General features: G+C 58.9%; 36 protein-coding genes and 1 pseudogene (1 of these 37 cut by a window edge). 18 read left to right on the top strand and 19 right to left on the bottom strand.

Features of this window, described 5'->3' with window-relative positions:
- The 3 genes from tssM to FBZ93_RS27245 all read left to right on the top strand — a co-directional run.
- Window positions 1–2,015, top strand: partial view of a type VI secretion system membrane subunit TssM gene (gene tssM / locus FBZ93_RS27235; RefSeq protein WP_167529235.1) — the 3' portion only. 1,552 nt of this gene lie to the left of the window's left edge; 2,015 of the gene's 3,567 nt are visible here — the last part of the coding sequence; its start codon lies beyond the left edge, outside the window; it ends in the stop codon at window positions 2,013–2,015.
- 249 nt (window positions 2,016–2,264) lie between these two features.
- On the top strand, window positions 2,265–3,155 hold the full coding sequence (locus FBZ93_RS27240) for a serine/threonine-protein kinase (protein ID WP_146990127.1): 891 nt from the start codon (window positions 2,265–2,267) through the stop codon (window positions 3,153–3,155).
- 200 nt (window positions 3,156–3,355) lie between these two features.
- Window positions 3,356–4,204: a sulfite exporter TauE/SafE family protein gene (locus tag FBZ93_RS27245; protein ID WP_146990129.1), complete on the top strand. Its 849-nt coding sequence runs from the start codon at window positions 3,356–3,358 to the stop codon at window positions 4,202–4,204.
- A gap of 391 nt (window positions 4,205–4,595) precedes the next feature.
- Here FBZ93_RS27245 and FBZ93_RS27250 read toward each other — a convergent pair whose 3' ends face one another.
- Window positions 4,596–6,053: a hypothetical protein gene (locus FBZ93_RS27250; RefSeq protein WP_146990130.1), complete on the bottom strand. Its 1,458-nt coding sequence runs from the start codon at window positions 6,051–6,053 to the stop codon at window positions 4,596–4,598.
- A gap of 775 nt (window positions 6,054–6,828) precedes the next feature.
- Between FBZ93_RS27250 and FBZ93_RS27255 the strand changes: the two genes are divergently transcribed.
- The 8 genes from FBZ93_RS27255 (at window position 6,829) to FBZ93_RS27290 (ending at window position 16,540) form a co-directional block, all read left to right on the top strand.
- Window positions 6,829–7,146, top strand: coding sequence for a hypothetical protein (locus FBZ93_RS27255; protein ID WP_146990132.1), 318 nt, complete (start codon window positions 6,829–6,831; stop codon window positions 7,144–7,146).
- A 123-nt stretch (window positions 7,147–7,269) separates the two neighbouring features.
- On the top strand, window positions 7,270–8,775 hold the full coding sequence (locus FBZ93_RS27260; RefSeq protein ID WP_146990133.1) for a type VI secretion system Vgr family protein: 1,506 nt from the start codon (window positions 7,270–7,272) through the stop codon (window positions 8,773–8,775).
- On the top strand, window positions 8,772–9,131 hold the full coding sequence (locus FBZ93_RS27265; protein WP_146990135.1) for a hypothetical protein: 360 nt from the start codon (window positions 8,772–8,774) through the stop codon (window positions 9,129–9,131). Before FBZ93_RS27260 ends, FBZ93_RS27265 begins: the two co-directional genes overlap by 4 nt.
- Window positions 9,132–9,326: 195 nt before the next feature.
- On the top strand, window positions 9,327–9,839 hold the full coding sequence (locus FBZ93_RS27270) for an Hcp family type VI secretion system effector (protein ID WP_146990136.1): 513 nt from the start codon (window positions 9,327–9,329) through the stop codon (window positions 9,837–9,839).
- 669 nt (window positions 9,840–10,508) lie between these two features.
- A complete protein-coding gene (gene xopAG, locus FBZ93_RS27275) occupies window positions 10,509–12,071 on the top strand; it encodes a XopAG/AvrGf1 family type III secretion system effector (protein WP_208764063.1) in 1,563 nt (520 codons plus the stop codon).
- Between the two features lie 275 nt (window positions 12,072–12,346).
- On the top strand, window positions 12,347–12,553 hold the full coding sequence (locus FBZ93_RS27280; RefSeq protein ID WP_146990138.1) for a cold-shock protein: 207 nt from the start codon (window positions 12,347–12,349) through the stop codon (window positions 12,551–12,553).
- A 1,246-nt stretch (window positions 12,554–13,799) separates the two neighbouring features.
- Window positions 13,800–14,072, top strand: coding sequence for a hypothetical protein (locus FBZ93_RS27285; protein ID WP_146990140.1), 273 nt, complete (start codon window positions 13,800–13,802; stop codon window positions 14,070–14,072).
- A complete protein-coding gene (locus FBZ93_RS27290) occupies window positions 14,069–16,540 on the top strand; it encodes an AAA family ATPase (RefSeq protein ID WP_146990142.1) in 2,472 nt (823 codons plus the stop codon). The genes FBZ93_RS27285 and FBZ93_RS27290 overlap by 4 nt, the downstream gene beginning before the upstream one ends.
- Before the next feature lie 588 nt (window positions 16,541–17,128).
- Here FBZ93_RS27290 and FBZ93_RS27295 read toward each other — a convergent pair.
- The 4 genes from FBZ93_RS27295 to FBZ93_RS40775 form a co-directional block, all read right to left on the bottom strand.
- Window positions 17,129–18,733 (bottom strand): carbohydrate porin, encoded by a 1,605-nt coding sequence (locus FBZ93_RS27295; RefSeq protein ID WP_146990144.1) that lies wholly within the window; start codon window positions 18,731–18,733, stop codon window positions 17,129–17,131.
- 2,257 nt (window positions 18,734–20,990) lie between these two features.
- Entirely contained in the window at window positions 20,991–22,325 is a 1,335-nt protein-coding gene (gene hemN, locus FBZ93_RS27305) for an oxygen-independent coproporphyrinogen III oxidase (RefSeq protein WP_146990146.1), read from the bottom strand.
- Window positions 22,326–22,963: 638 nt separating this feature from the next.
- Window positions 22,964–24,562, bottom strand: a complete 1,599-nt coding sequence (locus tag FBZ93_RS27310) for a Fic family protein (RefSeq protein ID WP_146990147.1) — start codon at window positions 24,560–24,562, stop codon at window positions 22,964–22,966.
- Complete coding sequence (locus FBZ93_RS40775; RefSeq protein ID WP_167529236.1) at window positions 24,538–24,726, bottom strand: hypothetical protein; 189 nt, start codon at window positions 24,724–24,726, stop codon at window positions 24,538–24,540. The genes FBZ93_RS27310 and FBZ93_RS40775 overlap by 25 nt, the downstream gene beginning before the upstream one ends.
- Before the next feature lie 228 nt (window positions 24,727–24,954).
- Here FBZ93_RS40775 and FBZ93_RS27315 point away from each other — a divergent pair, with 228 nt between their 5' ends.
- From FBZ93_RS27315 to FBZ93_RS27330, 4 genes are read left to right on the top strand one after another with little or no spacing between them, the layout of a single operon-like run.
- A complete protein-coding gene (locus tag FBZ93_RS27315; protein WP_146990149.1) occupies window positions 24,955–26,481 on the top strand; it encodes a Wadjet anti-phage system protein JetA family protein in 1,527 nt (508 codons plus the stop codon).
- Window positions 26,474–27,112, top strand: a complete 639-nt coding sequence (locus FBZ93_RS27320) for a DUF4194 domain-containing protein (RefSeq protein ID WP_146990151.1) — start codon at window positions 26,474–26,476, stop codon at window positions 27,110–27,112. The genes FBZ93_RS27315 and FBZ93_RS27320 overlap by 8 nt, the downstream gene beginning before the upstream one ends.
- Window positions 27,109–30,546 carry an SbcC/MukB-like Walker B domain-containing protein gene (locus FBZ93_RS27325; protein ID WP_146990153.1) on the top strand — a complete coding sequence of 1,146 codons (3,438 nt, stop codon included), beginning with the start codon at window positions 27,109–27,111 and terminating at the stop codon, window positions 30,544–30,546. Before FBZ93_RS27320 ends, FBZ93_RS27325 begins: the two co-directional genes overlap by 4 nt.
- Window positions 30,547–30,548: 2 nt before the next feature.
- On the top strand, window positions 30,549–31,718 hold the full coding sequence (locus FBZ93_RS27330; RefSeq protein ID WP_146990155.1) for a Wadjet anti-phage system protein JetD domain-containing protein: 1,170 nt from the start codon (window positions 30,549–30,551) through the stop codon (window positions 31,716–31,718).
- A 424-nt stretch (window positions 31,719–32,142) separates the two neighbouring features.
- Here the strand turns inward: FBZ93_RS27330 and FBZ93_RS27335 are convergent, their stop codons facing one another.
- Genes FBZ93_RS27335 through FBZ93_RS27360 form a run of 6 tightly spaced genes read right to left on the bottom strand, consistent with a single transcriptional unit; the run spans window position 32,143 to window position 40,218 of the window.
- Window positions 32,143–33,912 (bottom strand): tetratricopeptide repeat protein, encoded by a 1,770-nt coding sequence (locus FBZ93_RS27335; RefSeq protein ID WP_146990157.1) that lies wholly within the window; start codon window positions 33,910–33,912, stop codon window positions 32,143–32,145.
- 5 nt (window positions 33,913–33,917) lie between these two features.
- Entirely contained in the window at window positions 33,918–34,574 is a 657-nt protein-coding gene (locus tag FBZ93_RS27340; protein WP_146990158.1) for a DUF3540 domain-containing protein, read from the bottom strand.
- Window positions 34,575–34,591: 17 nt separating this feature from the next.
- Complete coding sequence (locus FBZ93_RS27345; RefSeq protein WP_146990160.1) at window positions 34,592–35,548, bottom strand: hypothetical protein; 957 nt, start codon at window positions 35,546–35,548, stop codon at window positions 34,592–34,594.
- 37 nt (window positions 35,549–35,585) lie between these two features.
- The gene (locus FBZ93_RS27350; protein ID WP_208764064.1) at window positions 35,586–35,993 is read right to left on the bottom strand and encodes a DUF4150 domain-containing protein; all 408 of its coding nucleotides are present in this window, start codon (window positions 35,991–35,993) and stop codon (window positions 35,586–35,588) included.
- Between the two features lie 3 nt (window positions 35,994–35,996).
- Complete coding sequence (locus FBZ93_RS27355) at window positions 35,997–37,073, bottom strand: pentapeptide repeat-containing protein (RefSeq protein ID WP_146990162.1); 1,077 nt, start codon at window positions 37,071–37,073, stop codon at window positions 35,997–35,999.
- Window positions 37,063–40,218: a DUF2169 family type VI secretion system accessory protein gene (locus FBZ93_RS27360; protein ID WP_146990164.1), complete on the bottom strand. Its 3,156-nt coding sequence runs from the start codon at window positions 40,216–40,218 to the stop codon at window positions 37,063–37,065. Before FBZ93_RS27360 ends, FBZ93_RS27355 begins: the two co-directional genes overlap by 11 nt.
- Window positions 40,219–40,925: 707 nt before the next feature.
- Between FBZ93_RS27360 and FBZ93_RS27365 the strand changes: the two are divergent.
- The 3 genes and pseudogenes from FBZ93_RS27365 to FBZ93_RS27375 form a co-directional block, all read left to right on the top strand.
- Window positions 40,926–42,314, top strand: a pseudogene (locus FBZ93_RS27365) (alpha,alpha-trehalose-phosphate synthase (UDP-forming)); the annotation flags it as partial.
- 1,100 nt (window positions 42,315–43,414) lie between these two features.
- Window positions 43,415–44,161 carry a hypothetical protein gene (locus tag FBZ93_RS27370; RefSeq protein ID WP_246667663.1) on the top strand — a complete coding sequence of 249 codons (747 nt, stop codon included), beginning with the start codon at window positions 43,415–43,417 and terminating at the stop codon, window positions 44,159–44,161.
- A gap of 1,360 nt (window positions 44,162–45,521) precedes the next feature.
- On the top strand, window positions 45,522–46,247 hold the full coding sequence (locus tag FBZ93_RS27375) for a helix-turn-helix transcriptional regulator (RefSeq protein ID WP_146990415.1): 726 nt from the start codon (window positions 45,522–45,524) through the stop codon (window positions 46,245–46,247).
- A 407-nt stretch (window positions 46,248–46,654) separates the two neighbouring features.
- On the opposite strand, the gene FBZ93_RS27380 is transcribed toward FBZ93_RS27375, so the two are convergent.
- From FBZ93_RS27380 to nodD1, 8 genes are all read right to left on the bottom strand, one after another.
- On the bottom strand, window positions 46,655–47,383 hold the full coding sequence (locus FBZ93_RS27380) for an outer membrane protein (protein ID WP_146990166.1): 729 nt from the start codon (window positions 47,381–47,383) through the stop codon (window positions 46,655–46,657).
- Between the two features lie 732 nt (window positions 47,384–48,115).
- Window positions 48,116–48,586 carry a NolY gene (locus tag FBZ93_RS27385; RefSeq protein ID WP_146990168.1) on the bottom strand — a complete coding sequence of 157 codons (471 nt, stop codon included), beginning with the start codon at window positions 48,584–48,586 and terminating at the stop codon, window positions 48,116–48,118.
- 1,553 nt (window positions 48,587–50,139) lie between these two features.
- On the bottom strand, window positions 50,140–51,168 hold the full coding sequence (locus FBZ93_RS27390) for an LLM class flavin-dependent oxidoreductase (RefSeq protein ID WP_146990170.1): 1,029 nt from the start codon (window positions 51,166–51,168) through the stop codon (window positions 50,140–50,142).
- Between the two features lie 246 nt (window positions 51,169–51,414).
- Window positions 51,415–52,569 carry a histidinol-phosphate transaminase gene (gene hisC / locus FBZ93_RS27395; RefSeq protein ID WP_146990172.1) on the bottom strand — a complete coding sequence of 385 codons (1,155 nt, stop codon included), beginning with the start codon at window positions 52,567–52,569 and terminating at the stop codon, window positions 51,415–51,417.
- A 734-nt stretch (window positions 52,570–53,303) separates the two neighbouring features.
- Window positions 53,304–54,017, bottom strand: a complete 714-nt coding sequence (locus FBZ93_RS27400; protein ID WP_146990173.1) for a MerR family transcriptional regulator — start codon at window positions 54,015–54,017, stop codon at window positions 53,304–53,306.
- Between the two features lie 120 nt (window positions 54,018–54,137).
- Complete coding sequence (locus tag FBZ93_RS27405; RefSeq protein WP_146990175.1) at window positions 54,138–54,347, bottom strand: hypothetical protein; 210 nt, start codon at window positions 54,345–54,347, stop codon at window positions 54,138–54,140.
- A 277-nt stretch (window positions 54,348–54,624) separates the two neighbouring features.
- The gene (locus FBZ93_RS27410; RefSeq protein ID WP_146990177.1) at window positions 54,625–55,632 is read right to left on the bottom strand and encodes a LysR family transcriptional regulator; all 1,008 of its coding nucleotides are present in this window, start codon (window positions 55,630–55,632) and stop codon (window positions 54,625–54,627) included.
- A 734-nt stretch (window positions 55,633–56,366) separates the two neighbouring features.
- A complete protein-coding gene (gene nodD1, locus FBZ93_RS27415; protein WP_146990179.1) occupies window positions 56,367–57,311 on the bottom strand; it encodes a transcriptional regulator NodD1 in 945 nt (314 codons plus the stop codon).
- Between the last annotated feature and the right edge of the window lie 360 nt (window positions 57,312–57,671).

A 57,671-nucleotide genomic window follows, 5' to 3' on the forward strand; every position in this document is an offset into this window, starting at 1 on the left:
CTGCCGGCGAAGCCACGTGGTCTGCGTGGCTTGAGGGCCTCGGCATCTCGGCGACCCCGGCGCTGGCGCCGGCTGCGCAGGACGCCTATGACCACATTCTGGTCGACCGACTGCTACCCGTTTTCGCCAACAGGCTTGCTGTCCGCATCGAGGCGTTATTGCGTGCAGGCAACGATACTTTGCTGGACCAGGCCAAGGAAGCGTTTCGCACGTATTTGATGCTGAGCAATCCGAGGCATTTCGACCGCGGCAAGGTCGAGAAGGCGGCGCTCACCGAAGTCGCACTGGCGTTCGCGCTCGATACGACATCTGCGGGCGAGTTGAAGGAGCATTTTTCACGCCTGATTGAGTTGTTGCCGAAGCCCATCACGACTGACCAGAAATTCGTGATCGCGGTCGGCTCGCGGCTGTTGGAAAGGCCCCTCGTCGAGCAGGTCTACATCCGCTTGTTGCGCGAAGCAGGGCAGAACACCCAGCTCCGGCCGATCGACCTGGTCAGTCTGCTCGGTTCGGGCGAACTTGAGATGCGTGCTCCGCAGATTGTCTTGCCCGCCATTATACAGCACGACGCTTCCTATTCGAGTAATGGTGCCATCATCCCTGGCATCTTCACGCGCGACGGGTTTCTCGATTTTCTGCTGCACCGCCTCCCGCCCATCATTCGAGAAGAGCAAAGCGACGACTGGATCCTTGCCGGTAGTCCGTTGGATGCGGCCGATACGCAGCAGCTCGCCCTGAAGGTTATTGATCGGTATGTTGACGACTATATTCGCATTTGGACCAGTGCCCTCAGCAACATTCGTGTCGTCAAGTTCGATGACATGCAGCGTGGCGCAGTAGTTCTGCGCGGGCTCGCCGGCTCACAAAGCTCGCTGCTGCAGGTCATTTCCCTGGTGCGCGACCACACAAACCTGCCACCAACCGGAGAGCTGACCTCCGCCAAGACCGGTGCTGCCGCGTCCGCCGTGTTCTCGGCAGCATTCGGCGATGCGCCTTGGCCAGGAACCAGAATTACCGAAGCGTTCCGGCCTCTGGCCAAACTGGCCACAGCCGAAGTCGCGGGACAGCCGGCCGGCATGGATCAAATCCGCGATCGTTTCGGTGGCCTCTATGCGGCGATGGCCAACATCGCGTCAGCGCCAGATCCTGGCCGGACGGCATTGCAGCTCGTTCAGCGGCGCGCCAAAGATCCAAACAACGATTCCTTCGGCGCCTTGCGCGCCGATTCGGCGCTGCGGCCGGAGCTCGTCCGCACCATCATGAACGACATCGCGCTCTCGACATGGAGCATCTTGCTCAAACAGGCGCATGACTATGTCAATGCAGTTTGGATGGGCGAAGTCATCCCGCTCTGCGCGGCTGCCATCTTCCAGCGCTATCCAATGTATGCGACGGCGACCGAGGACATAACACTGAAGGACTTCAGTGATTTTTTCCGACCCGGCGGCGTGCTCGATGACTTTTTTCAGAGATACTTGTCGACCCTGGTCGTCCAGGGCCGAAACGGCCTTGTGCTTGCGACCATCGATGGCGCGGCGGTGCCGATCCATGCGAATGCCCTGGTTCAATTCCAGCGCGCGCAGGAGATCCGGAAGGCGTTTTTCAGCGGCTCCGGCTCCGCACCGGCCGTGAAATTCAGCATCAAGCCTGTCTATCTCGCCTCCCATCTGCTGCGCGCGACTTTCGTCATGGATGGCAAGGAGATCGTCTATCGTCACGAGGCGCCGCGCTCCTACGACCTCGAATGGCCGACCCGAACCGAAGCAAGCACTGCCTCCATCACGCTCACCGCCGTGGATGGGACCGAGGAGAAGATTGAGAGCTCTGGTCCTTGGGCATTGTTTCGGCTTGTCGGCGCCTCGCGGCTGTCTTCGCGTGGCAGCTCCGATCGCTTCACCATCACGATCGGCAGGCCCGAGCGACCCAATGTGGCCTACGAGCTGCGCGCGGAAAGCGTAAGCAATCCGTTCAGCTTGAGTGTCCTTCGTTCGTTCCGCTGTCCGAATAACCTATGATGGCAATGCCGTGAAAGCTCTTCCTAGTTTTCTTCGGGATAAAAGCGGCAAATGCTGCGGGCGGCACGTTGGCGCGCGTGCTCGGTTCCACCGAGACGCAGAGACTCTGCCTCCTGGTGATCGCAAGCGGCCGTACCACACGTCCTCGATATGTAGCATCGGCCTCGAAATGATCCTGCATTGCCCTCTCATGCAAGAGGCAACCGATGATATCAATACGATCGTCGATCGCTTGGTTGGGGCTGCACAGTGAATCCAGCTGCCCCCCTGGGATACGTGCTTGGCGGTCGTTTCGACCTCCTAGAGGTGATCAATGAGGGTAGCGCCAGTACCGTCTATCGTGCGATCGATCGGATCGGCCTGTGGGCGCGCGAACAAAATCCAGAAGTGGCAGTGAAGGTCATCCATCCACATTCGAAGATGCGCCAGAAATTTGTCGAGCTGCTGCATCGCGAGGCGCGCCTTTTGCGTAACTTCGTGCACCGGAATTTGGTGCAAATCTACGATTCCGATTACGACGGCAAGTACCACTACCTGGTCATGGAGCTCTTGAAGGGCCGCTCGCTAGCGCAGATCCTGGCCGATCGTCAGGGACAGCCGCTGTCACCATCGCTATCCTTTCAGATCGTCCGCGGTGTCGGGCAGGCGCTCGCCCACATGCACTGCCTAGGTGTCGTCCATGGCGACCTCAAACCAGGCAACATCTTCATAACCTCGACGGGCGAAATCAAAATTCTGGATTTTGGGACAGTGCTCATGCTCGACGTTCCGCCACAACACGACAGGGCCACGGCCATGCTCGACCAGATCGGCCTGCTGACACCGGCATATGCCTCGCCAGAGATGCTGATGGGAGAGCCGCGAGCGGAAAGCGACGATGTCTATTCTCTCGCGGTGGTGACCTATCTGGCCCTGACCGGCGCGCATCCGTATGCGCAGCGGGCAGCCGACGAGGCACTGAAGGCGAACCTTACACCGGCACCGCCGCCAACTATTTCGCCAGCGCAATGGCGGGTGCTCGCTTCAGGCCTTGCCCTCAACCGCCGCGACCGTATCGAGACCGTCGACGAGTTCGTCCAGCGCCTCGGCCGCCCACCCTGGCTCTACCGGTTGTTCGGCCAGCGTATACTGCTGCGGTAACCGAATGGGCTCCGTTGGAGTTACGTTTTTAGGCAGTCAGCAGAGGATGATGCAACCCTGCGATCATCAGCACAAAAACGACGTTTTGGCTGGCTGGTTGCCGACAAGGGTTGTCGGCCTTCGAACATTAGGCGGCTTCGTTTGAAGCGGGCTGTTATTCGCCGCTGAGCGCCAGATTTGCAGCGCGTGGAAAGACCACAATGACGCGCAAGGTGTGCCAATCACGCGCTCCTCTTTGCGAAAGCTCAAATGAGCCAACCAGCAAACGGACTAACATGGTCCTTCTTCTATCTCGTCTCCCGCGCCATTCACGGACCATGCAATCTACATTACTCGTCACCTTGTTGATAGGCGTTGTCTCACTCTTGTACTCGACCGCCGGTCAGGTCGGGGGGACAGCGTTTCTCGCAGTTATGGCCTTTGCAGGACTTTCGGCCGAGCAGATGCGTCCGACTGCACTTGTGTTAAACGTTGTTGCCGCCAGCTATGCGACATGGAGGCTGCATCGGCACAGAAAGATTGACTGGAATCTGCTTTGGCAGATCGCGATCCCGTCGATGTTGACGGCCTTCATCGGCGGGCTGCTATCGATCGGCGGATCGCTCTACTGTATCATGACCGGTACGCTGCTGATTGCGGCCTCGTTCTTGATGTTACTCAAGCGTCGTGTTGACAACATCAAGCATCGTCAGGTGTCACTTGATCTTGCCGCGCTGGTAGGCGCGGCCACGGGTCTGCTCTCTGGATTGACGGGAATTGGCGGTGGTGTATTTCTCGTCCCACTGATTCTGATGCTTGGTTGGGTGTCTCCGAGGCAGGCTGCTGGGCTCTCCCCACCATTCATCCTCTGCAATTCGCTGCTCGCTCTGGCGGGCGTGCTGCTGTCCGGTCAGTCAGTGAACCCCGAGATTGCCTTCTACATATTCGGTGCAGTTCTTGGTGCCATGCTGGGAACCTGCATCGGGCTGCTGTGGATGACCGATTGGGCCACGCGGTTTGTTCTTGCGACCATCCTGTTGTTTGCGGGTGTCAGGTTGTTGTTTCAGTAAGGCAATCGCCGGATTTACGTTTTTTCTGTCGCCTCCCGGCTTTCGAGGCGGCTTGAGGGTGATTTTTCCATTTTCGTGAAATGGATACATCCCGAACTGACAAGCGCGGTTCCGGGTGCCGAGTTCGACATCGCTAGCAGGTTGAGGCGGCGGCCGCACGATCATCCCGGCGACGAACAGGCTTTCGCAAGTCTCAAGCGCCTATTCCGAAAGCCTGCCGCGCGGAGCGGCGCTGGGTCTGCGCCACAATCCGCAAGGACCCGCAAGCTGTCTCATCCGAAGAGCCGAAGTCCCAACCTCTTCCCAATGCGAGCTATCGAGCTTGATCGTCGCGCATTTTAGGTGGTCCGGGATCCATTCATCTGTCTGTTTGCTTACCCACGCGCGTGCTTCATCGAACCAGAGGGCGATGCATCACAAGAACACTCCCATCCGGTCGCTGTTCTGCCGTGTAGGGCTCATCATGTATGTAAAAACATGGCATCGGTATCTCCCAGGTCGGCAGGAGGCCGAAATCTCTCAGTGCGTTGATTAGGACGGTGTCGGCAACCCGGGGGCCGTGGATCCAGCCCGCGCCGACTCTCGTTCCGATATCGGGTAAATTTGGTCTCTGGTAATAGCCTCCTGAACCCCCTGAGGCGGGTCGTATGTCCGCAGGCCGAGCAGACGACGAAGGCCCGACTTCATTCATCGGCTCAACTCGAAGCTGGGGTTGCAGCGCTAGCTCGCTATATCCAGGGGTAAGAATAATGTTTTCGCCTTCGGGATTGTTCGAGGTCACGACCCCTCGCCCTGGCCACACTGCCGCGACATACCGCATCCCATTGATAAGCACCCTTCGCGGCCGCAATAGCATCGGCAGGAGGTGGCTCTTGCGCAATTCCGCAATCAGTATGTCCGGGGCGGCGCCGCCCCTCCAATCCGAGAGGACGCAAGCTCCGAAATCACGCTCTGGCATCCCAATCCAGGCGTTAGCTGCAGACCTCTCGCGATCTGACGGGATGGCGGGCGCCAGCGGCAATGACGATGGCGCACCTTCGAAGCCCTGAAACATCGCACCGCGCGCGCGGGCCCAGTTCTCGATTTCAAAATCCCGAAGCATATCTCGCAAGTTCAGGAGACGGTTGCGAAACCCGCCGATCGCGGATACCTCGCGCCCAATATAGTCGGCTGCATAGGCTCGTACGTCGGTGTCCAAAGAGGCAAGCGCAATCCGGTCGGCCATTGGCGGTCTGTTGGTCTCGCGGATCCATTCGAGAAAATCGTGCATATCGCCTGCAGCAATGTCGGCGCCCCGGGAGCGCCGGTCCGAGAGCTTCTCGGTAAGCCAGTTCCAGAAGTCCTGATAAAGCTGCCTATCCGCCTCATAGGGGCCGGGGCCCTGATTGAAGCCGCCGCTGCTGCCACGATCGCTACTGCCACTTTCGCTGCTGCCATCCTTGTAGTCCAGCGGTAACGAGGATGGCCCCCCTCCATCGAAGCCCTGAAACATCACACGCCTCTCTCGAGCCCAGTTCCAGAAATTGAGGTCTCGAAGCATGTCTTTCAAGTTCAGGAGACGGTTACGAAACCCGCCAATCACAGGTACCTCGCGCCCAATATAGTCGGCTGCATAGGCCCGCACATCGATATCCAACGAGGGCAACGCAATCCGATCGGCCATCGGGGGCCTGTTGGTCTCGTGGATCCACTGGAGGAAATCGTACATATCGCCCGCGGCATTGTCGGCGCCGTCGCAGCGGTGGTCCGGAAGCTTCCAAGTAAGCCAATTCCAGAAGTCCTCATAAAGCTGCTTATCCACCTGATAGGGTCCAGGCCCCTCATTGGAGCCGCCGCTGCTGTCACTCATGCGAACCTCCGGTGATAAATCCGATTGCAGCGTCAACGCGCGCTCGCTTGATCTGCAGCGTGCAGGCCGCGGGAGCCTGCTTGCAGCCAGCTGGTCCCAATTTGCATCCGGCCATGCGATCTACCCCGGTTCGGCCCGTTCCATCCTCCAACAGCGCTTAGAGCGTAAGCCGGCAGCGCCACATATGCTGCGAGGACGTGGTGATCTTGCTCATCTTTAGTTCCCCGAGACTCGTTCGCGGCATTGCTCATAAAGTTGTCTCGTCGCCGGCATAAGCCATTTCATCTCCGGCCCGACTCTTGTCCGGTACCTGACAGTCAGGTTGGGGACAACTGCAGTCATTCCGTCGAAACTGACTGTCCAGAAACCTGATTGATAGCTTTGACGAAGAGGCCCGATTGGCACGACCGTTGCTATTGAAAAGGCAGCGCAACACTGATCGGCTGAGTGCACGTCGAAATCCTTCACTTCAAACCGTATGTTCCGCCTCTAAGACAAACCCAGCGTATCCTCCACCGCACCTGTGGGCTTAGGAAAAACATTCCTTGTCCTTCTTGCGCAACAGACGCGCAAGCTACGATCGGCTTCATCTATACTTATGAGGAAGTAATGCCGCCGCTGAACCGATGCGATGCTCGACTATCGACAGATGCTGGTAGGCTGACGGTGATGAAATGCATCTCAGACTCGGAGCTATCGGAGGCAACGCTGGATCCTCGGGCGGCAACGCAAAACACGCGTTCGCTGTCAAAAAGCGGCTTTGCGGGACGCGGGCTTGGTTGCCAGTCTCAAATTCCAGACCACACTGGTGCGCTCGCAAATCGTACTCGACGGTATCGGCTTCACGATCATCCACACCAGCACCGATGGCGTCGACATCGGTTCAGTGTTTGGATCCAGCATCCCGGCGCGGTCGGTCGACGATGATATGCAACGCATAGCAACGGCAATTTGTCGTCCGTTGCCAGCACAATGGCGGGTTCAGACTTTGTCCTCGATTGCCGCGATCGCGTTGAGGCCGTCGAGGAGTTTGTCCAAGGTCCCGGTCGGCCGTCCTGGGTTTGCCGGTTCTGCGGACCGCATGCTGTCGTAAAGCGAGTAGGGAGGTAAGATATGATTTTAGCATTCAGTGCCGCAGGACTCGGGGAACGCCCTTCTCTCCGCGACACCTGTGGCAGACGTTGTTGTCACTGCCGAAGCTTGACTTGGTACACCGATGAACGACAGCTCCAACCTCAGTATTAGCCTCGACATTCACAGCAAGCCCGGCATTGAGCTCGACGTGCAAGGATTCGAGGGCACAGAGTGCATTTCCCTGCCGTTCAGTTATGTGATTTACGCCACGACATCGAGCGATGTCGATACCGGCGCTTTGATCGGCGAATGCGCCAAGCTGACCGTCAAAACTGCGTGCGGGCGATGGATGACCTCGGGCCTCTGTGCCCAGGTCGAGGAACTCGACCCAACGGTAACTGGACTGCGAGTGCTCCAGTTCGTTCTGCGCCCCCGCTTTGCGGTCGCCGAGCTCTCCGTCGCGAGCCGCATTTATGGCACTGGCCAACCGATGGGCGTCGATGACATCATTAAGGAGCAGCTGAACACGGCGAGCATCAGCATTCCCGCCGAATACAATCTTGATCGCTATCCCAAGCGAAGTTATGTCGTGCAGTACAATGAAAGCGATCTGAGCTTCATTTCGCGCCTTTGCGAGCGGAACGGGATTTTCTATTTCTTCAAGCAAGAAGACGGCGGTGAGACCGTTGTCTTCGGCGACAAGAATCTGGCCTTTCCCAGCGTTAGGTTCGGCGCCTGGCCTGCGATTCGTTATGCGCACCAGCGCGAGCGCAAGGTATCGCGAGGCGTCGACGAAAGCGCCGTTCTGTCGTTCCGGCAGCGCCGCGTGCTCTCGACAAAGACCATTACGCTCCGCGATTACAACGAAACGGTGCCTTCCGTCGTGTCCGTCGATCAGCAGGTTGGACAAGGCAGCGGCTTTTTGGGCAAGGCCTCACGGTTCGGCGGGCATTTGACCAGTGAAGCGGAGGCGACCACGCTGGCGCGGATCCGTGCCGAGCAGGTGGGCGCCAGCCAGACGATGTACATCGCCCTCAGCGACGCGCCGGAGCTACGCGCTGGCGTCATTTTCAAGCTGCGGGGCCATCCCCGTTTTGATGGCAAATATCTCGTTGTCGCCGCGGATCACTCGGCCTATCGGCCCGCGCCGGCCGGGTTCCGCGCGTTCGCGCAGAACGGGCGAGCCTATCAAAATATGGTCCATTGTATTCGGTCGGACGTGCCTTACCGTCCGGTCGCTATGACGCCTGCACCACTTGGCGCCGGCCTCCACACCGCCAGGGTCGATGGAGAAGCGTGGAACGGGCGGGCCGAGATCGACGATCAGGGCCGCTATAAGCTGCAGTTCACGTTCGCCGACGAACTGGCGAAGGGGCATGGCAGCGGCTATGTGCGGAAGCTCGAGCCTTACGCAGGTCCGAATCGAACCGGTTTGCAATTTCCGTTAGTTCCCGGAACCGAAGTCCTGGTCGGCTACATCAACGGTGACATTGACCGGCCCTTGGTGATCGGAGCGGTCCACAATCCCGACATGAAGGCAGGAGTGACCTCCGACACGCACGTGTTCAATCGCATCACATCGCAATCTGGCACTAAGATCGAGATTTGTGATGGGCCTGCGATTGTTTCTCATGATGGCGCCTCATGATCGTCTGGAGGCCCGCAACTCACGAGATCGACCCCCTGGTAGAAACGATCGCCAATACGGCGCGCGCGACGATCCTGCCGACAGCGTCGATCAATATACCGCCGCCATCTGCCGATGGCATTCATTTGCGACGCCTTCGTGACGGAAGAGAATTGCGCCTCTGCCTGTCCACGCAATACCTGGAGCAAGGACAACGAGCATCTTGCACGGTGCTCGTCTACGCGCTGCACGGCAATGCCATAGTCGATAACTCCATGGGTTACCGTGTGAGGGGGCAGGCTGTGCTCGACGTTGCCACGCGTGCCTTTCTCGATGTCGAGTGTCGATTGGACCCAGTCGGCCCTGTTGAGCCGTGACAGATAGCGTCCCGACGCGACGATGTGATCGCGTGATGGAGTCGGCGCGTGGACATCTCTAGTGCTGTTATCGACGATCAGATCCGGAGAAATACCCGCAGTATCACGCCTCGGATGCGCACGGCTCTTGGCACGAATGTTGCGATATGACTCGTGCCGGTATGTGCCGGCGCATCGAAAGTCTTGGAGACGAAAGTGTCACTTGAAGCCTACATGACAATCAAGGGGAAGAAACAGGGGGACATCTCCAAAGATGCCTCCAAGCCGGACAGCATCGGGCAGGTCGCCAAGGGGGACTCGGGTAAGCAATCGAAGATCACCGTCGTCGCCTTCACCAGCGGCATCGTCGTTCCGCGCGACATGACGAGCGGGGTCGCCACGGGCGCGCGCAACCATCAGCCAGTACTCTTCACCAAATTCTTTGATCGCTCCTCGCCGCTGCTATGGCAGGCGCTGGCCACCAACGAAGTGCTCGAACAGGTGGTCTGCGAGTTCTACCGCACCGATCCGGGGGGCATGCCGCAGCCGCAGAACTTCTTCAAAATAACCTGGAAGAACGCGACGTTGATCGAGGGCAAGGCCTATGTGCCTCTCACGATTAATCCGCAGAACAACTTCTTCCAGAACATGGAAGATTGGTCCTTCACCTACAAGGAAGTCAAATGGGAGCACGTTCCTGGCAGCACCAGCGGAGAGGATAAATGGTGACAACGCCAGAATTGTCGCGCCGTCGCGGTTCTGCGACGCCACCGCGGCACTTCTAAAATCAGAAGGGCGCCGACTTGGTCCCAGACATCATCCCGTACGTGGTGGGTACATAGAGCACATTTGACGCAGTCATCGCAGGACTGACGGCGGGGCATGCTGGGTGCGCTCCAATGGGATGATGCGGACCGATGCTAGACGGGCTGGCTCTGTAGGAACACGCCGCCTCGGAAAGGCATTGGCGCGGCCAAGCGAGTTGGCGCATTGGGTTGGACGGACGGGGCAGGCGCCGGCTCATTTGCTTGCCGACTAGACCAATCGTCCAACGCGTAAGCGCGGATGCGCGACAAAGCAACAGCAGTCCATTTGGCGGCTTTGAACCTTGCGCGATATCAAATCGGTCGTGGTTCGGATCCGATATTCCGCAATTTGTAGCCGATCAGGGTGCGAAGATCTTGCTGTTGAGGTCGGGCAACGGGCATCGGTTGAGGAGGAGATGTGAAGTGGGAACGCCGTCTTGACGGCTTTTCGGCAATAAACAGCCAGATCTTTCATGGCGTAGCCAAGGCCTAAACTGCGATGACTGCGTGCCATGAAGTGGGTCATTCACTTGCTGACTTGCGTTCACGGGTTTGGCGGGTCGTCGGCGGACACGCTGAGGATCTGAGTTCGATGAGCGCATTTCACGAGGCCGGACATTCACTTGCGGCCCTTCGCTCACGGATTTGGCGAATCGTCGGTGGACAGGCTGAGGCGCCGAGTGCGATGCTTGCGCTTCCCGAAGACGGACAATCACTTGCTGAGCTTTATTCGCGGAGTATGGCCACTCCAACCGGAAGAAGACCTGCACTGCCACCGCTCGGACGGGGGGAGCACGGTGGAGACGGCGGCAAAGACGGGGGGAGGGGCGAACCAAAGTTTGCGCGCGCGGTGAAATACGGATTGTGTCTCGCGGGCGCAGGCTACGCCTATGACGAGGTCGCAAACGACTTCTTCCTTTCGACCACCTCGCTGCACGATGGCAAGAAAGGTTTCACCGGCAACGAACGGCTCAGGTTGGCCCAGGCCGAGGCGAGGGAATATTCGACGCGATATCACGCTGCCAGCCCTGAAGAACAGCGCCTGAACGAGCGTCCCCTCAATCCAATCCGCACTTGCGGCAACAATATGTTCGTAAAGATGATCGACTACCGGGCGGCGACTTACGTGCACGTCGCTCGCCTGGTGGATTCCAGGCAGGCGCACGAATCCCTCGCTTTGAACCTGGCCTGCATGAAGGGCCATCTCGTGAAGGACGAGTGCGTGGCCAAGTATGGGCCACCGAAGGTGCCCAAGGATCCAGATCTGACGAGGAGCCCGCTCTACGATAAAAAGAACAAGTACGCGCTGACCGGTGTACTCAACGAAGAAACTGGCGCTTACGGCTACACCTCTAGATCGGTCACTCGACCCTTCGTGAACAAGGGCGTGCAGCACTTCCGTGATGCCCTCCAGAGTGAGAAGGGGCTGACTTTCAAGCAGTGCACCGAGAAGTTCGAGGCGCTGATCTGCAAGGATTGCGGCCTTGGCGAGGACGCCCAGTTCGCAGCTGGCCAGGCCATCTTAAACTTCAGGCAGGTCTATGCTGATGACGCGCATTGGGGACATGCCGAGAAAGTCGTGATGCAGACGCTGTCCAAGCAGGGATTACTTTCGCTGACAGAAACTGACAGAATCGATGCGTCTCTCATGTTCGAGGATCCGAACAAGGACCCGTTCAAGCGCAACAGAAGCTGGATTGGGCCTGGGCTACACCAACTCGACATTTGGCTTCACGAGATGCGCTCGGGTTGTGATCCGATGCTAGGCGAGGACCTGAATCACCGCGAGATCAAGGATACGAAGAATCTGCCGGTCGCGCACTTCAAGTTGAACGAGCAGGGTAATGGATTCGAGGATTGCTCCGGAATGGGCGACTCGTTCACTTGCGTCAACGCCGTCGCCTGCATCAATCACGCTCGCTTAATGAGTGGCCAGCCGCGCCTCTCAAGGGAGGACGTCATCGTCATCATCGCGTGCCTTAACGCCGTGTACGACGATACGACGTCAATACGGCATACGCTTCACGAGGTAGCGCGCGGCTGCTTTGCCGGAGCCGGTTACACGATCGAAGATGCGGATGAGTTCTATGAGGAAGTCTGTCGCAAGGCAGCGCAGGAGTACTACGGTGGCAGGAATCTCTCCAGGCGGAGGTGATGCCCTCAGTTGTCGATAACCAGATTGGCGCTCACGGCCGATGAGTTTGCGCTTGTGCGAAAGGAGGTGACGAATCCTCTCCACCTTTCGCTGGGACAAGCCTGATGGAGCCAATTCCGGCGCCGGAGCGAGACGGTCTGGTCCGATGGACGTCTGCCTTTGCCTCCCGCGCCAAGCCGCGGAAAGTCATAAGCGTCACCGAGCGGCGTAACCCAGGGGCTTGTGCCCTTGTGAGAGTTTGGCTAGATCGCAAGGGTTCATTTAGGAGTTCTGCGATGGCAATTGGTACTGTGAAATGGTTCAACCCTACCAAAGGTTATGGCTTCATCAAGCCGGATGATGGTGGCCCCGACGTCTTCGTACACATGCGTGCCGTTGAAAAGGCTGGCTACCCGGATCTCGCTGAGGGAGCGAAGATCAGCTACGAACTGAAGACCGGCAGTGCCGGTAAAGCCTCTGCTGAGAACCTGCGGATTGGGTGAGGCCGCCCTTACGCAGAGGCATGCTGGAGGATACCGCCCGCCATGGCCGCGGTGTCCTGGTCTCAAGCGATCAGGATGCAGACGCGATCGGTGGCCCGTTCAGATCATGGCAATCGCGCGGCGCGGTCTCCTCGCGTAATCGCGCCCCGAAGAGACCGCGCTAGCGCAGGACGGAACATGAGGTTCGGCGCGGTCCGGCGCAGCACTGGCCCTTATGGTGGCGGCCGCGCGCCGCCACCATAATCAAGGCCACGAAGGGTACAAGGAGTCCTCGCGATCAAGGCGCAACTACGTCGGTTTCGCGATTGAAGCAGCTTGCAGTCACGCGGTGCGTTTTGAATGACCTCGGAGGGGGGCGAGCATGTTCTTCCGCTTACGAAGACGAGGCGCGCTGTCGCTCAGATTTGCGAACTTTCAAGGCGCGGCGTTTCATCGTCGCCGTCAGTTTCTTTGTTCCTGGTTTGTTGGGCGCAACGCGGAGTACGCTACCGGCCCCCGAAACAAATTGACCACCCTTGTCTATTCGTTTCATGCAGTTCCCCAATTAAATAGCCTTATGCCGAACCTGGATGTCGACGTAGCCGCACGGACTAACCGCTAGCGAAAAAGCACATCCGTCGCTGTCGCATTCTGTCTTTCCATCATCGGATTATGTGCCTTACCGCAAACGAAAAGCAGGGACAAGCGTCCGGAGGACACACATCAAGCTTTGTACGATCCGGACAGATGGCGCCACCATGCCCGTGCGCACCGCTTTGATGTTTAATCTCGGCGCCAATGCAAAATGTCCTACGTGGTCGATAATTCTTTCGATGACGCATAGATCGATGATCCATGATTAAACGACTGGGCGCAATAGACCTGTACTGCAGCCGGTGATTATCTCATTGAAGCGAGCAACGCCGGCGGGAGAATTTCGACAATGCTGATTGGCGCATTCTCCAAGGCGGTCAAATCGGATCTCACAAGTGGCGTGTTTTCCGGACCTGCCGACCTGGAAGGTCCCTCAAACGACGAATAGCCTTCTGCGCCTGCCTGTTCGTTCAACAGCATCTCATTCAATGAGTCGCCCCCTCTCGCGATCTGACGAAGGCGGCAACCTGAATCATCGGCATTCGTACGAAGCGTACAAAGTTCGTGCGACTTAGGCCGATAATCCAATCGGCCGTGCCGAGATTGTCCTAGCCGCGCGCGCCAAGCAGTATAGATAGAGCGGAGATGCTTGGCCTTACGACATCGAGTGGGCATGAAGCACAAAGTACGCTCGGAGATTATTGTGGCGAAGAACGAACTCGTGTTCGAGATCGATGACACCAAAACAGTTGACCAAAATATTTGTGCGCTCTCGATCGCGCTCGAAGGGATCGACGATCCACTGGCAGGCGTCCTGTCAGATGCACTTTCGAAGCTCAGCCTGGACATTGCTCTCGATCAAGATGCGATCCTTGATGCATTGTACCTAGCGACTGCGCCGGTCGAACCGCAACAGATGCCTTCCGAAGAAGGCGCTGCCCAATGAGCGGCTGGTATCTTCAGAAGGTCTCTATCGAAGGCTTTCGCGGCATCAACAACGAGGGTGCACCCCTTGTCCTCAAACTCAAGCCGGATTGCGTCAACTCGATCTCCGCGCCGAATGGGGTTGGGAAGACATCAATTTTTGATGCGGTGGTCTACGCGATTACGGGCCGCATTCCCAAGCTGGACGATCTGCCTGCGACCGAAAAGGGCTCGTGCTATTATCTCAATCGCTTCCATGCGGGTGGTGTGGGAACGATCATCCTGACCCTTGTGCCGGCCAATGGCGGCACCGCAGTCGATGTGACCGTTCGGCGCGATGCCGCTGGGGCGCGAACTGTTGTGGCCAGCACAGGTGCAGACGGAAATGCGATCCTGGCGGACCTCAATCGCGAGTTCGTCCTGCTCGACGGAAAGACATTTCAGGACTTTATCGATCTTGCGCCGCAGAGGCGCGGCCGATCGTTCGCCGGACTGCTCGGATTGAAACGTTATTCATCGCTGCGACAGGGGTTGGCCTCGCTGGCAAACACCAAGGCGTTTAACAATCACTTCGCGGTCGGCGGCAAGGAAGCCAAGCAGAACAGCGCACACGTCCGCCTCCAACGAGCACGGACCAACGTCAAGGAAGCCTTCGCCGCTTTGGTCGGTGACGAGTACGATCCGGCGGAAGCCGAAGCAACGATGCTTGCGAAGGCGCATTCCGCCCTCAGTGGCATCGAACTGCTCAAGCCGCTCTGCGAGGGCCGGACGTTCGAGGAGATCGACCCCTCAAAGTGCATCGATGCAGCGAAATCTGCCGAAGGGGGCGAGGCGAGGGCAGAACTTACGAAAATCCTGCGCGATGAGGCGAGGTGGTCGGAGGCCCTGAAAGCCGCGCCCAGCGAAGAGGATGCCAAGCGCCTGGTGGAACTGGCCGATGCTCGCGACACCGCCTTAAAGCTCACTCAAGGAGATCTGTTCCGCCAGCTCTACGGGGTAAGCGAAATCATCCTCGCAGATGACAGTTGGGGGGATAAATGTGTCTGCCCGACGTGCGATCGATCTGACACCGGTTCGGTTCTCGACCATGTTCGCCAAAAGAACGCGGCGTTTGAGGCGGTGGAGGCAGCTTCGGCCAATCTGACCCAAGAATGGACCGAAAAAGGCTGGAATCAGCTCGATGAGCTAGAACGGTTGGGCCGCCAGGCAGAAGAGCGAGCCCAGCTCGCCGAGGCAAGGGACGTCGGACTGAAGGGCGCCGTCGAGGGCGCGCGGGCCCGCGCCGTCGTCCAATGGCTGAAGACGCTGACCGATCGGGCGGTCGCCAAGGTCAAAGTCCTCACCCATGACAAGGTCGCCCTGGAGAAGAGCCTCCCCGACAAGCTCACCGCTGTCGTGGAGAAAGCCGAGGCCGCGCGCCGGCTGCAGAGCAATTTGTCGGACTTGCGTGCTGCCTTGAGCGAGCAATCCGCCATCGCCGCGGAGCTTGCGCGCATTGCCCGGGCCAAGACATTCCTTGACGCGGCCAGCTCGTGCTTTGCCGGTGCCGAGTCCGCCGCAAGCGCGCGCCGGCTCGCCGCGATCGAACCCGTCACGCGAAAAATCTTCGCGGCGATCATGTACACCGATGTCGTGCCAGCCCTCAAAAAGCGGGCGGGCAGCGAAGACCTTTCCATCTCGCTCGCACAGTTCTGGACGCTACCGGACATCTCAGCTCAAGCCGTCCTCTCCGAGAGCTATCGGAACGCCTTCGCGATCAGCGTCTATTTGGCGGCCGCTTCGCTCTATGGCGGCGGCGCCAGGTTTCTTATCCTCGATGACGTAACATCCAGCTTTGATTCCGGGCATCAATTCCATCTGATGAACGTGATCAAAGGACAATTTGCCCGCCCTGGCGTCCCTGATGGACCGCAGGTCATTCTGCTCAGCCACGACACCGTACTGGAGAAGCTATTCAACACGAACGCCAAAGACGGCGGCTGGTGGCATCAATGCATCCAGGGCACCGCACGGACATCGGTGCTGCCGCAATCGGGTGCCATCCATAGGGTCCGCGATGCGACGCGCGCCCTTCTCGATGCCGGAAACACCGATGATGCGGCTCCCCGCATCAGACAGTATCTCGAGTTCAAACTCGAGGAGGTGATCTCAAGGGTCGGTATTCCCGTGCCCATCGCCATTGCCTTCAACGATGACAAGCATATGGCGAAGAACCTGATAGACGCCATCAAGGCAGCCGTCGACCTTCACGATGCGGCTGGGCGCCTGGTCTTGGAGCCGGCCCAGCTCGCCGGCCTCGGCACTTCGGTTGCGACGATAGTGAGCAACTATCTGGCTCACTGGTCGACCGGACAGACCCACGCCTTCACGGCTCCCTCTCTTAAGGGCGTCATGCAAGCGATTGAAAAGTTCGCCGCTTGTTTTCAATTCGAGCATCCGGCAGGCTCGGGTCGATACCGCTATTACCGCTCTCTTGGCCAAAGAACCTGAGATCGGTGCGACGTTCCGAACCCGCTGTAAGGTCACTCAGCGGGGGGGCTCGCTATGACATCGACCATTGGGAATAGTGCGTCCTCGTCGCGACCACGAGCTGTTCGACAGATCAAGCTCTGGCCCGGCGGGCAATCCGGTCGCGCCGTGAGCATCCGGCACTCGTCTCACAGCGTCATTCGTTCGAAGCGATCGTCATGGTGCCGATCGGTTCTGGCTCTCGTTGCGGATCAAGCTAAATCCTGCCAGTTTTGAACGCTCCACTACGATCGTTCAGGGGTAAATCGCACGCCGGCGACAATGACCAGGCACAGTTCTTCGCCAGGATTTTGCGCGGTTGAGCGGGTGTCGCCGGCTGGTGTTGACGCCGAACAGCGGAGGCTGGCAGCTGACCGTATGAACTCGATCATCGAGCGGTCGTGGTAGCCAACATGCCGACACGATGTATCGGCGAGCGCGATTGTCAGCTCATCCGCTGCGTGTTCGTGTACGGCGATCACGACTGACGATCCTGAGGAATTGGTCTCTGCGCGTTCGCGCCAAGGTCTGCATGTGCGCAAGCGAACGCACGGGTCGGCCTGCCGGGACTTAGAAAAATATCGAGGTGGACACCAACAAATTCAGAGCATGTCCCGTTTCGCGGGTATGTATAATGCTTGTCGGGTTGTTGATGTAAGTCAATCCTACGCTTGCATATATCCCCGGTGCCAAATGCGCAGTATAGGTTCCTGAGATCGCTGTGCTGTCACGATGTACGAGATGCCCCTTGGTTAAGGCGGCATCCACTGCAAAGTTGCTCCAGACGGTGTTGGTGGCAACAATAGCAATCTGATCGCTGGGCCGGCCGTCGAACAGGCCTTTCGCATAGAGACGAAGCTCGTAATATTGACTGACTCTATTTAGGTCAGGCGGAGCGTACATGACAGAGAGCCCGCCATAGATCCCGCGGGATGCCGAGCCCTGGACATCGGACTGCCAGAGTTGTCGGTCAGCCGCGACATAGTAGACGTTGTTCGCGTTGGTTCTCGGCTGCGTCGGATGCTGCAAATTCGTGTAGCTGCTATCGTTGAAACCGATGCCAGCCCGTAACCAAGTCTCGGGTAAGCCCGGAGCAGCTTTGCGCTTGTAGCCGGTTTCATCGAGCCAAAGAATCCCCGCATTGGCCGTGCTCCAGTCCAGGCCGGTCGGGTTTTCGGTTATCTGCGCATATTGGCCATCTGGACTGAGTGAGCGCTGGATTGAGAACTTGTTATATATGTGATCATCAAAATTGTACTTCAGGTTGAGAGCTGGCGTGGGTGCTGCATTGTTGCTCATGCCGGCTTGAAACAGGATGTTCGACGAGGGTCCCAAAACGCTCGCTCCCGCGCTGCCTCCGACCACGGTGCCCGCGAACTCATTTTGGTTTCGGAGGTAACCCATTTTGAGTTCGAGTTTCCCGCCGAAGAACGTCTGATAATAGGCAATTGTATTGATACCAAGCCTATCGGGCCCGCCGGGCTTCCATGTCCAATATTGCTGCTCAGCGCCCACGATGATCTGACCATCGGCAATTCCAAAGCGGCTGAGATCGTAGGTTACGATCATGAAATTCACGGAACCGAACGTCGGATTCTGCCCCATGTATAATTGATTGGCTATGCTGGTCCTGGCTGCGCCTGGCAGTTGATTATTTACGAGGCTGTTTACTGTGCCGCCAACATAACCGATGCCGACGTCTGCCAGCGCGGATCTAACGCCGTCTTTATCCTGATCTATCGTATCGGCGGGACCCGGTATATTGAGCCACATACCTTTTTCGCGGAGAGTTTCGAACTTTGCGAATGGATCGGCTGCTTTTTGAGTTCTGTTCGTTGCAACTGCATTCGCGCTGTTGCACTTTGTGGGAGGCATGCTGGAAAGTCGTGCGAGCGCCGAGGGACCGGAAGGACACGCTGCTTGTTTGCGCTGGCTGCGTTGGAGTTTCGGGGCCGGATCCTTTTGACCTCTTCTTTTGGCATCCTTATCCGCAGTGTCGCTGCTCGGGGTGAGCAGGCTGGTGGTTTGTGCCAGGGTCGAATTGCTGGCGAGACTCGCTGCGAGCGAAAGCGCGACCAAAAACCCTCCTCGCTTTGGAGTTGATCGAAGAATGGAAACGGGGGCTGCGACCGAGCATGTCCGAATCAAAATCGCCACAACAAAGCGAGCATGCATAGTGAACTCCGCGACCGCATTTGCTGGCCTTGAATGGATTGCGCTCCGGCCTGATTGGCCCCAGAGCTGACCCTCTCTTTGACGTCTGAGCGCGGCTGCCGTCACGCTTGAGAGCAACCGGCTTGTCTATCCCAGCGAGATCCGCTCAGCCTTTGCGGGCCTCGTCACAAACGGGCACGCCATGACATCGTCGGCGGCGTACGTGTCGGACAGCGGCCCAGACAGCTTTGAAGCCTGCTCGCTCGGCGAACGGGACCGAAAGTCCATCATGGACTTCCGTGAAAAAAGCGAGGTCGCGGTGCGGGCAGACCTGACCGTTGCAGGCGACGAGTTAGCACACCCATCAGGTCCATTGGCGCGGCCGGATCTATCTTGCATCCCGAATTCCTTGACGTGTGAACCACGCAACGTTCGTTGACGACGATTGCCACGCGTGCGTCATCTCCATCAATTGCCAGGGTTGGTAGTTGACTGGGGCGCCGATGCGCCATCGCGGATTGCGCTGCTCGGGCGAGCACAGGTCGTCACCTTGACGAACTCTGGAGGTGCTTCTCGTCAGTGCGAGCCGAGCGTCAGGACTCGTGAGCGACGCCGCCGCTCAGCGTTTCACGCGCCTATCTCTGAAAGGTCATTAGGCCGCGACGTTGTCGTCTGCATCGTAAGCGCCGTTCTCGGGCGAGGGTTTTGAGGAGGCTACATCGATCCGGGAAGGAAATTGGTCGAGTTCAGGTTCTGGACCGCCACCATCCTCGTTAGTCCGCCGGGGATTTTAGGTGAGAGGACCGACATCATTGATTTTTCCAGCTTGACGCCGACCAGCGCACTCGGCCGAATCAGCCTGTCTTCGCCGAAAATCACCGTGAACGACCTATCATTGGCTTGGCATAGCTGACCACGGTTGCTTTCAACGGCGCAAGCTAGGATTCGAGAAGGCCGGAATTGCTCGCATTCAGGCAGGCCCTGCAAGATAATCTGCAAGGTTCGTTTGAATGACGACAAAAGGCTGCGCCACCGCCAGTGAAGACAAGAACTATTGCTCCGCGGTGGCGCTATGATGTAGAGGCGGTTGTGCGCAAAGTATCTCGTTGCGCTGCTCACTAAGCGTTGCCTTATGAGAGCTGATGACCAGTCGATCAGACGACGTTGCGGACGACAATATTGCTGACCGTCATGGTTCGCGGCAGCGCTTGATCATCTTGGGGTACCGCCTCAACGAGAAAAGCCAATCCAGATCGGGGGCGTCGGACGAGGGATGATGGAGATGATGGATCAAGCGGCCGCTTCGGATTTGCCGCCGGTCTTGCAAAGGTCGTCAAGACGCGTGCCGTGGGGTTTAGCGCTGATGGTTCTTCTCCTCGGCCTGTGCGCTGCAGGAGCCTATTGTTGGACAAACGTTGCAGAATTTGTCGAGACATCGACGGCCCGAGAAGTCGCCCCAAGGCCAGGTTTGTCATCGGAGGACAGGGCGACACTGTCTGAAGTTCAATCCGGACAACAAAAGGCGAGCGATCAGATCGCGGAACTAAATCGCAGTTTCGATGCTCAGCGGGCCGACTTAAAACGACTCTCGGATCAAATCGCAGCCCTGACTTTACGACTAGACTCGTTGCAGAATCCGGTACCCTCCGCTTCTCTTCCTCCCGTTCCTCCTTCACCGCAAGCCCACGCCGTTTCGAACCCCGCCAAGAAGCTCGTGCGGCCGGCCAAACCAGCGGGGGCGGTTTCCGTCGGAGGTGCGCCACTCACCCTTGGACCGAAGACTGACGAGCCCAGGTGACGTCCCTACAGGCCTAGTCCAGCCCTACCGGTTCCCGTTCGACGGGTAGGCCGCTTTCGCAAGCGGCTTTCGGTTACGATACCCAAATCTTATGGTGGCGCCGATGTTCCCAACGAGACTTCGCCGAGATCGTCGCCATCATTGCGGTAGCCGACGGCAATCTAGGTCCCGATTTCGCAGAGCCATTTCTACAGATCTAGGCGCCGCCGCTGAACAGCGAAAATCCGCTGCGCCAAGCTTGAAATTGAGCTGGCTAGTTTTGGCGCCATGCTATGGATCTCGCAGATGCCCGCACGATGGCGAACGCGCTACTGGCAGCTGATGCCGTTGCGCGTGCAATGACCTGGAAGCTCAGGCCTGCGCCACCACACGTCACAGAGCCTTTGTCGGAAACCTCGCCAACCTGCTCGTGCCTCCTGCGATCTACGGGCTCGCGACAGGCGGTGATGCCGTTGGATCCTCTTACGCTGGTTGACTGTGTTAATAGGGTTTGCGGTCGAGGTGGGCGTCGAATGCGGCAGCAACGGTGCGTATCAAGAAGCGGTGCTCCTGCCTCAGGCGGATGAAGCCGTTTTGGATGTCCACTATTCCGTCCTCGGCGAGCATCGCCAATCGTTCAGCTGAATCGAGAAAAGAGCGCGGATCAAACCCGTGGGCGGTACATATCGCCGACACGTCGGCCTCCAAATCGCACATCAGCCGCTCGATGATTGCGGCTCGAACGCGGTCTTCGTCAGTGAGACGGTACCCCTTTGACGTCGCCAAACGGCCGGCTCTAATGTGTCGGCTGTAGGAACCCGTTACAACTTCGTTCTGGACGTAGGCGTCACCGAGCCGGCCGATGGCCGACGTGCCCAAGCCGATCACGGTATTACAGGTGTCGGCTGAGTAACCCAAGGAGTTGCGCCGCAGGCGACCGCTTTTCTGCGCCAGCGAGAGCTCGTCGTGTGGCAGGGCGAAATGGTCGAGCCCGATTGGGTGGTAGCCGGCAGCGACCAGCGTATCGGCCACGGCCGCAGCCTGTTGGGCGCGGGTCGCGTGGTCCGGTAGCGCCGCCTCATCGATCAGGCGCTGTCGTTTCATATACGAAGGAACGTGCGCATAGCCGAAAACCGCAAGCCGGTCGGGACGCATGACCACCGCCTTCGTCGCGGACTCGACACAGGACTGCACCGTTTGATGTGGAAGGCCGAAGATGAGGTCGAAGTTGATGCGGCCTATTCCATGCTGGCGCAGATTTTCGATGGCAGCCACCGTCTGCGCCTCACTCTGGACGCGGTTGATCGCCTTTTGAACGATAGGATCGAAGCTTTGCACACCCAGGCTCGCGCGGTTCACGCCGGCTGCTCCCAAGGCTTCGGCCATCTCCATCGTAAACGTGCGCGGGTCGATCTCGACTGCGATCGTAGTCGTTTTCCTAAATGCGAAGCGGCGGCGCAAAACTTCCATCAGGGCCAGAAACTCCGCGGGCTTGATGAGGGTCGGCGTGCCGCCGCCAAAGTGCACGTCACTCACAGGCAGATCTTGCGGCGCCTGCTCCGCTACCAAGCGAATCTCTTCACGCAGCACCGCCAAATAATCGAGGATTGGCGCATTCCGACGAGTGAAAGTCGTCGGGAAGCCGCAGTACCAGCAGATTGAGCGACAGAACGGAATGTGGAGATAGAGCGACACGGCGTCGCCAGCCGGCAATTCCTTCAGCCATTTCTCACAAGTCTCGGCGCCGACAACCGCGGAGAACTCCGGTACAGTTGGATAGATTGTGTACCAAGGCAGGCGGGCATCGTAATACTTTTCCAGGATTGAGGTCCGCAACGGTCACCGCCCCATGCCTCTATGAGCATACCCTTGACCGCTGCGCTCGCCGGTGTCGTTGCGCTATGTCAATTGGTCCGCTTTAGCTGCGAAATCTGTCGCCCCGTCGATGATGCTGACCGAATCGTTTCGTGTCCCGTCAAGATCGATATTGTTCGAGAGAGGAGGCTACCTAAAGCCGCATTCATCAACTGGGCCGGTGCAAGCTGCTCAAGAGGTATTTTGACCTGGTCCAGTCGAAAAGCTGATGCGGATGCTCGCAGCTTTCGACCAGGATGTGGAAATCAAGGTACGGGCGCTATCGGATCGCAGCGGGGACAGTATGGGCGTTCGACGAAGGGTAACCTAATCTGTACGAGGATGATGTTTCGCAATATGCGGTGGTGAACGGCAGGATCGAAGGTCTCGCTAACGACGACAAAGACCAGGGCGATACCTGGATCTTGGGCGACCAGTTCCGTGAATTCGCAGCATGCGGATCGTATCGCGGGCTCGCTTGCGGCGCTCGGTATCGGGTGCTTGATTCTCGACTAGGAACCGGTCTTGGCGCGACTCGAAGCTCGTTCGACTCGTTTCTGCTTTGTGGGCACGCTCGCGACACGATTTCTGGTTTCACGCTTGCGAGCATCGGAGTGCGACTATAGGCGAGGACCGGCCGTCGCTCCCGTCGCTTCCGCCTGAACCTCACCAACTCGCAATCTCCTCGGAGGAGGGGGCTCCAATCGAGTGCAGTCGGCGACGAACGCCGCGAAGGGCGTGATGTCGCCTTTGACGCTCGCAAGCTCCAAGGCCTGCATGTATTCGTTCCGTCGATCGACCGGGATGATGGTCCATGGGTATCCGCCTTCGGCGAGCATCACGTTCATCAGAAAACGGCCCGTGCGGCCATTGCCGTCCGGGAGGGGATGAATGAAGGTGAACACAAAGTGGCCAAGGACCGCACGGACGCGAGGGTCCTTTTCCGCGTGCGAGCATTCGAAAAACGCTTCCATTGCGTCGGGCAGCGATTCCCACGCTGTCGGAGAATGTTCTGAGTTCCGGATAAAAATGAAATGCTGCCGGTAACCGGCCAGGCGCTCCGGCTTTAGCAGACCCGCAATGACAGACGGTTCGAACATGGCGCGGTACCACTTGAGGTGGTCTTCCTCTGCGACCATCGCCGCATCGGTTCCATCCAGCACGCGTTTCACCGATTTGACGACTTCCGCGAAGGCCAATTGGTAGCCTTTCGCGGCCATCGCGTCGGTTTGCTTTCTGTCGCCATCATCCGTTTCCGGGCTCCACTTTCCCGACTTCACCCGCTCGATGAGTTCTTCGCTTACCGAATAACCCTCGATCGACAGTGAATGGTAGGCGTCCGAAATGTATCGCTCGTTGACTGCGCTGATGTACGCGTCGATGTCCTCGACCTTGCTCGGATCGGCAGGAAACGCGGCGATGACCGCCTCGCGCATCTGAGCCCACATGAGGCGGACGCGGGTGACAACAGGGGCGACGGCCCGTCCGGGGCCCAAAGTGATGTATACCGGCCCCTGGAAAGGATCCTCCTCTCGCACCTGATGGTCCGCTCGCTTCATCGTGTCGACGATTTCGTCGGCGATAGCGGGTTTTCCCAACACCCGGTACGCGCCGGCGATCCTGCCTGCCGCTGCCGTTTTTCCGCCTTCGAGCAGCACCTTGAGGATGGCGCTCCGATCTCGAAGAGAGCCGAGAAGGGCGACCAAGTCAGTACGGTTGGTGCTCCAAAAATTGGGAGCTACGTCGCAGATCGCTTCGATCGTTGGATAAATACGCAGATTGGCGATCTCGCTCCCAGTGCTTTTCGGCAGATTGGTCCTGTAGGCGAAGAGGGAGGCGCCATGCGGAAGAGTGATGCTCCTGTTGTTGGCATCCGGCGCTTGTACGACGATCTGCGACGGGACGTTCATGTTACCTGCGAGAAGGGGGATCGAACTTTCGGGGGACAGAACCCAGTTCGCTCCGAACCTTTCGTTCAGGTAACGCTGGCAGAATTCCCAGTAGGAAGTGTACCAGGAGGTGCTATCCCCGGAGCGTTCCTCCGAACGCGAGATCATTAGCCAGCCGTTCATTATTTCTTTGAGAAAGCCGGCTTTGGTGAGTCTCTCCCGATCGGTCCGACCGATTTCCGAGGTCTTCAAGACACGACGTTGTCCGTTATTGCTTAAGCCTCTGAGGGTGGACAGCGATTCTGCTAGTTTTTCATTGGCTGCGGCCATGGAGCTTGTTCCAGCGACTGACGGTTTGGTGCGGTTCCAATCTGGTTCTGTTGTGCGTGTACAATCATTTCATGCTTTATAAATACAATTACTTTGCGCATTGCAAAGACAATCATTTTATGATGTGTAAATACAATCACTTTTCTGCGTGCATTTTCAATCATTTTGTGCCGCAAATTGCCGGACCCTATAGGGGTGGCCAGCCGGCCGCATGCGACGTTGGGAGCCTCGACAGCCCGGCTGAAGTTATATAAGAACATAATGTGAACTATTTCTCTGGTTGTATGCTTTCCACCTCACTCTCAATTACAATATCCCTCCAGTATATCATGAGTTTAGAGACCGGCTTGATGTGTCCATCGGGGTGAAGTCGGTCCCAGGAGCAACCTCCATTGTCCTTGTTCCGCCACTTACATGACGACGCGTTTCTGGCTTTTTCGCGCGATCACAAGCACCTGTACGCGGCGTGTCTGCTCGATCTCCACGAGCGCTTCTTTTCGGGCGCGCCGGCATTCCCGACGCCGCAGCAGGTCGTCCACGCCATCTATGACGTCATGCGGGCGAACCCCGCATTATGGAACGAAGGCGATGATTTCGGCACCCTGCCGGAAATGATATCGGCGGGCCGCCGCCGCATCCGCAAGGCGGACGTCGCGCTTGCCTCCGAGAAGGGCGATAAGGCGCTCGGCCTGGCACGGCAGCTTTACGCGCGGCTGCTCGCCTGGGGATGGCTCGAAGAGGAGGAGTACGGCCTTCGGGTCACCGTGGACATGGCGATGGGACCTCTCTTGGTCATCCAGCGGCTCGCCAGCCTCAACAAGGATCTCTCGCAGCGTTTCGGGGGGCTGATCGTTCAGATCCGCCTCAATCTCGAGGCTGTCGAAAAGCTCACGCCCGAGATCACCGATCGCAAGCAGCGCGAAGCGGCACTCGCCGTCCGCGAGGCGCGCAACCAGGCCGACCAGTTCACCAAGAGCCTGCGGGCCATTCTCGCCGACCTCAAGCGCATCCGCCGGATCGTCATGGAATCGAAAACGGTTGGTACGCGGCTTGAGGCGTTCTTCGAGGAGTTCGTCGACCAGCTCCTGCTCAAGGACTTTGAGTCGATCCTTACGGTGAACCATCCGTACCGCTTCCGCGATGCCATCGTCGATCTCGCCCGACGGATTTCCTACACACCGGAAACCATGCAGGTGCTCGCCGAGGAATACGCGGCGGCCAGCATGGCGTCCGATGTCGAGGACGGGCGAATGGCTGCCGCGGACGACCTGTTGGCCATCGAAAACATTTTCGAGCAGATCGGCGAGATGTTCGAGCGGATCGAAACCTTCCGCAGACAGCTTGAGGCCCGCGTCCGCAACACGATCAAATACGCAGAACGCGGAGTCCAGGGCCTCGTCGGTCGGGCCGGCGACCTGGTGCGGCGTCTGGACGCGCTGCTGCGCGACGGCAGGCACGACAAAGCGACCGTCGAATGGAGCATCGAGCCGCTGCGGTCACCCTGGTCGGAGCATCACCAGGCGCCGACCAGGCAACCGCGCCGCCCCGTCGAGGCGAGGGAGCTCACCGGGCCGCCGTCGGATCCGCTCTACGAACTGCGCAAGAAGCTTCGCCTCGAATACATCGCGCGTATCGCGCCTCGCCCCGAGGACGTCAGGCGCTTTCTCGAAGGGCAGGTACCGCCCTTCGCGACCAAGGAAGCCCGTTTCATGGAGATCAGTACCGTAGACGATTTTCTCGCGTTCGACTGTGCCCGCCGCTACGCCCTGACCGGAGAAGTACCGGTGCAGATCGCCGCCGGGTTCGAACTCGAGCCATGCCCGGACACCCCGCCGCACGATAGCGAATGGCTAAGGTGCGCCAACTTCGTGGTCCGGCATTCGGGCGCATTCCGGAAAGGCAAGGCGACCCATGCTTAGCGAATTTGAGAACATCGAGAACTCCGCGGGCGCCGAGAAGGCCGCCGATCTCCGGAAGGCGCTGCACTTCCTGCTGCGGCGGCAGTTCGTGTTCGCTGGCGATCCACGCACGGGGACGGTCTACAACACCATAATGGACGGACGCTTCCGCGACGTGGTGGACGGCTTTTTCGACAGTTGCGGCTATCGCATGCATCGCGATCCGGAGGCGCAGTGGGCAGGCATCGTCGCCATGGACGAGGACGTGCCGCTGCCCCGGATGAAGCTCGACGAAACCATCGTGATGCTGGTGCTGGCAGCATACTGGCAGCAGGAGGTCAACGTCGGGGCAGTCGAGGATCGCGCCGTCGTGGTGGCGACCTTGAACGACCTCTTCGACCGCTACCGGGAGATGGTGCAGCACAGCGGCGGAGGCGCTATTTCGGCAGCACGCTTCCGCGACATTCTGCGCGAGGCCGCCCAGCGCAGCCTGGTCGAGATCGGCGACTTCGACGACGAGCAGCAGGATTGCGAGGTAAGACTCCGCCCGATGATCAAGCTGATCAGCGGCGGTGACGCCCTTCAGCGCCTCGAGCGCTATGTCCGCAGCGAGGAGGCTCGTTTCCCGCAGAGCGCTGGAGAAGAGGCATGATGGAGCTGCGCCACCTCACGATGGTGAACTGGCATCTTTTCGATGTCGCCGACATCGATGTGGCCGGTCACGTCGGCGTGCTCGGCGAAAACCGCTCCGGCAAATCGACCATCCTCGACATGGCGCAGGTCGTTCTCACGGGCGGCAGCCGACGCTTCCTGCGCCTGAACGCGGTCGCCGGCGACAGCGGAAAGTCCCGCAGCGCCTCGAAGCGCAGCGTCGTCGACTATTGCCTTGGAACTCTCGGCGAAGATCAGCGGCGGCGCGACGAGGCGCGCACCTATATTGCGCTCGGCTTCGAAGACACTGACGGAGAGCGGCCGCCGATCGCCATCGGCATGGCACTGGAGGCCCGCAAGTCGGACACCAGGGAGACCGTGCTCGCGCTGTTCGTCGCGGTCGGCACTATCCTGACCTCCAAGGACTTCATCGAGCAGCGGGGAAAGGCGCAGTTCCCAGCGCCGTGGGAGGACGTGCGTGCCGGGATCGTCGCTGCGGTCGGCGAGACGAATTTCGTCAATCACCGCGACCGGGCGGGCGACTACGTCCGCGAGTACATGCGGCATTTGCTGCCGCACTCGCCGTGGGGTGAGCAGAACGCGAGCGCGTTGCAGAAGTCGATCGTCAACGCCATGACGCTCGACCACAATCAGACGGCCACTCAATTCGTGCGGAATTACATCCTCGAAGACAGCCCGATCGGGATCAAGGAGTTGCGCGAGTCGATCCAGACGTACCGCAATATCAGCGACACCATCCGGAAGATGCGCCTAAAGCTGGAGGCGCTGAAGCAATTGAGGGAAATCCTCGCCAACCTGGAGGCCGCGTTCGAGAGCATTTTCCGCGAACAGTGGATCGCCAAGCGCGCGGAATGGCTCGTCGCCCGAGCCGCCAACCGGGAATTCAAGAACAAGCTGCGACAGGCCACCGCCCAGCGTGACGCCGCGGCCGGCGAACTCACGTTCCTGGACGACGATATCAAGGCGATCGATGACGAAATCGAGCGATTGACCGAGGCCATCGCCCAGCACGACGCTAAGACCGGCAGGAAGGCCCTGCAGCAGAGCGCCTCGGTAGCCGAGCAGTCGGCGCAGCGCGCGACCTCCGATTTTAAGACACGGCTTGAGACCATCCGACGGTTGCAACCGCTTTGCGCGATGGCGGGGCACGGATTCGACGATCTCATTCCCGCCGTGGAGAGGCTGATTGCCGCCGCCGCGACGGGCTCGGTCAACTCCGTTTCCGACGAACTCTCCACCGCGGAAGCCACCGTGACGGGCTTGGGAGTGCAGCGGATCTCGAAAGTCGACGAAGGGCGTCAAGCGATCATCGCAGAGGCGTCGAAGCTGCGCAGTCAGCGCAACGAGCTTCTCGAGCGGATCCGGCAGCATGCCTCCGGAGGGCCGGGGGCACATCTAGAGGACGACACGAAACTTCTGTGCCAACGCCTTCGGCAGAACGGAATGGCGCCGCGCGTTCTCTGCGAGCTGATCGAAGTCACCGACCCGGAATGGGCGGGAGCCGCCGAGGCGCTGCTCGGGCGCGACCGCGATGCGGTGTTCGTCGACAGGCCGCAGATCGGCGCCGCGACGGCGATCTTCAAGGAAGGACGGCGCGAATTCCGCCGCACGTCTCTTGTGAGTCTCAATAAGCTGGAACAGTTCAGGGCCAAGCCGGAGCGGGGAATGTTTCCCTCGATCTTCCGGACGCAGGATCCCGACGCACTTTCGTTCATCATGCGCCGGTACGGATCGGTGCGACTGGCCGATACACTCGACCAGTTCAATAGGCCCGGCCGCGCCATCATGAAGGACGGCCTCTACGACGACGGTCTCGTCCGGACTCATCGGTCGATCGACGCATCGCAGCACAAGATCGGCAAGGCGGCCCAGGCGAGTGCGCTGCGCGCGCTGCGGGAGCGAGCCGAAGGCCTGACGGACTCCCTGACGCAGGCCGAAAAGGAGGCTCAAATCGCCGACGGTGCCTTCATGGCGCTGAAGAGCCTCTGCGACGCTCCTTCCAACAACCTAAAGGCCGCTGCCGTGGCTTTTGCCGCGGCGCGGGCCGATGCAGCGGATGCGCAAGCGAGGCTTGCGGCTCTCGACGGCGCCGGCGACGGTGGCCTGCGGGACAAGAAGCAGGCCCAGCAGCAACTCAAGCAGAGAAGGCTCACGGAGCGCAAAGTCCAGCAGGACGCGTTCAACAAGCACGACGGCGAGGTTCGGACGGCGCAAAGCAGATTGAGCGACGGCGAAAACGTACCTGGCTCCCAGCTCAACCTGAAGATCGCTTGGTCGCTCTTCGCCAAAAACCTGCCGCTCTATGACGTGGCGAAAGGCCGCCCGGTGTACCGGGCGCGTCTTGACGCCCGGCCGCACAAGAACGAGGTCGAACGCCATCGCGGCATTGCCGAGAAGTCCGTCAAGGAGGCCGAGGCTGCGAACGACAGGCGCAGGGGGATCGAGCGGGAGGTGCGCGGAGCGCTCGAGGGATATTTCGGGGAGTTCGGCGTCAGTTCCCAGGTCGGCATCGAGAGCGAGCCTCTCCGGGAGGTGAAGCCCTGGATGACGCAGTTGATCGACGACATTGAGTCAAACGAGTTGCGCCAGTACGAACGGCAAGCGCGCGAAGCGGCGGAAAAGGCCTCCACGCTGCTGCGCGGCGAGTTCATCAACGCGCTCTCGGCCCGGATAGGCAAGATGGAGCGGGAGCTGCAGTCGTTGAACCGCAGCCTCTACGCGCACCCCTTCCACAACGAGCGATATTCCTTCCGCCGCACCCAGGTGGTGGAATTCCAGCCGATCCTGAAGATCATCGAGATCGGCAAGACCTCCCCGGATGCGCTTGACCTCTTGTTCCGGGGCGACGTGCCCGGCGACTTTCCGCACAAGGACACGATCCTGGCGCTCGAGGCGCTGCTCGAGGACCCGGACAAGGACTTCACCCAATTCGAGGACTACCGAAACTTCTATACCTTTGAAATCCATATGGAGGACGTCGCGTCCGGTCGGTCGAGCCGCTGGGAGCAGCGGCGCGGCACCGGATCCGGCGCCGAACAGCAGGTGCCGATCTACGTGGCCATCGGCGCTTCGCTTGCCGCCGTCTACGGCAGCGCGGAGCGGCGCGCCGGAAAGCCTTCGGGCTTTGCGCTTGCCATGTTCGACGAGGCCTTCTCCAAGATGGACGGCAAGAACCAGCGGCAGATGATGAGCTTCTACAAGAATCTCGGCCTGCAGTTCGTGATCGCGGCGCCATTTGAGAAGCGGGTCGCGGTGCTGGAGCACATGGACACGATCGTGGAAGTGGATCGCATCGGCGAGCAGTCGAGAGCAACCGTGGTCGCGCTGAAGGAGAAGGCCAAGCGCGAACTGATGGCGATCGACCCGGACCTCGTGTCCGAAGATGAGCTCGCCACGCGCCTTGCGGCCGAGTAGCCATGGCGCGGCGCTTCACGGACGCGGACGAACTGCTGAACGACCTCTTGGACCGCCACGAAGGGGGGGCCGCGAGCCCGATCGCGCATCCGGACTACGATGCGTTTCCTTCCGTGGTGGCCGCGGACGCCTTCCTGAAGCAAATCGCGCGCGCCGGAGAGGTAGGCGCCGTCAGTCTCGGTATGGGGAGGGGAGCCAAGCGAGATCAGATCGCGCATGTCAGGCTCCGGGCGGCCGACGCGCTCTATCGTCATCTAGGCCGCGTTCCGGCCGGGCAGCTCGCGCAAGACGCCGGCACACGCCTCGTCGCCGGGCCCGCTTTGGACAGGCGCCTGGTCGAGGTTATCCCCTCGATCACGGACGCTTGGGGGAGAGGGAAGAGCTGGCATGGATTCGGGTCGTCCGACGTCGACAAGCTGCGCGACGGCTTTGCTCTCGCCCAGGCAATCTTGGACAACAAGCATCTCGACGTCGACTACAAGACGTTTTCACGAAGGACGGTGGGCTACAGCAAGACGCTCGAGCACATCGAAGGCGTCGTCGTTCGACTTCTCAGCGGCATCCTCGAATTTCCGCCTGGCGCCCGCCCTCGCGAGGCACTGCGGACAATCGGGCTGGAGCGCTTCGCGCCGCCACTCCTGATCGCGGGGCGGATCGATCTCGACGGGGCCGATCTGTCCGCGATCTCCCCGCACTATCTCGGAATTACGCCGAAGGAGGCAGATCGCATCAGCTTTCGCGCGCTGCCGGCCTACATTCTGACGATCGAGAACTTCGCAAGCTTCAACCGGCACCTCCTCGAGGCGGACCCGGCTCGACTTGGAACGACGATGTACGTGGGTGGCTATCCTTCGCTCGCCACCCAACAGGCACTGCGGACGATCGCGGAAATGGTGCCCGAAGACACGCCGATTTTCCACTGGTCGGATATCGACGCCGACGGAACGTGGATTTTTCATACGATCGAGCGTGCCGTCGGACGTCCGATTCGCCCCCACCTCATGAGCATCGAAATCGCTGAGCGGTTGGGGCAAGTGCAGCAGAAAAAGGCCGCGCCGGCGCGATGCGCGCCGGACTCCGGCATCGCAGCGCTGGCAGCGTACCTGGCCGACGAGGATGCCAAGACGCTCGAGCAGGAGGAGCTCGATCCTGGTCTGCCGGTGGTTCGTTAGATGGTCCGTTCTGGGATTTTGACTGACCGCGTATTAATCCAGCGAGCGCTTGAGGACATCTCATCTCGTCAAGACGCGACGGGCATCGGCACGTTTCCGACCGTCGAGATCATGACCTGCATGAGATCGACGAGGTTCGACAGCAACGATCTCGTAACAACGAGCTCCGCTTCCTCATCACGAGTCCGGCCGCGGGGATCCGACGGGGCTCCGGCGCTTTCCCCAAAACACTCTTGGCGAACATGATTGATCCAAATGGTGGCCGGCACCTGCTGCGCTGGCTCTCTGTCCCGGAGCGAAGGCACCACATCGCAGCATGGTCGTGCGAAAACAACAGCATGCTTCCGTCGGGTTCGGTCCAGACGCCGCCGCGGCGCACGCACAACACAGTCTTTCAGATGGGCTCGTCGGAGCGCGCCGTCAATCAATCGCTTGCCGCACGCAGCAGGGCCTCAAGCCGTCGCCGACCTTCATTGATTGCTCCAGCCCAGTCACCGAGCCGTTCCTGCACGACGACCTCGAATGACGGGTACCACATTGGCTTTCCGCCGGCCTGGGCCCAATACCAGGGATAACCGCGCGGCACGAAGACCACGCCGGGAACGCCGAGCGCCCCGGCGATATGGATGGCGAAGCTGTCGGGCCCGACCACCGCATCGAGATTGGCGATCGCTGCTATCAAGTCCGCGGGGCGCTCGATATGCACACCAGCATCGATCGGGCGGCTCCATCGTCTCATGTCATGTCGTTGCGCGTCGGCCATCAAACTGACCGGCGTACCGGAATGAGGAACCACGGCGGCGACCTGCTCCATCGATAGGCCGAGAGCGCCGCCCTCCCATACGATCCCCACCAGAGGCCTTGCGAACGTGGCCAGGGCATCCCGCCACTTAGCGAAGAGCTCGGCCTCGGGTCGCAGGTAGGGAATGCCATCGGCAACGTTCCGCGTGTCGGTCGACAGAATGCCTAATAGCGATTGCAGGGGCGTAGCTGGGAGCTCAGACCCCGGCTCGTCGAAAATGACCTGTTCGGCCAGGCCGGTAAGAACAGCCCGGTAACGCGGCTCCGCGACGACGTGCACATTCTGCTGGCTGGACAGCCGACGCAATAGACGAAGGAGCGCTACGAATTCGAGGGCGCCCGTCGCCGGCGGCACGAGGATCCGCGTCACCGGCGCCAAGTCCACCGGTGTGGGCGTCGGGAAGCGACCGAGCGACAGTGCAAGTGCAGTCTCCAGAGACCTCGCTGATTCGTCGTCCGGTCGCGTATGCGCGACGTGGCTGGCAAGCGTGAGGGCTTCATCAAACCGGCCGACGAATTGCAGAATGCCTGCCAGCGCAAGCGCCGCGGATGGATGCGATTTGTGTGCACGTACGAACTGTGTGAGCTCCGCAATTGCCCGATCCTCCTGGCCATTGGCAATCATGACGCGGGCCAGGATTTCTCGCGCGCCGAGATGGACGGGTGCAGAGGCAAGCAATCTCCTGCAGGTGGTCTCCGCTTCCGCCCAAAGCCCGTTCGCGGCACGGCAATAAGCCAGATGCGAGAGCCCGGCTATGTCGAGCGGCGCCCGCAGGTGCGCGCGTTCCGCAACGTTGAGCGCCTCGTCGAAGCAGCCGCGCTCAAGCAAGAGCACCGACAAATTGCGCAGCGTGTCGGGATCGTTCGGGGCAAGCTCCAGGGCACGAAGCAGGGCGGTCTCGGCCGACGGGTAATCTCGCAAGGCGAGATCAATGGTGCCGAGTTGAAGGAGGGCGCGCGAATTGTCTGGCTCGTCTTGGACAACCTCTACTGTGATCGCGCGGGCCTCCGCAACGTCGCCGCGACGTTCCAGGGCATGAGCCAGCGCGACTTTGATCTCCTGTTTGCGCGGGGCGAGTGCCGCTGCGCGCTTGAGGCAAATAACCGCCTCGTCAAGGCGGCCGAGCATTTCGTGGGCGATACCGAGGTTAGCAGCAAGGCCGGCGTGATCGGGATGGCCGGTCGCCGCCTCCGCCAACAGATCGAACGCTAATTCAATTCGCTGCCGCGCGAGCGCTAGTGTGGCCTTTGCATTGAGCGTATCAGGATCGCTAGTCGCAACGGCCGCCTCCAGCAGCGCCTCCGCTTCATCGAGGCGACCGGCCGCAACAAATTCCTGCGCCGTTCTAAGCCGGTCTTGCCGAGTCGGAGCCGGCATGCTCGTGGACAGCATGCGCGTTATGCAACCGTCACGCGTTTGCCGTCGAGGCGGAGATCCTCGCTCACCGCGATGACCTTGCTATGGGCCGTTTCGGAGGCGATCCCGGTGACCCTAATAGCTTGGGTTTCGGTCTGCAACGAATCGATGCGTTCGATCACCGCGACACGCTCAACCGCCCTTATCGCAAGCGAATCGGCGCTCGCTTCCTGGATGCCCGCCGAGCTCCGGATACGGTCCGCGATCAAAGTGTAGAGCTTGCCGATCCAAGTCCCCTTGTTCGCGAGCACGGCGAACAGCTTGGCCTGCAGATCGATACTATCGGCGCGCAATGATATGCGCCGGCGAGCGGCGATGGTGATGGTCTCGCCATCGATCGACATTTTGCGATCCCCCGGTAGACCGACCGTGCCCGAACTGGAATCTGTTCGCTCGAGCACGGTCAGGATGAAGGCTTGCTCCGCCACGCTCAACAGCAGGACCAGGTCTTGAGCCATAGGCCGGACCAGGCAGCCAACAGCCACCGCCGCCGTGTGACGAGCGCCAGCGACGTCGACCTCCACCGCCGCGCCGTCGTCGCTGACCGACACGACACGGGCAGTGTGATGTCCAGGCTCGAGCAAGCGCTTGGCCATCGCCAAGACGTCGGTGTTTGTGGCACGGAACGTCATCGTCATTCCTGCTCTCCATCTCCCTACATGAAAATGATTGACTTCTTTTGTATGACTTCCTCATTGCCCGTGCTCGACATGATCTCCGCTTCTCGCCTCACAATCTTATGCTCCTCGGTGTGCAGCTGTCCCTTGCTCAGTTCTTCTTCAATTACCGACACGCTGGTTTTGCAGACTTTGCCGTCGCGGCCGACCCGCTTGAAGTCGTCACCCGGCGCGAGCTTGAAATCGCTAGTCCTAAGGATCTTGGTGTCGCTATCAGCCGACTTGTAATCTGGCCCAAAGACAGACTTGGTCGAGTTGCCGATCACATGCTTGATGTCGTTGCCTTTGACAAACTCGACTTTGTTGCCGATGGTTACAGAGATCATATCGCTGAGATTGACCGAACGTTCGCGAGAGACCTTGAACGTGAACGATTCTCCGAAGAACAGGCACACGCTACGGGCCATCGTCAGTGTGGTGACTGCGCCTTTCATGCAGGTGAATCTGGTTCCCTGGAAGAACTCCTTGGTGTTACCCATCGTCTGCTTTTCGGAGTCGCCGCCGTTGGTTTCCGACTTGTGGCCTTTGTTGATCACCTTGACGCGGTTCGAGGCCGTCAAGGTGATGTCGGCGGGCGTCCCGTTAGCGCCAGCGGTGATTGATACCCCATTCTCGGCGGCGATCTCATAGGTACCTTTCGAGACCATATGTTGGGAGTTGCCGTTTGCGACCTCCGTGGTTTGACCGCGACCGATTTTCATCAGTGCCGCACCTTCGACATTTGCCTGCAAGTCCTGATTGGTGAAGGCAAGTATGCCGGCATTGTCGCTTCCCTGCTTGCTGGTTGCAGTCAGGCTTTCGTCGCCAGTCGTCGTCAGTCCAGTGACGAGGTTTGCCTCTTCGCTCGAATAAGAGCCAAGACGCAGATAGGTTGACTTCGTCAGCGGAGAGATCGGCGTGTCTGGAACGACTAGTCGCGTGAAGGCATTTGGCATAGTGGAGGCTCCCTGATCATATGACTCTGTCGGCGCTTTAACGCAGCGCCATCAAGCGGATTTGAGAGGGCGATATCGAAAATCCGAACGCGTTCGGGCTCGCACCGTTCTGCTTTGTCGGCATCCCCAGTTTGGTTGCCGGTGACCCCCCGATGGACAAATTTTCCGATCCGGCCTTGGCGCGGCCAGGACCCATGACAAGCCTAGACATGACGCCGAGGGCCACACCCGCGTTGTCACCCATTGACGTCGCGCGCTCGGTCGTCATGTTGTGTGCAGGCATGCACATGATAAGGCAACGAGACTGCGTGGGAATGGCCGTGGTGTTCATTGTGATATTTGGATAGGGGACGGGCACGACGGCCGGACCGGATGGTGTGTTGCAGACGTCGGGAAAGCCGAGATCCTGGGCCGGCATCGGGCCATTTGCATTGACAAAGGGCATCGTTCAGCACGCTCTGTGGAAAGGGATAATGCGGCTTGGATCGTACAGCTCGGCGACAGCGCGTTCAGGGACAGTATGCAGGGCGCTACCATGCTGGGCGGTGAACAGGCAGCCTTCCGTCGACGCGCAATGAAGGTCAGTGCGCAGAAAGCGAGAACCGGAAAAGTCGCTGCCATTGATCTTGGCATGGTGCATCAGCGCATGGGACATATCGGCGGCGGCAAAGGAGGCGGACTTGGCCGAAGCGCGCGTCAAGACTGCCATCCCAAGTTTTGTGCCAGAGAGATCGCAGCCGTCGAGGCGGGCATCCACGAAGACGCACTGCGTCAAATTGGCATTACACAGCCTTGCGGCTCGTAAGTCCGCCCTCACAAACAGTGTGTTTGGAGCAGTTACGCCCGAGAGGTCGGCACCCATCAGGCTCGCACCGGTCAAAACTGAGGCAGACAGGTCGACGCCGGACAGGTTTGTGTGGTCCAGCTTGGCGCCGCTCAGGTTCGCTCGGGCAAGCGTCAGCCCTGTGAGGTCCCGCTCCGACAAATCGCATTCCGAGAAAAGAATTGTGTCGCAACGCATCCCTGCGAACTGCGCGCTACGCAGGTCGGCCCGCGTGATGACGACGTTCGCTAGCGTGGCGCCGTCGAGCACGATATCGGAAAGCACGCATTCCATTATGGCGCTTTGGGACAGGGTGGCGCCGCGCAGGACAGCGTGGGCCAAGACGCAACGCATCGCTGTCGTCTGGACGAGTTTCGTCTCGCTGAAGTCGCTATGGCCGAAATCCGATGATATGCATGTCGACTGGGCAAAGCGTGCCCGTCGCCAGTTGGAGCCGCCAGCGCGGCAACTGACGAACATGCATTTTTCAAGACAAGCGTCGGCGAACGATGCGCCGCTGAAGTCGCAATCTTGAAACAACATGCCGGTCAAGCGCGCACCGGTGAAGTTGCTGTTGCAAAAAGAAGAGCTCAGTACGACGCCGTCGTTCAAGCGCAATCCAGAAAGCATCTGGCCATCGAGATCTGCCTCGCGTACCGGAAAGCTATGGGCAATCGACTGCAACAGCAGATCAATTGACATGGCGCCTGACCATCAGGACGGTGCGGTCGATATTGGCGCTGCTCAAATCAGCAGCGACCAAGGCGGAGTCCATCAGGTCGGCGCCATAGAGATTTGCATGGCGCAGACTGGCGCCGGTCAGGTCGCTTTGATTAAGATGCGCCTCGAGCAGATTGGCGGCATAGAAGTCAGTGCCGCGCAGATCGTTGCCAGTGAAGACCGCACGTTTGAGCGACGTCATCCGGAAGGTTGCGTTCGACAAGGTCGACTTGCCGAAATAGACGCCGTCGAGCCGTGCGATAGTGAAATCGGCGCCGCTGAGGTTGGCCGCCTGAAAGGAGAGCGCCTCGGCGCTGCTGCCGCCGAAGCGCGCGTTTCGCAGATCGGTATCGCCGGTGAAGCTGACTTGGTCGAACTGCGAGGAGCTCAAATCGAGCTGAGGCGCTGCCACCTTGAGAAAACAGGTTTGCTCCAGCCGCGCGCGGGCAAAGCCTGCACCGGACAGCGACAAATCCATGAATTGCGTCCGGTGGAGGACGGCGTTCTCCCAAACGCTGTTATCGAGGGCGGCTTGGATAAAAGAGCATTGATCTAGCCGTGCAGAGCGGAAGGTTGCCCCGATCATCGGCACCTGCAAGGCGTGCAGCTCGATGAGGTGCGCCTGGTCGAATGATGTGCCCGCCATGCGCGTGCCGAGCAGATTGGTGCGAACAAGCTGGCTGCCTGCGAACCGAGTTCCGCGGCAGTCGGCTTCACCAAGATTTGCATCAGTGAGGTCGGTCGCGCTTAAATCAGCGTTGACGAGCGCCGCGCCGGACAATGCGGCTTTCAAGAGCCTCGCGCCGGCGAGGTTGGTCCCGTTCAACTTCGCGCGTTCAAGAAACGCGCCGGAGAAGTCCGCGTTCGCAAATCTCCGTCCGGAGAGGTCGGCGCCGGCCAGATCGCGGCCGGCAATCGTGCCGCCGCGCCGGAATTCCTCTTCCACCACATCTCCCAGAGCGCGCGCGACAGCTGGCGCCAACATCGTTTCAGGCCTGAGCGGCTTGGGTGAGGCGAGCCTTGCAGCGGCCACGCCGCCTGCCAGCTGAGCTTCCGCTTTGTCGATCTCCGCCCGCAGCACGGCTAATGCTTCCGTCGATTCCGTTTCGGCCGCCCTCATCGCTGCTTCGGGCTCTCCCGTGATCGCAGTAGGATGGTTTGCGCTCAACGCCTCAAACGGCCGGCGGTCATCGGTTGTTGGTGAGGGGACGGTGTGTCTGAGCCCGGCTTCAGCCTCGGCAAGACCCGTCCGTAGACGTTCGTCGGCATCAGGTGGTATCCCGGGGTTCTCGATTTGCGCCAGTATCTCGTCAATGGTCAGGCGCGGGGTCGGCTCTGGCGAGACGCTCTGCGTTGCTTCGGGCAGCATAGGCGCCGGGATGTCAGGAGGTGAAACAACGTTGTCCGATATCGCGTTGCGTATCGGTTCGAGCGGTCGTCCAGCCGCCAGGTTAAAGAAGCGAGCATGGGCAAGTTCGAATTGCGTTTGCTCATCGGGCGGCTGCGTTGCAGCGCCAATGATTTCGGTACGCCAGTTCTTCGCTCGCGCGATCTTGTCTTCGATATCGCGCATGACGGCCGGATTGGTGTCCGGCGGCAGCGAAGGAATTGGCGGGGCCTGGTCAAAGCTTGCATCCATCGACTGCGCGGCGTCCAGGTTGCCGATCGTGGCGAGCAATGCGTCGATATCGCTCGATGTGGCTTTTCCGCCGGAAATTTTTTCATAAGCCTCGCACAAGGGTTCGTATTGAGCGGCGAGCATTTTGACGTCGGATTCCGCCTTGGCCTGTACCGCATCCAAGGCGTCGAGGATCGCGGCCAGATCGATCTCGCCGCTCTCGAGTTCCTCCGGCAGCAGTTCCGGAATGCTCGGCGGTTCGATCGACGGCATCTCGATCGTGGGGCGCAGCGAAGGCGGAAGGTCAAAGCGCGCAAGCTCCTGATCGAGCGTCCAGCGCATGGAGGCCAAGTGCCGCGCTGCGCGCTCGTCGGCCAATGCGTGGCGCCGGACTTCGCGGCGCTCGCGTTCAGCAGCCGAGAGTTCAGGGGCAAGTTGATGTTCCGAAAAGGCATAGCGCGTGGCCGTCGTCGGGTCGAGCCGCAGCTTCCGGACGTTGTGGTAATGATCTAATGGCCGCGCGGGCTCACTCTGTCGCTCGTAAGCGACCATGATGTCGCCGACGTCGCTGCCATCCAATTCGTGCACGGCGATCGCGGTACGGTAGATCATGACGCCGCGGCGGGCGCCGGCAAACAGCCACAGCGTATCGATGCGCGTCTGCAGTTCTGTGACGCCACGTCTCGCATCGCGCCAGCCGATGAAGCACCGCACACGAAAGGCCGGCAGGCGGCCCTCGATCAACGGATGCTCGGCGGCGAAGTTCTGCAGCGCGTAGGGTTCTCCGCCTGAGATAAAGCCGGCCATGCGCTGGTCCGGCGGTGCAAACATGAACAGTCGTGGATCGGCGTCGGTCGCCAGAGCGGGCGCCAGCGATTTCAGCCAGGCGTCGTCGTAGGTTCCCGCGTATTGCAGGCGCCTCCTGTCGTCGAGGGCCATCGGTCCGAAACTTGCGGGCGGCGCGACTGTGTCGATGAATTGAATCGCGTGCTCGGGGCTCTCCACGTTGGGCAGGGCCACCAATTCGCCGGCCGCGCCGCGGTGAAGGGCCTCATGGCCGGCGCCGACCGGGTTTGCGGCGTAGCCGGGCCCGCCGAACGCGCGTTGCCGCGTGAGCGGCATTTGCCGGAAAGGTTGAGCGGCTGTCGGTCGCCAGCCGGCGCCTGTCATCTGCCAATAACGATTGCCGGTCACCAGAAGGTGCTTCTGCATGGGTCCGAGCTTCCAGCCCAACAGCATGCGCTCGATCAGCCGCCCCTGAGGCGCCGCGGCATGTCCACCGACGAGCACCTCCGCTTGCGGCTTGGGCATGCCGATGTCGAGAGGGCTGCCGGGCGGAAGCTCCTTGGCGGCCATAACCCAAAGGTCCTGCTCGCTTTCCAGGCGGTCGGCGCCCGGGTCGGCGAGATCGAACATCGCAAAGGCGGAAATGATGAGGCTTGCCCCGGGAGGACGACGCTCGCATTTGGACAACAGACCCAGTGTGCGTGGCTTTACAAGAATGGGCATGAGACCCGCCGAGACAATTTTCGCCTCTTAGCCATATGTCTCGAGCATGACGGACTTACGGTGCGGCGGGGTAGACGCGTCTTTGTGTCACTTACCAGATCAGGTGGGCATCAAGATCAGCCACGGTGGTGTACATGAACGGTCCGAGCTGGATGATTGTGGTCGTCGACCGCATCGTCGAGATCTGCGACTTGTTTGCGCGGCGCCCTAATCGCCGCGGATTCGCCTTGAACGCGCAAGCACCAAGGCAGCGTAAGGGAGCTTTCGTTGATTTCCCAAGGCAAAAGCCGGTCAAAAGGATGCTTCGGCGGTCCTTCGTACGAAAGCTGGCGCAGGAACATGCTGCACTTTGCCCTACCTTCCGAGTGACCATGTCTAACTGTGGAGGTCAGCGAGGACGTGTGTCCCGGGGCTGCCACTCAAATCGATGCTAGCAGTCGACGAAACTGCGCAAATCGTCGATCCCGGTCGGGGCGGCTCGCACCGGTCGCTAGATTGAGCGATAAGGCCAACACGCGAGAGTCTTACCAAGAATCCTACGACGTCCGCGAAGTGTCGCGCTGCGAGGACTGCGTGCAAAATTGCTCCTTCAAGCAATCGGATTGAGTTCCGATGCGCGCATGAATTCGGTTCGCTTCATTTGCTTGAAGCGATTCGTCAAGCCTTTGATGAATCCAAGCAGCGGCGGAACAAAGAGAAGGTGATCTGTGGACCTCGTCGTTGTTTCGAACCGCGTTAGCCGCGGCAACCCCAACGAACCAATGACAGGTGGCCTTGCTGCGGCCCTTCTCCCCGTTGTGGAGCAATCCGGAGCAATCTGGGTAGGATCCCCGGATCAAGCGGATTCCGGCGGTCTGAAGGAGTCTTCCGTCGAGAAGCTCGGCAGAGGAAAGCTGGTGACATTGGATCTGCCTGCCGAGCATTTTAGCCGCTACTATAAGGGATTTGCCAATTCGGCATTGTGGCCGACCTTGCATTCGCGCCCTGACTTGATCGACATCTCGGACCTCGACTATTTCAGCTATCGTGAGATCAACGCCATTGTGGCGGACGGGTTGCTCCAATTTCGCAATCACACAACGTTTTGGGTACACGATTATCATTTCCTCCCGCTAGGCGCCGAGTTGCGCAAGCTCGAAATTGAGCGCAAGGTCGATATCAAGAAAACCGTCGGTTTCTTCCTGCACACGCCATGGCCAAAGCCTGCGACGATCCGCTGTCTGCCATATCATGTCGAACTGATCGAGGCGATGCTCGCTTATGAGTTGATCGGCTTCCAGACTGATGAGTATCGACAGAATTTCATCGACTATGTCGGTCCTGATTTCGGATCGATGATCGAGAACTCCGTTGTAATCTCCCGCTGCGGCCGCCGGACCCGATGCGGGGTGTTCCCGATCGGTGTCGATGCGGACAAGTTCGCGCAGTACAGCGAGCAGGCGGTCTCGCATCCCTTCGTTTCCTCGTTGCGGAACAGCCTCAATGGCGGGAAGCTTGCGATCGGCGTTGATCGGATCGACTACTCGAAGGGCCTCGACAACCGGGTCAAAGCCTTCGATCATTTGTGGGCCGAGCAGCCGCGCAGCATCTCGCTGCTGCAGATCGCAACCCCGTCGCGCAGCGACATCAAGGCCTATCGCGATCTACAGAGCTTCGTTGCCGACCTTGTTCGTGATGTTAACCTCCGTCATGGCGCCAAGGACTGGACTCCAATCCGCTATCACAACGAGGGCTTCAGTCAGTCCGTACTCGCGGGTCTCTACCGCACCGCGAAGGTTGGCGTCGTGACGCCGTTGTGTGATGGCATGAATCTCGTAGCGAAAGAGTATGTCGCTGCCCAAGACCCGAATAATCCTGGCGTGCTGGTTTTGTCGAAATTTGCCGGCGCGGCCAAAGAGTTGGACGGAGCACTTCTTGTCGATCCGTACGACATCGAGGAAATGTCGCATGTGATCTCGAGGGCAATATCGATGTCGCCCTACGAGCGCTCCTCACGCTGGAATCGAATGATAGAAAGGCTTCGCGGCTACACGATCCAACAATGGTTCTCGGATTTCGTTGTGGAGCTGGAGAACATCCAGGCCGAGAAAACGGCTGGGAAGTCCATTTCGCGAGATATAGGTGCGCCGAGTGATTCAAAACCGACATCCGAGGATGACGCAGCTGAGACTTCGAGCCACTCGGACCTGCCGAGGCGGTTGTTATATCTCGTCGGCGACGTTCCGGCTGGGGTCCCAGTCGAGGATTTGACATCGATCGTAGGCGCTGGTTGGACTCACGGTCTGCAACCAGCTCCGGGGCGCGTGGTCGATGCACTGAACAGAATAGATGCCCTCCCGAGGCCATTCCGACGCACGCCACATTTCTACATTCACGGTTATGCTTACTCGGCGGGCTATGGCGGGACAACCAAGCCCACTCCGAACAATCCGCTAGGCGTTGCGGTCTATCTCATCCCTCGCCTTAAAGGCGGCTGAACGAGAGGCGCGGACTGCGCCCGAGGGCCGGCAGGCTGCGGAAATCGGGCTGGGTGACCCGTAAGAAAAGCAAGAACTGTCTCCCTTGTGGATCAGACTCTTCGACTCAACGCTCAATCATCACAGGCCTTCAGGCACCGAATTGTCCTGTCCGCGCGACAACGTTACGATCGTACAACTTGACGCTACATGCGATTCAAGTCCCTTCTGGAGACCGCACACGAAATGTTTGGACTGTAAGATAAAGAAGCGACGAGCCTCAATTCCGCCACGCTACTTGTTTCATTCCTTGCATCATCATCACGGATGTACTGATGATGGTCGGGTCGACCCGGCGCACTTCCATCCCGGCAAAGTGCGTCGGGGCGCCTTGCGTTCACCGCTGTCTTCGACCGAGCCCAAGCAGTCCGCCTCAGTTCACAAGCGTCGGATGCTGCTGCTCATCCCAAACCTTACTGCAAGCGGTTCGTGAAGTAATGCCATACGACGTTGGCCTCCGGACACCACATTCTGAGGCGCCTTGGTGATCGAGTTGACCGCTTCTGTTGATGTCAAGCCGATCGCTCAGGGAGAGGTCGAAGGAGTATGGCCTAAAATCTCATCCCCCCAAAACAAGGGGGCGACAGCATGCTCTGCGTGTTGCAAATATGCGGTTCGAGCATTGGGCGCGAAATGTGTCCGCCGGATCGCTCACGCCTTTCGTAATTCAGGGTAGTCGAATGATCGCGCCGGTTCGACGGGACTGGAGTCCAAAAGATTTGTTCAATGCTCTGACGCCGGCGATGTTTACCGCCGAACCATCGGTTGTGCGGGCACGTTGGGACAGATTATGGCCTGAGTTGTATACGGAATATGACGCAAGGCATTTAAAAAAGGAGCTCTGCATCCGAAACTTGATCAAAACCAACGAAGCGGAGGCGTTCTTCAATGCCTGGGCTGCAGACGAAGAGCGGCACACCGACGGCTTCATCCAAATCATGGAACTCGTGGCTGGCGGATCCGAAACGGATCTTCGACAAAGATTGAACACTCGATCGCATGATTTTAGCGCAATCAGCGAGTTCCTGAAGGATGAATTCTCTCTCATCGTTATGATCGCATTTGATGAAATGTGTACCTGCCGCGCCTATGCTGCGGAGAGAGAATTTTATGCCGGACTTGGGAATCGTCGTTTTCTGCTTTGGCTCAGGGAAGTGATCGCCGACGAGGCGGTTCACTCAATGAATGCCGTTAACGTTATCCGCGCCCGTTACTGCAATCGCGTCAGCGAGGTTGGGGTAATCCTCGAGAGCCTAATCAGCGGCATTGCCGACGATACGAGTTACACTGGCACTTTCGTTCTGGATTATTTCGGCACGGCGTACACGAAGGAGTTGCTTGCCAACTGCCGCGCCACGATCCTTAGAAATGTTGCCAAGCCGCTCACGCCGGCAGAGCAAGACGGAAACAACCGCCGCCCAAATTGATAGCAACGCACTTGCGGAGTGAGCCCGGCGCCGACCCGGTCGTTCGGCTGGTACGCCGTATCAAGTCGCGCTCAGGGTATCAATAAAGCCACATGGTGTTGTCGCATTCCCTCCCGATGTCGCGATTGCTTCAATGCATTTGATGCGGACAATCCCCTCAAGCCTCGCAAGCTATTGCCGTAAAACCTAGTTTTCGTGAGCGCCACAACTGGTACGACACTTGCTGTTTCCATCCCAGGTCCTCTCCTGCAGGAGATGCGCATGCAAAGTGTTCTCTGCACCACGCAGGTCTTCCGATCTTTTGCGAGTCTGGGGCCTCTCTTTGACCGGCCTCTTCATGCGCGAGAGAGGCAATCCCTATCAATCCGCACGAGCTACTCGCTATGGAGCGAGCGGCCTAAAGTTTCCAGGCGCAGCGCACTCCTTATGCAAGGCGTTAACCGTCCGCGACGATCGAGTGGGGCTGCTCGCTGGCGTTCTCGCGGTGGCCAGGACTATGCCGACCAGCTGTGGACTGGTGATGATCTGTGGGAGCGGCACAGAATATGGCCCACCTGACGTCATCTTCGCTTGCGAGCAAAGCGTCAACCTTGTTAGCGCGCGAATGGAGCCCAGTATCGCCGAACTGGTTGGCGCGCTGCACTTCACCTAGTTCGCGAAGCGCCGTACCCGGGATCGCGCTGCATTCAGTATCGGGAAGGGGCGGACGTTCATTCGTAACGGGAGCCCGCTTCCACGAAAATCGATCTCGCGTTTGCCGAGGCGATGGCCGACGGCGTTCCTCTCGAGCCGGACAGATTAATCCATCGAACGCATGCCAGCTTGCACCGCTGCTTGGATCGGGGGGGCTGCTCTTACCAACCTTTGCAGAAAGGTAGGATCAGCTCCGATCGTCTGATCGGACATTTTTGCGAGACGGGCTGTCAAAGGATTGTGTCGCCGCCAGTGTTTGCGGCGCGATACAGCGCGGGATGGAGGGTACAGACCTGATGGTCGCCATCAAGCCAGACGAGCTCGTGCCGAGCTTCGATTGCGCCGATATCAGCGTCGTTGCCGGTCCCATCATCGGCGAGCCCGGCGGACGACGAACTGATGTCCGCGCGGCGGTCGTGCCGCGCCGGTCAAGCTTGGCTCAAGGTCGACCGGTGCAGCTCCGCGGTTTGGTCTACCCACCCGCGGCTAGGGGCACTGCCGCGGAGACCAAGCAGTTCGGAAATCGCCGCAGTGCGCGAGCGTTCCGACTTCACGAAAAGCGAAGCCAAGAGTTCAGATGATGGAATGGAACCTAGCTCCACCCGAAACGAACTCGATCGAACGGCGCAACGCCGGTCCTTTGGACCGGCATCCTGAGGCGCCTAAAATGGATATCTTTAGCTTCACAGAATGCGCAAATCGAACGCAATCCCTTAGAGCGCTGTTCGAGCTTCTTGTGAACTGCGCGACCGAGGAGGGCTTTAGCGAAGTCGCTTACGGAGCACTCAATTTTGTGGAGCCGCTTCGTCTACCGGAGTATCCACCACCCGCAGTAGCCGTGAACTGGCCGTCCGAATGGTGCGCCCGATACTTTGAGCGCAAGTACTATACAATCGATCCGGTGGTCCGGCGGACACCAATGCTTTCGCGGCCATTTCTCTGGGATCAACTCGCCAAGCAATATCAACTACAGCCGGACGAACGGCGCGTGCTCGCTGAGGCCAGAGAGGCGGGTCTGAAGCACGGCATGAGTGTGCCGTTGTTTGGACCCTTGGGTCGACTATCGGTGGTATCATTTGCATCCCAGTTCGATGATGCCGAACCTCAGCATCGCATAAGTCACCTCAACGCGCTGGCCTGGCACTTTCACACGGCGTGCGTGGAGATCTCACGTCCCTCGGAGAGTAGCTGCAACAGGAAAGTGACGCTATCGGAGCGGGAGTTAGATTGCATGCGGTGGGTCGCAGAAGGAAAATCGTCGTGGGAGATTGGCGTGATACTGAAAATCAGCGAGAATACGGTGAACTTTCATCTCAAGAACGCAATGCGAAAGCTGGGCGCAACCAGCCGGGTCCAAGCTATCGTTATGGCGATCCGACTCGATCTCATCTGAATTCTCACGCGGTGGCGTTGATGTTGCGTGGGCGAAGCTACGGCGTTGAATGATGATGGTATCGAGCGGAAATTGTGATGTCGTCGTTTGCGGCGAAATGCTACCCCGCAAATAGACACCTAAGCTAGGCTCCTTGCTCGGTCGCCGCTGGCCTCCGACCTAGGCCGCCACCGTTCCCGGTGTGCAACAGGAGCTCGGCTTTTCATTTCGGCACGCGACGCTGACGAGCTCCTCGTGATGGCCAGCCGCGATGGGTCGCGCCCACAGAGCAGGCTTTGCGCAACTTCGAAGAGTGGCGTTTAGAAGCGCAGCCGAGCGAGCAGTGCCGCACCGGAGAACCATCTGAAGAAAGAACCCCGGCCGAAGGTCGGGGCTCTCGGTCCGCGACGCGATGCGTGCAGATGTGACTATCTGGTGAATCCCGGGCCGAACTTGTAGTTGAGCCGAAGGGTGACAAGATCAACGTCCTGCCGGATGCGATCGCTGGATCCACCGGCCGAGGGGAAGATGATATCATTGTCCTGCATAAAAAGGTGGTCATACTCGACGCCAAATGACCAGCTTGGCGCAAAACCGACCTCGAGACCGGCGCCAAGCGCGCCACCCCAACGGAGATTATCGCTTCTGGCAAACTCCGCGCCGGTTGCCGCCAAGCTGATCTGATAGCTGTTGCTGGTCACCGCAGCGCCACCCTTGGCGAAAAGCAGCACGTTAGTGAACGCGTAACCGATCTGGCCCGTGAGCAATCCGAACGCATCGATCCTGGTACGATTGCTGTCTAATGGGAAGACGGCGCTGACATTGGAGCCGCTGAAGTTAGCCCAGTTGCCTTGCGCTTCGACGCCGTAGACCACATTGAATATCTGCCAACGGTAACCCACCTGACCGCCGACGGTGGCGCCGTTCGCATCATGGCAGCCTTCGGGAGTGACTGCAGAGAGGTCCCAGCAATTGTTGCTCGACCCCCAGCCACCGTTGATGCCGATATAGAGACCGGTCCAGTCATAGATCGCTGGAGGCAGCACTAGCGGTGGTGCTTTAGTGAAGACCGGCTGCGCAGCGAGATCCGCGCCAAATGCGGGCGCCGCCGCGTTAAGCGCGATGATGCTTGCAGTCAAAAGCAGCAAATTCTTCATTCGAGTTTCGTTCCTTTCCATTGCCCCGGCGCTGGGCGTATTAGCAACATCGCTGCGAATTGCTGTAACTCCAACACAACATGTCATCGCGCGAAATGGCCTGAATCTCACGCAGCGGGAGGTTATTGAGCCAGGATATCGGATGAGGCGCTAGGCGTTCACCAGTGCGTGTTGAAGGTGTTGGGGATCAAAGCGCGCTACTAGAACGGCCGCGACCTAGCAGAGGTATCGGAAAAAGCGGTGAATCGTCTGACGCGCTCGCTTGAGAAATCGACGTGCGGCATGCGCGGTCTTTGGGGACGAGGACGCTTCGATTTCTAGACGGAAGGGAGCATGCGCAGATTGTCCGTAAGCGGCATTTTCCGGCCGCCCTGAGCTAATCTTGAAAATCCTCCGCAGGCGGCAGAGACTGTGCCAGAAAGATTACCGGACCCCCAGGGTGTAAGAGACCAGAGCGCGTTCCTGTCGAGATCGGGTGGCGTCGAAGCAGGCACCGATCAAACGGACTAGCTAGGTGCATCGCTCTGATCGGCGTCGGGCGGTGGAGAGAACGGAGTTGCGTCCTCTCTGCCGTGTGGTAGCTGGCGGGTGAATAGCAATCCAGTAACCTACCGTAGGTCATGGCTGGCAAGGGCAGCGTCATTCCGCGCCACCCGACAGGGCGTGAACCAACTCAGCTGGCAAATTGGGGAGAACGCCTTGAGCAATGCCGAGCGTAGTGTCGGCATTTATCTATACAGAGCATAAGCGTGAACCTGCGCTCTCTTTAATCAATTGACAAAAACAAAGAGCGTCATCGACCGCATCGAAGACAGCTATTCGACCCTCAATGACTACTGCATGTGCCAGAATGAACTTTGCGAGAGTAATCCGATTAGCAGTAGTTTGCATGGCTGCTGGCAAGGTCGCGATTGCTCGGTCAAAAAGCGTTCCCAGAACCTGAAGGTCTTCCGGATAGTAAACATTGTGCCCCGGTCGTAACGGGATAGTCCGCCTGTTGCCAAGTGCGCCGCGGTTTGTCGTTTTGCCTAACCAATCCTGGTCCTGTTCTGCTGCAACAAGTGCACTTGTTAGTTCGTTGAGCAGCTGCATCGCGTCGAGCGCGTTCTTGTCCTCGCAGATTAGTCCGGCAACTGCTTCCACTTGCCGGCCAATGCTTCGTTTGAGGTGATCGACGCGCGAATTGCAAGAATCAAAGTTCATGATGCCTCTCCAGATTAACTAAATGCAGTTGTGGTGCGGATGACGGACCGGGTCCTTCATTCCCGTCTAGTAAATCCCCAGCGTTGCGCGGGGACCAATTGCTATTACCCAATTGTGGACTAACGCATCGGGTGTCACGGGAAGTGAGAGAGCGCAGGAGTTCTGTGGCGAGAAAAGAAGCGCGGGAGTTCGCTATCGTCGAGCACGCAGTGCCGGTGGGCGCCCGCAACGCACCACGGCCCTTGCCATGGTCGGCAAGCCTATCCGCTGCTACACTATGGCGGTGAGTACGATTTGGATGAACGCCGCTCATGACGGCAGACGGAGAAGCTGTGGAAGGCGCAACGCAAGCAGTGCGCGGTAGAAATGTACATCGTGCTGAACGAAGCAGCTGCGGATGCGCTGACGCACCAGCTGGGCAGGGTGGCCACCCCGACGTCGTCGTCGGAAGGCGGCGAAAGTTATGTCGCCAGGACATAAAGCGCTTGCGCGCGTCTAATGATTGTCGAGAGCAGCGCATGACACGTGATTGCGGCGGAGCTGGTTGTAGAAGATAGGTTCATGGAGTGCCCGCTCACTCAGTAGGGATGAGCAAGCGAAGGGAGTGAATAGTGGTGGTCATGCGCTGCCGAAAACGAGGCGAGAAGCGCGGAGCCATTGCGGCGCTCGGCGTAGCACCGTTGTGTGAGTTCGGCCGGGACGACATTCGCCGTGCAAGCGAACGATAGTATAGAGCCGAACAGTGTACGGCGCTGTGTGCGCGGCCGCTTCGACGCGGCGACAACGGCCGTGTGGATCTATTGGTCTGTGGTGGCTAACAAATCTGGCCCTAGCCGACGTGCTGGGCTGCTCGTCGGCCAAAAACCCCTGCCGCGCACGGATCAGCCGGAGCCGATGAGAGCCAAGCTCTCCTCCTGCGTTATGGTGCAAGGCAATTGACCTCTGCATGACAGTCGATTGATGCGCGCCGGCACGTCTCTCCATCTGGCCAGCGGGAATGCTTTTCGCGAATAACCACTGCGTTTTCCCTGTCAAATTCGCATGCAAATGTGCTGAAGGTGGAGAATTCATGGTCATACGATGGCCCGGAATACAATTTCTGAAGGCAGGCGATTATGTATTGTATTAGTGCAAAAGCGGTACAATCGATTGTTTTGATGGGACACATCCAGATCGCCGATGGGCACATCTGCGATGTGCCGTGCGCGCTTATCAACTTCAGTGAACGAAACACGTACTGAACAGATGTCGTTCTTTAACACCGTGGTCCAGGCGCAATCCTCGCAGCATCTGAGACATTAACAACAGCGACGGCATGCCTGGGCTCAAGACGGCCCCATTTCTGAATGCGCTTCGCCACGAGAAGCGCTGACGCGGCCCGTGGCGTGTCGACGCGCTAGCGGCTCGCAGATATAGTCCGTGGACCCCTTGTTGAATAAGGCTACGGGTGGCTGCTCGCGCGCCAGTGTACGTGCCACTCCGTGGCACGTAACGACTGGACTGAAGAAGCTGGCCTGTGACCGAGTGAGCTCAAACAGCCGAAAGATGCATCGTCAGCAGAGCCGAGCGACAAGCTCGGATTGGAGTTTGGCCGCGGTGTAAACCGAAACATCCAGTGGCAGATTGCCGAATGCAAGCTGACAAAGCAGGTAGTTGGCACCTGCCTCTTCCATCTGGTTAAGAAGATGCTGTCGGACGGAAGCTGGCGTTCCGACGACGCACAATTCGCTCTCAAGTGCCGCATCGAAGGTCAGCGGCAGGTTAGGTGGTGTCGGAATGGCATTGAGCTCATAAAGGAACATAAAGCTCTCGAGCCATCGTTGGTACGCAGTTGCCGCCAGCGAATATGCTTCTTCATCGGAACGCGCAATTACGACCATCCGGAGCAATCCGGTGAATGGCTCTCGATCATCCGGGTTAGTGGTGCGGGGTAGATGCGCGCGGAAGGCATCCGTAGTTTTTCGAATGATAGAGGCAGGGCCTACGCACGCGAGATTCGCGCCGTTCGTAGCGGCCCAGGCCGCCGATTCAGGCCGATTGCTGGCGACCCAGGTTGGTGGATATGGACGTTGAAGCGGCCTTAGCGTCAAGGGAACATCGTTCAGTTCAAAATGATGCCCATGGTAGGAAAGCTTCTGATCTTTCATCGCGTTCGAGAGGATTTCGCTAGCTTCCTCATACCGGCCTGGGGCATCGTTGGCACTAATGCCGAAATAGCCCAATTCGATCGGCAGTGAGCCCCGTCCGACGCCGAGCTCTAGTCTCCCACCGCTCAATTGGTCGAGCATACAGAGTTCCTCGAATGCCCGCAGTGGGTGATAGAGGTTAAGTAGCATTACCAGAGGACCAACACGAAGCCGCCGTGTGCGTTGAGCGACGCTTGACAAAAACAGGTTCGGCGACGGACCTCTCCCGTGCGGCGTACAATGGTGCTCGGCCAAATGGTATGCATAGAACCCGAGAGAGTCGCACGCTTCCGCCAATGTCAGGCGATCTGCGTACTGTCGCGCGGCATCGCGGCCGTCGTCGTCCAAATGATCGAAAATGCCGCAGGTCAGTTTTGAAAGATTGCGATTCGTCACTCGATTGTCTCCGATTGTAAAATGCAGGGTGGCCTGTTCGCTTCAGGCCGCGAGCGATCAGGCTTGTCGACGCCTTGTCATATGATCGCCGTTAGAGCTCTATTCCGTGGTGTATTGTTCGGCACCTGATCACGATGCCCGATCCGCGAAGGTGATCGTCGAGGTGCTGGCCGCTATTGCTCGGATTGGAGCCCGGGTCGGGGCACTGCACTGTTCATCGACCAAAGCAACACGAATCCATCTGGATCATCCTGCCCTCATGTCAGTGTCCTGCCGATCGGCTGGGTAAGGCGCGCAGCTAGCAACTGCGCGCCGTGTGCGTGCTGAAATCGCCTTGGTCGCCGCCAGGAACGCATCCATTTGATCTTTGGTACCAATGCTAATGCGGATACAGCTTTCAAGGCTCTTATCGGGGAAGGAGGCGACGAGAATCTTCTCCTTCGCCAGGGCCGCTTGCCACCATCTGCCATCTTGTCCGACAGGGGCGTGGGCTAGCACGAAGTTTGCGTGGGACGGTGTTACACAAAAGCCGAGCTGAGAGAGCTCAGCTGCAACTCTCTGCCGCTCATCTCTGATGTGTCGATGGTTATCTTTGTATGCGGCGCGATGCGAAAGGATGCTGATGCCAACTGCTTGACCGATAACGTTCATACTGAAAACGTTCTGGATGTTGCGCAGCCTGCCAATAAGCGCGGGATGGCCTAAACCGAAGCCGACGCGAATGCCGGCTGCAGCATAGCTTTTCGAGAGCGTTCGAAGGATCAGAAGGTTCGCATAACGGCTCAGGAGCCGTAGGCCATTGTCGGGTGCAAAGTCGACATAAGCCTCGTCTAGGACGATTAGGCGATCCGATCGTGCCAGCAGACGTTCGATATCGGCGAGCGGAACGAAGGCGCCGGTCGGATTGTTCGGATTAGCCAACAGAACGAATTTGGCGTCTGCCGCGGAGCCGGAAAGCAGCTCCTCGATCGGCAAGGAATGGTGTTCCGCACTTTCTATCTCAAGGAGTTGGGCAGCGTGCAACATCGCAAGCTTGCGATTGAAAGAGAAGCCTGGCGAGAGCATTGCAACGCGATCACCGGGGGTCAGGAAAGCTCTGTAGAGCAGCCCAAGAAGTTCAGATGAGCCATTGCCGGCGATCACATGATCCGTCGCGATGCCGTAGGCACGGGCAGCTGCTTCCCTCAAGCTGATATTGTCATTTTCTGGGTACAGGTACTGCCGCTCAAGAGCCGCGCACGCGCCTTGCATGACAATGGGCGGCAGCGGGAATGGGTTCTCATTCGTGTCCAGTTTCACATAACTCGAGTCTGGGGCAGGCCGGCCCGACGGCGGGACATCTAACTGGCGCGCCACCGGAGAAAGAGAAGAAAGCACGTTCTGGAGTTTTTCGTCCGACATGGTGTTCTTCCTATGGGTCGTCAAGAGCTGCCGAAACGTCAGTATGCAGAGCCGATTAGCTTGCCGGATGCTGCAGAAAACTGAGCGCTGTCCTTTGCGGCGAGGAAAACGGCAAAACCAAATTGGCTTGACGATTGAAATCCGACGCTATCTTCAGACGGGGTTGAAATCTCGTCCAAGAAGAATCTGAAGAAGCAGACCGCTCGTTGTCACGTTCTGCTCCGCAGAGGAGAGCCTCGGTACCAGATTCGCGATGGTGTCAGCATTTTGCCATCTGGCATCGACTGGCAGTCGGGCACGTCAGCATTGGATAGTTCAGCGAGCCCCGCCACCAGCAGCACAAACGTCGCGACAACTGCGAGGGCGAGAAAGGACGCGAGTATCGCAACAGCTAGGTTCTCAAGGCGTCTCATCACTCAGAATCCTTCCGGATCTACGGGGCGCCGGGTGGGCCAAGGCATCAGGTCTACTTGGCGGCGTCGACAGGATTGCCGTGCCGTTGCCTGGGAGCGCTGGCCATCTGCGTTGGACCGTACAATGTGACGCTACGTACGTTTCAAGCCCTTTCTTGTCGGGCAAACCAATCACTACGTTCAGGCCGTGTGGATCGTGGAGCCAGTGCGGTAAGAGCGGCGTGTTGAGTTATCTAGCCATGGGACGGGAGTCAGGCTCTGGCGTTTCACTGACGTCTAGGGATCGCGGCTTGGAAACCGAGAGTGATCACACACGCAGCGTCAATGCGGCTGATTCTCGAGCGCGGCAAGTGCGAGATCGAGATACTGCATTAGATTGGGATCCCAGCCGGCCAGACTCCGAGGGGCGCTCAATCGCGCAAGAACCTTCAGGATTGTCGAGACGGTCGAATCAACTCCTGCGATTTCGCTGAACAGCAAGCGCGCCTCTAACGCTACGGCCCTTGTACGCTCGCTGGAAGGATGCTCACCGCGATCCATGCAATCGCGCAACTCGTCGCGGATTCGTCGCCACCGCTCCTCTCGCTCAGCGGCCAGCTTGCATGTGCATCGGTGGGGCTGGGTGCGTTTCTCGACCCTCGACATAGCATCCAAGGTTGCAGGAAGCTCGTCTACGCTCACCTGTACCTCACCATCGGTCGTCATATTTCGCAAGCGATCCCGCAGCAGTGTCGCACGCGTGACCTGAAGCTCGATTCGCGACAGATGTGAGCGCAATAGATCAGTAAGCGAAGTGCGTCCCTCCATCGCCTTACGTATCTCGTGAAGGGAGAAGCCAAGCTCACGCAGCGCTAGAATTTGGTGAACTCGTTGCACACTTTCGCGATCGTACATTCGGTGGCCGCCGTCGGTGCGCTCCGACGCAGCAAGCAGACCCGTGTGCTCATAGTGATGCAGAGTGCGTACCGTCACTCCGGTAGCATCTGCAAGTTCTCCGATGCGCCATCGACGCCTTCGTGGTGTAGCTTTGGTCATGGTGTTCCAATTCAAAGCCTACAACCTGACGTCACGTGAGATTCAAGCTATTTCAAGGGGCTAGCTGAACCTTCTTCCATTCCGGCGCAAGCAAGGTGGGTATTTCGGATCGTCGTTCGATCAAGCTGCAGGAGAAATAACGTCCATCAAACTCATTAATGACGCCGATTGTGCCTCGCCAGCACCTGCACGCCTCAGCACAAGCCTGGCGATTGCCGTTTGATTCTCGGGGGGACGGATAGACGCTGGTAGCGCCGTGACGTCAGTATCAAATATCCTTCCCCAGACCGAAAGATCCTCCGGCCCAAAGAAACCATAGTAGTGCTGCACGTTCAGCTCCCGATATCATTGCGCAAGACGAGCGCACGTGGGGCAACTGCTGGCTTGAGCCGTTGCTCGCGCGGCGGGCTCGATAGCAATTTGCAGCGGTGTGCACAATAGCGTGAGGATAGATCTTAAAGGCGACGAACTGTTGCGAGGCTCAAGCGCGGGCGGGAGTCAGACGGCGAGAGTGCTATGCACGCGAAGGAGGTGGCTGGAACATGCGTCCGACAATAGGGCGTACGCCGTTGAAGAAGCGACGATTGCGATAGATGGCAGTGGGGTCTCAGGGAGTATCCAGGGGGATCCGATCACAAGGTGGAGTGGGTGACGAGACGTCTTGACCCACTTTAGAGGGACTAGAAGCTTGCGTGGACTCGTTGGGTGGCGCGATGCAGGAGGCCTCTTGCAAGATTATCTCTCGCAGCCATGTGCTTGCCGGATCACTGTTGTGAAAGGCTGGCCACTGGACGGTTTCGGTGAATGCGGGCAGTGAGAACGGTAGGTCAACTATCCGTAGTGGTGTCGTTTTCTCGAAATGCCGAACTAGCCTTAAGGGCAGCATCCCTATTCGATCAGTGCCCAATAGCATGGACGGGATCATACTGAAGCTCTGCACACTAACATCGATGCGCCGCTTGAGGCCGTGCTCAAGAAAAAAGCATTCCTCGATCGCAGACTTTCGCGTAAGTGCACACCTAACCGCGACCTGTCCGATAGACATATATCTCTCGAATGTGAGCCGCCGTGATAGCTGCTTGTTTGTGCAGCAGCCGACGCACACGAGCCGGTCCTCGAATAGCGTTGCCTTAGGATGCGCGCTGGACATCAATGAGTCGGGCAAGATCACGAAGTCGACTTCACCGCGGCGGAGAAACTCATCGTGATCGTCGGCGGGGGGCAGCAACTCGAACCGGACGTTGGGAGCGTCTCGTGACACACGCTCCACGACCCGTTGGAAAAACACAAGTGTGCTGCAATCCGAAAGACGGATCACGAACCGGCGATGTGATTCGGTTGGGTTGAACTCATAATGCGAGATAATGGAAAGCTGGATCTGCAGCAGAGCCTCGCGAACAGGGGTGGCGAGGCGTTCCGCACGCGATGTTGGGACGAGTCTCCGGCCTTTCATCGCAAAGAGTTCATCGCCGAAATAGGCGCGTAATCGGGAAACGGCGGCACTCATGGCGGGTTGGCTCAGATTGATCCTACGCGCGGCCTCGGTGAGTGTCCGCTCGGTCAGCAGAGAATCGAGTGCGACGAGAAGATTAAGATCCAGGCCTTTGAAGCGCATGCTCACTCTTTTGAAAGCGTTTGCGCTCTTGCTGTGCTAGGCAGCAATAGCGCCTGTGATAATCTTAATCCTGCAGCTGCGTCAGAATCGTTCCGACTCGCTGCGCGAGTCCGAAGGATGCGCCCGCGATTGATCGCAGCAAGCGGGTGACCGCATCGCGGAGTCCGCCGACATCCAAATGACCCAGTGCTGCGCCTCTGCCATCGGGTTGCCCTGCCTCATCGATCACTGCGAAGATCGCTAGTGGCGACCCTGGTGCCTGCGCAATAGGATTGCAGGAGCGATCCGCAACGTGACGTAGCCGTGGTCGCTCCTGTGGGTGCCCTTTGTAAATCTACAACCTGACGCTACGTCGGGTTCAAGCGGCTTGCGTTCGGCGAGGCGGCTCTGGTCACAAAGCAGTATGCGGTGCCAGTGCGGCGGGAACGCTCACTTTGCTGCTGCCTCTGATGCCTTAGGCATTGGCGTCGTCGGCGCTACACCGCGCAAAGACCGCCAGCCGCAGCGCGGCAAATGAGGATACACCGGCCACTCACGAACCGCACTTAGCGCGGGGATCAGACGCGTTGCGGGAAACGCCGAATTGCGGCTCGCTTTTCGTGATGTGGCCTGGCGCTGCAAAGCAGATCATCTGAGACGATCCAGGCATAAGAAGGAGAACCGCTCCAGAGCAAGGGGCCGAAGGAGTCTATCGGTAAGAATGCCAAGAGCGGAATGAGTCGTTATGGGAAGAATTAGCAGCGTCTGCGGCTTGAGGGCATCTTACCTGGAAGAGCCATGTTGGACGCCTCCTGCAACAATAACCGCCGCATCCAAATGCTGGCCGCATCAGTATTATGAAAGGCCGGCCATTGGATAGCCTCGGTGAACGCGGGAAGTGGGAGCGGCGGTTCGACGATCCGCAAGGGCATCAGTTTCTCGAAATGCTTAGCCAGTCTTAAAGGCATCGTCCCGATACGGACGGTGTCCAACACGACTGGAGGGATCATGCTAAAGCCCTGCACGACGATCTCGATTCGTCGCTTGAGGCCGTGCTCAAGCAAAAACCATTCTTCGATGTTGGGCCTTAGTGCTCGTCCGAACTTGGCGGCGACATGTCCCATTGACATGTATCCCTCTATTGTAAGCTGCCGTGATAGCTGCTTGTTTGTGCGGCAGCCTACGCAGGCAAGTGTCTCCTCAAATAACGTCGCCTTGGGGTGCGCACCCGACATGAACAGCTCCGGGGCGATCAGAAAATCGACTTCACCGCGCCGTAGGAGTTCGTCAGGTTCATCTGAAAACGGCAACAAATCGAACCGCACGGCGGGAGCCTCGCGCGCGATGCGGTCTATGATCTTTCGAAAAAAAATGATCGTCATGAAGTCCGAAAGGATCACCCTGAAGCGGCGGGTCGATTGTGCCGGATCGAACACATCGCGCGAAATAATAGAGAGCTGGATGTGCAACAGAGCTTCGCGAATTGGGGCCGCAAGTCCTTCCGCCCGCGATGTTGGGACGAGTTCCCGGCCTCTCATCGTAAATAATTCATCACGAAAATAGGTACGCAGCCGGGCAACGGCGGCGCTCATGGCGGGCTGGCTCAGATTGATCTTGCGCGCCGCTGCGGTGAGGTTGCGCTCGGTCATCAGCGCATCGAGCGCGACGAGGAGATTTAGATCAAGGCCCTTGAACCGCATGCTGTGAGTCTATCCATCGTGTGGATGAGTTCAATCAATACAATCGATTTTACCAAATCGGGGAATGTTGGATAGCAAACATCAGTTTGTAGAAATCGAAACAAGGCACACCAAGATGGCTGGCGGTCTTCGCACGGGCTCAGGCAAGAAGTCTCAGTTATGCGCCGAGCAGCAACAGGAACAAACGGACTTCGTGGCCGGCACGTTCTTCAAGCCGCGCAAGATGCATCACGCCGGCGTGCCGCGACAAGCACGTTCCGGCTCAAGAAGGTCTCCGATAAACCTTCGTATAGCGTTTCCAATCCTTTCCATATCGGCGGCTTACCTCCGTAGGCTGGAGGTTGTGTCGGGTTGCTCGTA

The sequence above is a fragment of the Bradyrhizobium macuxiense genome (genome assembly GCF_007993935.1).
Classification (GTDB): Bacteria; Pseudomonadota; Alphaproteobacteria; order Rhizobiales; family Xanthobacteraceae; genus Bradyrhizobium; species Bradyrhizobium macuxiense_A.

Coding starts and splice junctions, on each gene's coding strand:
- FBZ93_RS27245 (WP_146990129.1), top strand. CDS start 3,356: ATGACGCGCAAGGTGTGCCAATCACGCGCTCCTCTTTGCGAAAGCTCA.
- FBZ93_RS27250 (WP_146990130.1), bottom strand. CDS start 6,053: ATGAGTGACAGCAGCGGCGGCTCCAATGAGGGGCCTGGACCCTATCAG.
- FBZ93_RS27260 (WP_146990133.1), top strand. CDS start 7,270: ATGAACGACAGCTCCAACCTCAGTATTAGCCTCGACATTCACAGCAAG.
- FBZ93_RS27265 (WP_146990135.1), top strand. CDS start 8,772: ATGATCGTCTGGAGGCCCGCAACTCACGAGATCGACCCCCTGGTAGAA.
- xopAG (WP_208764063.1), top strand. CDS start 10,509: ATGAGCGCATTTCACGAGGCCGGACATTCACTTGCGGCCCTTCGCTCA.
- FBZ93_RS27280 (WP_146990138.1), top strand. CDS start 12,347: ATGGCAATTGGTACTGTGAAATGGTTCAACCCTACCAAAGGTTATGGC.
- FBZ93_RS27285 (WP_146990140.1), top strand. CDS start 13,800: ATGAAGCACAAAGTACGCTCGGAGATTATTGTGGCGAAGAACGAACTC.
- FBZ93_RS27290 (WP_146990142.1), top strand. CDS start 14,069: ATGAGCGGCTGGTATCTTCAGAAGGTCTCTATCGAAGGCTTTCGCGGC.
- FBZ93_RS27295 (WP_146990144.1), bottom strand. CDS start 18,733: ATGCATGCTCGCTTTGTTGTGGCGATTTTGATTCGGACATGCTCGGTC.
- FBZ93_RS27310 (WP_146990147.1), bottom strand. CDS start 24,562: ATGGCCGCAGCCAATGAAAAACTAGCAGAATCGCTGTCCACCCTCAGA.
- FBZ93_RS40775 (WP_167529236.1), bottom strand. CDS start 24,726: ATGATTGAAAATGCACGCAGAAAAGTGATTGTATTTACACATCATAAA.
- FBZ93_RS27320 (WP_146990151.1), top strand. CDS start 26,474: ATGCTTAGCGAATTTGAGAACATCGAGAACTCCGCGGGCGCCGAGAAG.
- FBZ93_RS27325 (WP_146990153.1), top strand. CDS start 27,109: ATGATGGAGCTGCGCCACCTCACGATGGTGAACTGGCATCTTTTCGAT.
- FBZ93_RS27330 (WP_146990155.1), top strand. CDS start 30,549: ATGGCGCGGCGCTTCACGGACGCGGACGAACTGCTGAACGACCTCTTG.
- FBZ93_RS27335 (WP_146990157.1), bottom strand. CDS start 33,912: ATGCTGTCCACGAGCATGCCGGCTCCGACTCGGCAAGACCGGCTTAGA.
- FBZ93_RS27340 (WP_146990158.1), bottom strand. CDS start 34,574: ATGACGATGACGTTCCGTGCCACAAACACCGACGTCTTGGCGATGGCC.
- FBZ93_RS27345 (WP_146990160.1), bottom strand. CDS start 35,548: ATGCCAAATGCCTTCACGCGACTAGTCGTTCCAGACACGCCGATCTCT.
- FBZ93_RS27350 (WP_208764064.1), bottom strand. CDS start 35,993: ATGCCCTTTGTCAATGCAAATGGCCCGATGCCGGCCCAGGATCTCGGC.
- FBZ93_RS27355 (WP_146990162.1), bottom strand. CDS start 37,073: ATGTCAATTGATCTGCTGTTGCAGTCGATTGCCCATAGCTTTCCGGTA.
- FBZ93_RS27360 (WP_146990164.1), bottom strand. CDS start 40,218: ATGCCCATTCTTGTAAAGCCACGCACACTGGGTCTGTTGTCCAAATGC.
- FBZ93_RS27370 (WP_246667663.1), top strand. CDS start 43,415: ATGATCGCGCCGGTTCGACGGGACTGGAGTCCAAAAGATTTGTTCAAT.
- FBZ93_RS27375 (WP_146990415.1), top strand. CDS start 45,522: ATGGATATCTTTAGCTTCACAGAATGCGCAAATCGAACGCAATCCCTT.
- FBZ93_RS27380 (WP_146990166.1), bottom strand. CDS start 47,383: ATGAAGAATTTGCTGCTTTTGACTGCAAGCATCATCGCGCTTAACGCG.
- FBZ93_RS27385 (WP_146990168.1), bottom strand. CDS start 48,586: ATGAACTTTGATTCTTGCAATTCGCGCGTCGATCACCTCAAACGAAGC.
- hisC (WP_146990172.1), bottom strand. CDS start 52,569: ATGTCGGACGAAAAACTCCAGAACGTGCTTTCTTCTCTTTCTCCGGTG.
- FBZ93_RS27400 (WP_146990173.1), bottom strand. CDS start 54,017: ATGACCAAAGCTACACCACGAAGGCGTCGATGGCGCATCGGAGAACTT.
- FBZ93_RS27410 (WP_146990177.1), bottom strand. CDS start 55,632: ATGCGCTTCAAAGGCCTGGATCTTAATCTTCTCGTCGCACTCGATTCT.
- nodD1 (WP_146990179.1), bottom strand. CDS start 57,311: ATGCGGTTCAAGGGCCTTGATCTAAATCTCCTCGTCGCGCTCGATGCG.